The following is a 57,671-nucleotide window of genomic DNA, read 5'->3' as shown; positions in this document are numbered from 1 at the left end:
GAAGGCATCCGCTCAGCCTATGAAGCAGGAGATGTTCTCGTGATCTCTGAAACATCTGACCGTATGGTTACCAAATCATCCGGCGCATACTCTACACTGGTAGCAGGTGTTTATGCCACCAAACCAGGTCTGATGCTCACAGAAAAAGATGCTCTGAAAAGCCATCTGGACAAAATGGTGCCCATGGGTGTGATCGGTGTGATACCCACCAAGGTTTGCCTGGAAGGCGGCGCTATCAAACGTGGCGATCTGCTGGTGACCTCTTCAATCCCCGGAGTTGCCATGAAAGCTGATCCCGACAAAGTGAGAGTTGGACAAGTGCTCGGTAAAGCCCTGCAGGACTACAACACAAACACTGTTGGAAAGATCAACGTACTGGTTAGTGTTAAGTAAGCATTTAAAAAGATAGCAATGAAATCTTCATACCTTCCCGGAATACTGCTGATACTGGTAACCGCCTTCACCAATATGGCAATGGCGCAACAGTTGCCGTCATCATATCAGAAGTACGAGAAAAACATGCCGGAGTCCGTTAAGAAGGCGATCATTAAGATGCAGGCTAATCCCCGCAGATCGCAAGTAATGGCCAACTCAGCCATGCGGCCGGTACAACTGAACATACAACAACCGGGCACAATCACTGAGCGCGAACGTGTGCTGGCCATGTTGCTGGAAAGAAGGTCGAACCCCAAAGCCAGACCCATTGAGAGTATCGCCAATGTAAACAGGAACGCTCATCAGGCGCGTGGCCCTATGATGCAGATGCAACAAACACAAAGGCATACTGTAACATACCAAACCGAAGCGCAGAAAAAAGCAGAACGCAAAGCCACTGCAGACAAGGTGTTGGCGCAGATGAAAAGAAAACGCTGAGAATTCGGGAAACAGTAATAAATTTGGTCATTAATTATTGCATCGGGGTGCTACACAGTAGCTGAGATGATACCCGGGAACCTGAACTGGTTAATACCAGCGGAGGGAATGCAAGGTGACACTGATAGTACTTCATTGTATTCAGCATAAACCACATTTTCTTCGAGCAGGAAATGTGGTTTTTTCTTTTACCATATTCCTGTTCGATCCCATTAGTTCCCCCGTGCAGTGTAAAACTGTAAAAATGGAACTTCAACAACTAACCAAAGGGATCAGAACCTGGCAGCAAAGGCCTGAATGGTTCTTCAACAGGGAGCACACAGATTCTTACGAACAATGGTACGAAGGCCGCTATAAGCGCGCTGAAGTATGGCAGAAAAAAACGATCGGCAGCCTTATCAAAAAAGATGAACGCATTAAAACACTGCTCGAATTCGGATGCGGCACCACCAGATTCACCAGGTGGTGGCATAATATCGGGATCCGGGCAACAGGAGCAGATCTTTCGCCATTCATGCTCGGCCAGGGAAAACATCTTTTCGATGGTAACCTGGCTCTGGCCGATGCACATTACATGCCGTTCAAAGACAAAACTTTCGATGCCCTGGCCTTCATCACCACCTTCGAATATTACAGGGATCCTGTTCAGGTGATTCGCGAAGCACGCAGGGTGGCCAAGCACGGGATCGTATTTGGGATGATGAACCGCAACTCGCCCAAATTCATCAGGCGCCGCGTACAACAGGCTTTCGGAAAGAATCCTTTTTATGTAACTGCCCATTTCTACACACCGGATTCGCTTATCAGCAAGATCAATGAAGCACTGAAAGGCGAGAACTATTCCATCGAATGGACATGCACCGGCCTGCCGAAATGGTTTCCCGTACAGCAATGGGGAATGCCATATGGCGACTTCTTTGCGCTCTTCGTTCAATTCAAATAGTGAGCTATGTCAGCATTTGTAGAAAGTGGAAAATTGCACATGGACCTCTTCAATCAGCTCATCTATCCCTTACGGGGAGCCGAAAATAAGATGGTGGCCACAGGTCCTGAATATGGGGTGGATGTGTGCCTCATCGATCTGCCGGGAGGCCACTCGATGGCGCTCACCAGCGATCCGCTTTCCTGGATACCTACGCTGGGGCTTCGTGAATCGGCATGGCTTTCTGTTCATTTAATGGCTAATGATATCGCCACCACTTCCCAACCTCCCCAGTTTGTCCAGTTGGTATTGAACCTGCCGGAATCGGCCACCAGCGCGGAGTTTGAAGAGTATTGGACATTCGTGCACCGGTATTGTAAAGATATCGGCGTTGCCATTACCGGCGGACATACCGGAAAAGCTGCCGGTCAGCATTCCACCATCGCCGGTGGCGGCACCATGATCAGTATTGCGCCGGCAGGAAAAATGCTGCTGAGCAAATATGCCAGACCCGGGGATCTTATTATGGTCACAAAAGAAGCTGCTCAAATAGCCAGTTCAATACTTGCGCTCAGCTTTCCTGAAACAGTAAAGAAGAAATGTGGAAAAGAGATATGGGAAAAAGCTGCAGCACTTTTCCAGGAAACCAGTTCCTTACAGGCAGGCTTATGCGCTGCCGGGCTGCCCATAACAGCCATGCACGATGTTACAGAAGGTGGCCTGCTCGGCGCCATCTATGAAATGGCAACTGCCGCGGGTTGTGGTGCAATCATAGACCCAGAGGAGTTGCCCGTTGGAGCTGCACAGCAGGCAGTTTGCGATTTGTTTGACATCGATCCATTACGCTGTATCGGCGCAGGCTCCATGATCATAGCGGTAAAGCCGGAACATGAAGCTTCTGTACTGCATCAATTTGCACTTCTGAACATAAAAGTATCCGTGGCAGGAGAATTCACAGAAAAGGAACATGGCGTCAGGTTACAAAAAGATGATGGCATCGAAACACTTTCACGTCCGGGACCCGATCCTTACTGGAATGCATTCTTTCAAGCTTTAAAAAACGAATGGAAATGATAACAACTCCAAATCCCATCCGCGGCGGCATCTACCTGGTAGTGGACCCTGCTGCATTGACTGACACGTCTTATCAAAAGATCCGGCTTGCATTGAAAAGCGGGTTAGCTGCCATTCAGGTCTGGGACAATCTGCAATACATCAGTTCGAAAGCTGCAATAGTGCAAACCCTGCTGGAGCTCGCACGCCCCTTTGATGTGCCTGTTCTGATCAACGGGAATTGGGAGTTGCTCACGCAAACGGATGCCCATGGTATTCACTTCGATCAACCCTCTGGTAACCTGGCCCTGATCAGGAAAGCCATCGGTAGAAAGATCATCACAGGGATCACCTGCGGGAATAACCTGGAAACAGTTCAGTATGCCATCGATCAGAAAATGGATTATATCTCTTTCTGTTCAGTATTCCCATCCGGTTCCGCCAATAGTTGCGAGTGGGTGAAACCCGCTACCATCAAGGCTGCCAGGGCAATGACCAATATGCCCATTTTCGCGGCAGGCGGTATTACCACCAGCAATCTTCCTGACATATTGCATACAGGGCTCGATGGCGTGGCTGTGATCAACAGCATCATGAAAGCGGAAGATCCCGCTGCAGTGACCACAGCATTCAACAAGATCCTTCAACAACAAAAATCTCATTAACATGCATCCTGATTTCATACATCAACTCTGTTGTCCCTTCGATAAAAATGACCTTCAGCTTAAAGTGTTTGCAACTGACACCAATAATCATATCATCGAAGGATTGCTAAGCTGCAGCCATTGTAACAGGTATTATCCCATCATACATGGAGTGCCCATCATGAGCCCTGATGAATACAGGGAGTGGGAACTGGAAGCCCCCGTAGTGAAGCGATGGGAACACCAACTGGAAGGAAAGAAATTTGAAACTTTCCGCCTGGAAAATGCAAAAGACTAATAATGGAAACTAAATAGCCGATGGTTTTGCAGGAATCAGAAAGCTGACCATTTCAGGCAGCAGCTCTATCACGGCTGCCAATGGAGGCTTTTCTTTTTTCTCGAGGGCATCATCTATATGCACCTGCGCTCCTGCCCATTCAAGGTGAACACGTTTGCAGGCGAGTGAATGAAAGGGCGGTGTTGCTTCTTCTTTGTTCAAACGATGCCGGAGGTATTCGATCAGCTTGCTGCGTTCATCTTCCCTGATCCAGACCGCATCAAAGCGGTCATCACCAGGATCGGCCTGGGGAGCCAGTTTCAGGTTGGGGCCGATACTGTGCACATTCATGATCTCCAGCAACAGGTAATCGCCTGAATGATCATTGCCATCCAGTTCCAGTTTGCAGTAACGGCTCTTAGCTGTATGCACAATATCGAGCAAGGTAGTTAACGCCAGTTCCAGCGACTCTTCCGCTGTTTCCGGAACATCATCCATTTTTTTCATTTCCCTGATCAGTTTGGGGAAAAGGCCAAAGCCCACCCCTTCCAGGAAGATCTGCTCATCGTCTTCCTGTTTAAAAAGACCAAGATCGAATTTCTTAATGAGCCCGGGCTTCCAGGCTTGAACGATCTCTTCCAGGTTACCGCTGATGCCGAGTGTGTCTGCAATATTATTTGCAGTGCCTGCGGGTAGTAGCGCCAAAGGAATATGCGTTCGTTCCTGCTTCACAACATTGCGCACCACTTTGCCTACAGTGCCATCTCCTCCTGCAATAACAATAAGGTCTGCATCGGGATCGATGGTTTCCCAGCCTTCCTTCTTTGTTGAAAAATATCTACACTCATAATCCTGGGATTTGAGCAGTTCGAGCAGTTTTTGCTTCGTGTGTTCCTGGTCCCCTGCTCCGGGGTTGTGGATTAACATGGCCAATTTCATACAGTGAATTCTTCTAATAAAAGCATACCAACAATATTTCCGGCAGGCATGATTATGATAGGCATTTATTCATGAGAATACTGGTAACCAACGACGATGGAATTTACAGCCCGGGCATCGCATCCCTGGCAAAGATCGCTTCCAGGTTCGGCGAAGTGCTGGTAGTGGCGCCCGATGTGGAGCAATCCTCCATGGGCCATGCGATCACTCACTCCCGGCCACTTTTTTATAAGAAGTCGCCCATAACATTTGAAGGAATGGAAGCCTACAGGGTGAATGGAACGCCTGCAGATTGCGTAGCGCTCGGCACACATATGTGGGCTGATATCGAGATTGTGCTCTCGGGCATCAATATGGGACTGAACCTGGGTAATGGAATGTGGCACTCAGGTACGCTCGCTGCCGCCAAACAGGCTGCACTGCTGGGTTTGAGAGGTATTGCTTTCAGTACTGTTGCCGGCAAAACGGAGCCGGACTTCGATACACTCGGCCCTTATGTGGAAAGGACCCTCAGCAGGTTGCTCGAAATGAAAGAAGCAAAATTGCTGAACGTGAATTTCCCGCCAGTGCCAAGAGGCATCAAGTGGACACGCCAGTCGGTTCGCTTTTACGATGGTAAAATAGTTCCGGGAATGGACCCGATGGGAAGAAAACATTACTGGTTCACGGTGATCCCGCTGGAGCCTGCTGAAGAAGACACAGACAGGTGGGCTATAGAAAATGAATATGTTTCGGTTACCCCTCTGCGTTTAGACCTGACCGATGAAGCCCGGTTGAAAGAGATGACCGATCATTCCTGACCTAATGCTTAACAGTGGCCCTTTCAGGTTTCACCCTGCGCTTGCTTTCCAGGTATTTCGCGTGGACCACATCGCCCATGGGCTTCTCATACACTTTGCTTTCCACCCAAGACACAACGTCCAGGTAAGCAAAGGCGCGCGTTTCAAAGCGGTTGCCTTCCAGGTGTTTGATCTTTTGCAGGAATTTCTCCAGCTCCGGCCTGAGCTTGCGGGGGGATACATCAAATGAATTGCGAAGGAATCTGAACATCTCTTCTTCCACCATCGTCAGGTTCTGCATCTTGGCCATGAAACGGTACACGCTTTTGATGAGCGATTCCATGATATCATAATTGCCCATTTCATAATGCGCCATCAGGTGCAGCAGGCGTGCGTAACATTGCAGGTCAACCCGGAGGTCGGGAACGGACACGTTCATGATCTTCTGCAGGTAGTCGATACTGGTAGAATAATCGCCTGCTCCAAAATGAAGGGTGGCGAATTTGTAGTTGAACACCAGGATCCGGTGGGTGTCTACATAGAGCTCGTAATCGTTGAGGTCTTTTTCAATTTCAGGAACAATGGAGAGCCCTTGTTTGAACGTGCCCTGCATCAGGTGCTGGTTCAGGCGGGCGCCACTGATATAGATAAAGGTATGAACACGGAAGTTATCGTGCGCCTTGGCGAGATCAGTATCCGCATACTCCTGGAATTTGCGGAGTGTAAGGTCGAACTGGTCAAAGTTGCGCAGATCGAAATGGGCATTGAGCAGGTTGTGCATTCCCTTTACGTAGTGACCAGGTTCTACAGAGATCATCACAGGCTGTTCTTCGAACAATTCGATCCATTTCTTACTGTTGCGGTAATACATCAGCCAGTCCTGGCGGATGAAAGCATACCAGCAATAGCTTTGATAAAGGTATAAGCGTTCATACCAGTCAGTTACCTTGTGCGCATTTTCAGGCAGGTTCTTTTTGAAGAAGTCCTTGATGTCTTTTTCCTCATCCTGGTTACGGGCATGGCCATTGCGGATGAACCAGCGGTACATGAGCAATGCGAGGTTAGACAATTTCACTACACTGTCTATATGCTGGCTGATCTCGAGCGCTTCCGTGGCCAGCAGTTCTGTTTTCTCCTGCGAGCTGCGTGTGATATGAAGGGTCTCGATCTTCTTCTCCAGCGAAATCACTTGTGCCAGGTAGTTATATTTATGATTGGCTTTCGCGAATTCCTTGGCTTTCTCCAGGATCTTGAGCGCCTGGATCTTCAGTCCTTTATTATACAGTACACGGGCGTAATCCAGTTGTTCGCTGAGCTGCAGGTCTATATTCTCTGCAGTCTTCAAAAGACGTAATCCTGCTAACAACTGTTTGTAAAGATGGGTTTTGAGATTGGCCAACTGTGGTTTGGTGATGGGCGACAGTTTTTTCAGCAATACCTTTTCATCATACTCCGGTAATTTGTCCAGAGCATCAAATAATTGGATGATCTTAAGGTCTTCCTTGGCGGAACTTCTGGTGATATATAGCTTAAAATGTCGTTTTTCCGACTTCTCCAGAGATCGAACTAACTGAAATAATGAGTCTGTAAATGGGTTGGCCCTCATATTGAAATTCTCCTAAAACGCACGCCCGGTAAGGGTTTTAAGATTTATTTACCAGTTTTGGGATGATAAAATACGTAATAAGTTGTTTTGCCAGCAGTGATTTCTCGTGTTATTTTTACATCGGATTTGAAACAAACATATGGCCAAGCAATCGTAAGCAGGCAGCAATAGAAAGAGGCAAAAGACAAAGTGACAAGCAAAGCAGAGTTAGAGGCCGAAAATCAAATCCACACGAAAAAGATTTTTAAGAATTTTCATATGGCAAGCAATCGTTAGAGGTCATCTGTTTCTACAGAAGACCCTTTTTTTTTTACGGCTGCAATATAATACAAAAACGAATCGCACACTATAGTTGCCGGAAAATTGCAAGGAAATGTTAAAGCCGCCTTAATATCCGCTTCTTTTATCCTGCCGGTATTTCATTCCCCGCTCAAAAGCTCGAAATTTAAAGGAACACATCTCCTTTACTTCATCTAATGCCTTAATGCTATGCAGTTCAACAAATTGAACAATCTGTTCGGGTGGCTGGTCTGTGCTGTGGCCTGTACCGTTTACCTGTTCACTTTGGAGCCAACTACCAGCTTCTGGGATTGCGGTGAATTCATATCCAGCGCCAACAAACTTCAGATCCCGCATCCTCCGGGCTCTCCCCTGTTCATTTTGATGGGAAGATTCTTTGTAATCCTTTTCGGTGATAACCCGCAAACCACCGCCATTGCAGTGAACGGCATGAGCGTCATCGCCAGCGGATTCACCATTCTCTTCCTGTTCTGGACTATTACATATTTAGCCAAAAAGCTGTTGCTGCCTGCATCACAGGCAAGTCCAACTGGTCAACAGAGCTTCACTATTCTGAGCGCAGGCTTGATCGGTTCACTAGCCTATGCATTCTCCGATTCTTTCTGGTTCAGTGCTGTGGAAGGAGAAGTGTATGCGCTCAGCTCATTCTTTACAGCACTGGTATTCTGGGCCATTTTCAAATGGGAAGCCAGGGCAGATCAGCCGGGAGCAGCGCCTTGTTCGTGATGCTTGGCTATTCTACTTATACCACAACCCTGATCAGGTCCAATGCAGATCCTGCTGTGAATATGTTCAGCGTGGATAATCCAATCAGCCTCGCCTCTTATCTTGGTCGTGAAAGTTATAACGACTGGCCCCTGTTCTACGGTCCCGACTTCACGGAACGCACACCTTTCAAAAAAGCAGGAGAAGAATATGTAAAAGGAGAAAAGAAATATGAAACTGCTGGTCCAAAATATGTACAGTACTGGGCCAATGCGCCGGGTGCACATTTCTTCCCGCGCATATGGGATAATAATGACGACCGCAATCAAAAAGTCTGTTACTATAATTTCACCGGTCTCGAAGAGGGTGAAACGCCATCTATGAAAGATAATATCGCTTACTTCTCGCGCTACCAGGCAGGATGGATGTACATGCGCTACTTCATGTGGAATTTCGCCGGAAGGCAAAATGATCTGCAGGGATTCGGCAATCCCCGCGACAGTAATTTCATCAGCGGGATCAATTTTGTTGACAACTCTCTTTACGGTAACCAGTCGAAAATGCCCGACACTGCCCGCGACAGCAACAAAGCTTATAACCGTTTATTCATGTTGCCACTGGCGCTCGGCCTGGTTGGCCTATTCTTTCAGCTAAGGCGGAATAACAAAGACTGGTTCGTGAATACATTGCTCTTCCTCATCACAGCCGAAGACAATGACACTTATCCCATCTGGTACCTCCAGGAAGTGGAAAGTGTGCGAAGGGATGTGCGCGTTGTGATTGCCACTATGATCGGTAACGACTGGTGCATCGATCAGCTTCGCTACAAAGTGAACAACAGCGCGCCGGTGGATGTGCTGTTCACCAAAGAACAGGTAGCCGGCAACAAAAGAGGCGTAGTATACTTCAATAAAATGCAGGGCTTCGATCCCGGAAAGTATTATGATCTCTATGAATCTTTAAAAAACACCGTCGCCTCCGATGACAGCAAATACACTACTGTAACCGAAGATGGAGAAACTTTTCATCTTCTCCCCATGAATAAATTCAGTATTCCCGTGGACCCGGCCAATAAGTGGGAAAGACCCATCTGTTTTGCTTCTTCTCAAACAGCATCTGATTATGGATTGGGTAATTATGTGAGATCGAAAGGGCTTGTATACCAGTTGAGCCCGGTAGAGAGCAGTGAAGTGGATAACGAAGCCGCCTATGCGAATGTGATGAACCATTTTCAATACGGTAATACCCATAAAGCCGGCATGTACCTGGATGAAACAAATCGTTTAAGGCTCAACGTGATCAAGATGGCCCATGTGCAGCTGGCCATGAGCCTGGCAAAAGCCGGGGATAAAGAAAAGGCGAAAAAAGTGCTGCGTCGCTTTGATGAGAACGTGAGCCCGGCCAATATGCCTTATGGTTTTACCAGCAACCGGGGCAATCAGCATAATATTATGTCGCTTCAATTCCTCCATGCCTGTTACCTGGCCGGTGATATGGAATTAGCGAAAAAAGTAACAGCATCATTACGCAAAGATCTGTTGCAACAAATGGAGTACTATCGTTCACTGGGAGAAGAGCCGCAAAGCGATGATGAGCTTGCCCGTAACGCTTACCATCTGGTTCAGGGCGGCGGCGCTTCACTGAGTAATCACCAGGCTTCATTCGCTAATGATATCCTCAGCAGTTTCCAGTTGCTGAACCAGTTGAGCGAATGGGAAAAGCAACCCGCCACTTTATAGAAAATTGAAATAATAGAATGATGGAAGCAGCAGTACACTTGTATTGCTGCTTTTCTTTTTAGCTTTGTACATATGAAGCCTGGAAAATCAAATCAGGGTGCTGTAGTCGCTCGCGTCCCCGTGAGTGACGGTTATTCCGTCGCCTCCGGCGACACGGCGCCCGCCGGAGGCGGGCAAATAGAAGTCACTCGCCGGGAGGCGGGCGACTGGGCACACCCGAAGTATTGGTGGCAACTGATAGTGGCTGTGTTCCTGTTCGTAGGCTGTTCCTCCGGAGACTCCAAACATCCGCGCGTGGAGATCAGCACCCGCCAGGGTGATATCATCATTGAACTTTATCCCGATAAAGCGCCCAAAAGCGTTGCCGCATTTTTAAGTTACATAGAAAAAGATCTTTACAATAACGCCAGTTTCTACCGTGTATTGAACGATGAGAACCAACCTTCCAATGCGGCCAAAGCCAACCTGGTCCAGGGAGGCTTGTACAGATCGAAGAAAAGACCGGAGTTACCGGGCATTCCACACGAGTCCACCAAAGAAACAGGCATTCTCCACAAAGACGGTGTTGTTTCTCTCGCACGCACAGACCCCGGCACAGCCACCAGCGAATTCTTCATCTGCATCGGCGATCAGCCAGGATTCGATGCCGGCGGCGCCAACAATGCAGACGGACTCGGCTACGCCGCCTTCGGAAGGGTTGTGAAAGGACTGGACATTGTAAGAAAGATCTACAACCAACCTGAATACGATCAGTATTTCGACCCTCCTGTTCCTATTTACAACATCAAAAAGTTGTAACGGCTGCTTATCTTCGCGGCCTCAAAAAACGAAGTAACATGACAGGCATCGATAGTGTACAGCTGGAGAAAGTGATCGTTCACAAGATCGGCAACCCCTCCCGTGGCGAAGATCTGCACCTGAGTGAAAACATGCTTACACTCAACGACGAGATCGTGAGAGGCCTGCTCACCAAATACTTCCTCGGCGCCTTCAACGAAAACGAGCTCTTCCACTTCACGCATATCAGCGATCTTCAAATGAATGAAGTGTACCGCTATGTGGCCGCTATCTTTGAAGACAGGGAGTCCTTCCAGGAACAGGCCGCCTATATTGCCCGTTTCCTCTACACAAAATCCACGCACGTTAAAGTAAAAGAAGGTGAACTCTATGTAGTGCAATTCGACAATGTTCCTTTTGAAGGTGAATATATTCAGGCAATCGGCATTTTCAAATCTGAAACCAAGGAATCCTTCCTGAGGGTATTCCCCCATGGAAAAAGCTATGAGGTTTTACATGAAGAAGGCGTCAACATCAATAAAATGGACAAAGGCTGTCTCGTGTTCAGAACAAATACCGTGGAAGGCTTCAAGGTTTGCGTGGTAGACAGTACCAATAAGAACAATGATGCGCAATACTGGGTGGAAGAGTTCCTGCAGATAACTCCCTATGCTGACAGCTACCATAATACAGACAAGGTCCTTAATCTCTGTAAGCAATTCATCACCCAGGAATACCCGGAAAAATTCGACGTATCCAAAAGTGATCAGATAGACCTGCTCAACAGGAGTATGGATTATTTCAAGAGCAAGGAAAATTTCAGCATTCAGGAATTTGCAGAAGAAGTGATGCACCACCAGGAAGTGGTTGACACTTTCATGGATTACAAAAAGAATTTCGAATCAGCGAAGAACTTTGAACTGAATGATGAATTCGCTATCCATATCAACGCGGTAAAAAAACAGCAGCGTGTTTTCAAGACCGTATTAAAGCTGGATAAGAACTTCCATATCTATATTCACGGCCGGAGAGACCTGATTGAAAAAGGAGTGGATGAAATGACGGGAAAGAAATACTACAAGATCTTTTTCGACGAAGAAAGCTGATCTATGCCGCAGGAAAAAACAGGATCTCCATCCGTAAAACTGAAGACCCTGCCTGCAATGGCTGACTAGGCCATCTTTTCCTGAGCATTAGAAACAATGAGTCGTTTATTCAACAAAGGCGTTGAGCCTTTGCCTGAATTTCCTTTATCAGAATTGCGATATTTGGCGAGGTTGATCAGCAGCACGCTTCCCAGGATAATGCCCAGTCCAAGCAACTGCCAGAAGCTCATCACCTCATTGGCGAAGAAGACTCCCAATAACACAGCCACAACAGGGTTCACGTAAGCATAAGTACTCACCTGCGTTGGGCTTCTCACCTGTAACAGCCATACATAAGCGCTGAAAGCAAGTATAGATCCGAACAAGATCAGGTAGCCAAGGGAAAGCCATGCGCTGGTGCTCACTGCCGCAAAGCTGAATTCCTTCCATTCTCCGGCAATAAAACTGCCTGGGAGGAAGATAAAACCCGCAGTCAGCATTTGAATAGTGGTGTTCACGAGGGCTGATCCTGTTGAATTGTATTTGGAATAGATGGAACCTCCAGCCCAGCTGATACAACCCACCAACACGATGAGGAGGCCAACCAGTGTTTCCCCGCCGCCTGGCGTATTCATGATCGTATCCAGTTGATCACTCAGCAGCAACACTACACCAATGAAACCGATGATCAGTCCAACGATGGTGCTGGTGCTGCGGAAATTCTCTTTCCATTTTGATTTATCGAGCAGGAGGAACCAGATGGGCGCCGAAGAGATCCAAACGGCCACCAGGGAGCTGGGTAAAGTTTTCTCAGCCCAGATCACACAACCGTTTCCGATGAACAACAACAGCGCGCCGGTAATAAAGGCCGCTTTGAATTGTTTGGGGCTCCAGAGCTTCTCTCCCCTGATCAGACACCAGGCCAGCATGATGCCGCCGGCCACCAGGAAACGCAATGCCCCCATGATCAAAGGCGGGAAATCATGTACAGCCTTTTGAATGAAAAAATATGTGGAACCCCATACCAGGTACACAGTGGCGAACGCGAGGATCACCATGATCGTTGAAGCGGGCTTTTTGGCTACAGTTGACATACATTTTATTTTTTTGGAATGACCAGTTGCTGTTGCTCTTTTACGGTTTCCAAAACGATGGTTGTTTTGGTGGATGAAATATTAGGGATCTTTTGGAGTGAGTTGCGCATCAAATGCATGAGTGAGGCAGAATCGGCAGTGCGGACTTTAATAAGGTAGCAATCTTCTCCTGCGATATGATGTACTTCCTGCACTTCGGGAATTTGTGCAAGGGCTTTGGAAGTGTCACCACTACAGGAAAATCCTTCGGAGGATCTTATGAAAATAAAAGCGAGGAGTTTTTGTTGAATGGCTGCAGGATTCACCTGCGCAGAATAACGGACGATCACATTTTTGTTCTCGAGTTTCTTTACTCGCTCCAGTACTGCTGAGGGCGCCATATTCAGTTCGCGTGCCAGGTCTGCATTGGAGATCCGGGCATTTGACTGCATCAGGTCGAGTATCTGGAGGTCTGTATTGTCGAGGGTGATTTCCATTGCTGCTATCTTTCTGTAAATTTAAAATATTCCAGAATAATATTCGGTGAAACGGCAAAATTTAGAATTTATTCAGATTTTATGGGTCGATGGCCGAACAATAATCGGAATTGCAAAGTGAAAGGGGTTTAAAACCGAATTTTATTCGGGTTTTGAACGAAGAAAGCGCCAGGGTGCCGCCAGTCGCTCGCCTCCGGCGAGTGACTTCTATTTAGTCGCCTCCGGCGACGCGGTGTTCGCCGGAGGCGAACAAATATGGGTCACTCGCCGGAGGCGAGCGACTGGTGGCACCCTGGATCTTTACCATCTCCTGCTTCCTGCACATCACCTGCATAAATTCTTATTGCCGTTTTTCAAACCCGCCATATATTTACGCAAATCAGTAAATCAGTCAATAATGGACATAAGTGGAAAGATCCTCCAGTTCCTTCCCGTGCAAACAGGACAGGGAAAGAACGGCACCTGGAAAAAACAGGAATTCATTCTCGAAACAGGCGATACTTACCCCAAAAAAGTTTGCATTGCAGCCTGGGGCGATAAAATAGATCTCGCCAGCATCAAACCCGGCGAACAGGTTACAGTTTCCTTCGACGTGGAAAGCCGCGAATTCAATGGCCGCTGGTACACAGACGTGAAAGCATGGAAAGTTGTGCGCGCAGCAGCTGGCGGCGGCAACAGCGCGGTGCCCGATGGTCCTCCCGGATTTCAGCCAGGAGCGTCTGACGACGATCTTCCGTTTTAAAATCGTCGGTTCAGACGACTTTTTATCCGGTTCAGGTTCCCTGCAACAGTATATTGCCACTGACATAATACAGCTAATGATACAGGATCAACTCGAGTAATTTCGATTGATCCTTTTTTATTATGCGAGCACTGTATGTAGTTGTCTTGATACTGATAGCGCAGGTTTCGTGGGCACAACCTGCTGAAGATGGTGATATCACCATTACTGTAAATAACAATCAGCAACAACCGCTTCCACTGGCTTCTGTTGCTATTCTGAGAGTGAAAGATTCTGTAGCTGTCAAAATACGGATGACGGACTCCTCCGGCAAAGTGCTATTCGAAAATATTCCTGCCGGTATATATCTCTTCCGCATCACCATGGTTGATCATATCACACAATATGCAGGCCCGGTAGAGATCAGCTCCGGTAACGCGAACCTCCCGCTTTCGATTACCTTACTTCGTTCCAACGCTTCCCTCCGGGAAGTGACCATCTCGGCAAGAAGGCCTTTGATCAAATTCGCTCCGGATAAGACCATCGTTTCTGTTGACAACAGTATCACCAGTACAGGCGCCACCGTCTTGGAAGTGCTGGAGAAATCTCCCGGCGTTTCGGTTGACCGTGACGGTAATGTGAGCCTGAAAGGAAGATCGAATGTGCTGGTGCTGATCGATGGCAAACCTACATATCTGTCAGGATCTGATCTCAGTAATCTCCTTTCGGGCATGTCGGCTTCCCAACTGGAGCAGATAGAATTGATGGACAATCCACCTAGTAAATACGATGCTACCGGCAATGCAGGCGTGATCAATATAAAAACGAAAAAGAACAAGCAGCAGGGTTTCAACGGAACGGCCAGCACGGCTTACCAGCAGGGAAGAAAACAAAGGTCCGTTCATAGCCTGGCATTGAATTACAGGCAGGGGCCGCTCAACGCATTCATGAACTACAACCTGAATGAAGGTGGTTTCCTCATGTACCTCTATGCCCTTCGAAAATATTTCGACCCCGGCACTACCAATGCCAATGCAGTGTTACAGCAGCCCACCCGCATCGAAGGCAATGGACAGAACCATTCGTTGAAGCTGGGTCTGGATTATGTCATCAACAAGAAAACATCCGTTGGGATACTGGCCAATGGCTTCTATCAGTATCGCCGCACCCACAGCAAGGCCGAAGCCGAATGGCTGGGAGATAACGCAGAAAAGGATTCCGTGATCAACAGCATCGGATACAGCACGCTCAACTGGCGCAACGGAACAGTGAACATCAATGCACGACACAACTTCAGTGCTGAACAGGAACTGACAATGGACCTCGACTGGCTCGGATACAATATCCGCAACTACCAGCTCTTCCGGAATGTTCGCGAAGGGAATAATGGCTATACCGAGGCCGAACGAGGCGAGATCCCCACAAAGATCCGGATCATCACCGGCAAGGCGGATTACACGCAAAAGTTTGGCGAAACCATGAAAATGGAAGCTGGCTGGAAAAGCAGCCGCATTCGTACTGACAATTTCGCCGGCTACGGGATCAATACCAGCGGCAGCTGGGAGAACAATCCGGATAAGACCAATCAATTCGTTTACATCGAGAATATTCATGCCGCCTACGGCAACTTCGGGAAGTCGTGGGAAAAGTTCACAGCCCAGGTGGGGCTCCGATTTGAGCACACAGGTTATGATGCAGAACAATCAGGCAATGCATTGCGGAAAGATTCTGCTTTCTCCCGGAACTACAATAGCCTCTTCCCCACTACTTATCTTCAGTATAAACCCGATTCTTCCAATAGCTTCACCATCAGCGCCGGCAGAAGGATCGACAGGCCCGTGTTCCAGAACCTCAACCCCTTCGAGTTCATCATCAACAAATACACCAGCCAGCGTGGCAATCCGTTCCTGCTGCCACAATACACCTGGAACTTCCAGTTATCGCATGTATATAAAGAATGGCTGATGACAACGGTGAGCTATAGTCGAACCTCCGACTATTTTGCCCAGCTGTTCCTGATCAAACCCGATGGCTCTTTCCTGTATTCCTATGGCAATGTGGGCAACAAACAGAATTTCGGACTTTCGGTGAGTGTGCAATGGCAGCCTGCCTCCTGGTGGAATATGAGTTTGCAGGGCGATCTGATCCATAAACGTTTCAAAGGGATGCTGTGGAAGGAACTTACGCCAACCATCACCCAGTTCAATGGGAATATCAACAACCAGTTCAAATTCAAAAAAGGATGGGCTGCTGAATTGACTGCGTATTACATCACGCGCAGCCAGGAAGACATTCAGGAAGTGGTGGAACCTACGGGTCAGGCAGGCGCTGGGATCTCAAAACTTTTGTTCAACAACAAAGCCACTCTCAAACTGGCTTTCCGCGATATTTTCTATACACAGGCCATGAACGGTCTCACTCAGTTCAAAGACTCAGAAGAATATTTCGAGATCCAACGTGACTCACGTGTGGGTGTTCTAAGTTTCACCTGGCGCTTCGGCAAAACATTCAAGGGAGGTGTAAAAAGAAGTGGCAGCGCCGATGATGAGATGCGGCGTGTGGGTTCGGGTGGATAGAGCGATTGTGGCTCACCGTAATTCCTTAGATTTGTATCCACTCCCAACCCGTCCGTACACATCGCCGGCATGCAGATCCTTTGGAAATATTTACAGCCACAACGGTGGTTGATCCTTTTCTCCTTGCTACTTGCAGGGATTGCCCAGATCTTGGCTTTGATCGATCCCGTGATCTTTGGAAGGATCATCGATGATTACGCCAGCCAGGTAAATATCAAACCCCGGGATGAGCTGGTGCGCGGTGTACTCTGGTGGCTCTTCATCGCCATTGCCATCGCTACACTTGCCCGCGTGGCGCGGGCCTTCCAGGAATATTTCACCCGCCTGGCAGTACAGAAATTCGGATTACAGATCTTCAATGATGGTCTTCGTCAAACACTCCGGCTTACTTTCAGTGAATTTGAAGAACAAAGAAGCGGGGAAACGATGGCCATTTTGCAAAAGGTAAGAACAGACACCGAACGCTTCATCAATTCGTTCATCAATATTCTTTTCTCTTCACTGGTGGGCATGGGCTTTCTTATCTGGTACGCTATTACCAGGCACTGGGCGCTGATCCCCGTATTCGTGATCGGCGTGTTGGTGTTGGGTTCATTAACCGGATTGCTTAGCAAAAAGATCAAGACCCTCCAGAGATCTATCAACAAAGAAACCAACCGTATGGCGGGGATCATTACTGAATCCCTGCGGAACATAGAGCTGGTACGGAGTCTGGGATTAACCTTTCCTGAGATCCGGCGGCTTAGAGAATTCACCTATCGTATCTTCCAGCTGGAAATGCAGAAAACAAAACAGGTAAGAACGCTGAGTTTCCTGCAGGGCACCGTGCTGAATATACTTCGTCAATCCATTCTTTTCATATTGTTATGGCTGATCTTCGGCAATGTGCTGAGTACCGGGGAGCTGATCAGTATGCAATTCATCTCCAGTTCCATCTTCGGTCCATTGCAGGATATCGGCAGTATCATTCTTTCCTATCGGGAAGCGGAAGCATCTTTGCAAACCTTCGATACCCTGATGAACAAGCCTGTGGAACAAAGGCCACCAGAGCCCATCGAGCTCAATGAACTGGAAAGCATCCGCTTCAATAATGTAGTGTTCCGGCATAAAACGGCCCGGCAGAATGCGATGGATGGGATTTCATTTACTCTCAGGAAAGGCGATACCGTTGCTTTCGTTGGTCCGTCCGGTTCCGGCAAATCCACCCTGGTGAAGCTGTTGGTAGGATTGTACAAACCCGTTGAAGGTGAGATCTTTTTCAATGAGATACCGGCTACCCTTATGCGCTACAATGAGCTCAGGCGACAGATCGGTTTTGTAACGCAGGATACACAACTGTTTGCCGGCACTATCCGTCAGAACCTGCTGTTCGTGCAGCCCAATGCAACGGATGAGCAGATGATGCAGGCCATTGAAAAGGCATCGGCGCTCAATTTGGTGAAGCGTCATGAATCAGGACTTGATACGATGCTGGGCGAAGGCGGCCTCAAGCTCTCCGGCGGGGAAAAGCAAAGGCTGAGCATCGCACGGGCGCTGCTCCGCGAGCCGCGGCTCCTGATCTTCGATGAAGCCACTTCAGCGCTGGACTCGCTCACGGAAGAAGCTATCACAGAAACCATCCGCGAAATTGCTTCGCAAAGACAACAGATCACTATCATGATCGCGCACAGGCTCAGCACCATCATGTACGCAGATAATATCATCGTACTCGAGAAAGGAAAGATCACAGAGCAGGGCTCCCATTATGAATTACTTGAGCAGAAAGGACTGTATTATGCCATGTGGCGGCAGCAGATCGGGGAACGCAGGCCCGAAGCGGAGTTTTGAGGATTGTCAAGATTAAGGGCGATAAATAATTTTCTGGCGGGAAAGGCCGTTATTGATGCAATTATCCTATAAATGCCACCATATGAAAAATAGTTTCATGCTGTTGCTGGCGGTCTTCTCCCTTATCACGGCGCTGGCTTTCGTTCCCGTTTTCAATAAATTCAGCTCTACAGTTCCTTCCAAAGAATATGCAACCTGTTATGGCCGCAATCCCTGTAATGCCTGTTCCGATTGTTCCCGATGTAAACATTGCAATGCCGGCGGCAGCTGTGGGAAATGTGTGAAGCCTAAGTCTTCTGCAGGTTCGTCGTATGGTTCATCTCAAAAGAAAAGCAGTTCCGCTACTTACGGTCAGTGCCGGGCAAAAACAAAAAAAGGAACAAGATGTTCCCGTAATCAAAGGTCTGGCGGTTATTGCTGGCAGCATGGCGGTTAAGCCATAGCGTTATACTACAACAATTCCACTTCTTTGGTTCTGTAAGGCTGCAGGGCGATATTGTCCGGAGGCAGTTCTGTGATCAGGTAATCGATATCCTGTATATCCGCAATTTTCATCTTCATGGTGGAGTTGAGTTTTTCGGAGATCGCGAGTATGGCGATCTTATCTGCAGCTTTGATCATGGCTTTTTTCACCTGGATAGTTTCCCAGTCGGAATCAGTGAGTCCGTTTGCTGCATCCAGCGCATTGGTGCCGATGATGCAGAGATCAGCTTTGATATTGGAAAGATATTCAAATACTTCACCGCTCACCGTCATCTGGCTGTAGGTGGAGATCTGTCCGCCGATCATGATGGTTTTGATCATCGGCTTGTCAAGCAACTCCACTGCCGACAGTACATTCACTGTAATGAAAGTAGCGCGAAGGGTATGTGGGATCTTCTTGATGAACTCTCGGATAGTAGTGCCACCGCCAACCAGTACGATCATATCGTCTTTCAGCAATTGCAATGCTTTTTCAGCAATCACCACTTTGTTGCTTTGTGAATAGGTTTCGGATTCATGTCCGTAATGATACGCGATAGACATGGCGCCGCCCTTGATCTTTACTACTTCTCCATCGTCTGCAAGTTCGTTCACATCGCGGCGGATCGTGTCTTCACTCACATTGATCAGACCTACCAGGTCCGCATAAGTCAAACGGGTGTGAATATTCACCTGTTTGATGATGAGTTTTTTTCTCGCTTGTTTGGTCAGCGAGGCAGGGGGGATCTGATCTTGTGTGTTGAAGTCCATAGAAAAAAATGAATTGCGCTTACTGAATACTGTTGGAGGGTTTGCCGCATGCGGCCCTCTTTTCCAAATATCCGGTAAAAATAGAATATAAGTTCAATTTTTTGCAGTATTTGGGCGGTAAATAATTTTTTTGCGAAATGTCATGGAGAATAGAGTAAAAAGTAAACTGCTATAAATTGTTGTTCAACAAATTGTTATATATAAAAAATGCATTCATGGCGGCTTTCCGCAATCTGATTTTTCTGCATATTGTGCAAATAATAAATGCAAATATTTTGCAGTTTGGAGGGAATTTGGCTAGTTTTAGGGAAGGAATTTGCATTATTTGAAAGAAAAGCTCATAACTAACTCTTGCAATGAAAAAATTACAACTAACTGCCTGGGCCAGCCAACTGCTTTTGGCTTGCAGCCTCCTATGCTGCATTCCAGCCCTGGCCCAGTCTAACGGTTCCAACCCTTCAGAGATCAACGGCACCGTGAGCAGCGCTGTGTCCGGACAAAAGATCGCAGGGGCCACCGTAACGCTGGTGAATAACAACAGCGTAGCCACCACTACCAACAACAACGGAGAATTCACATTGAAACTTCCCGCCATTTCCGGTTCCATTGAATTACTGATCACCCATGTTGGATTTGAAAGAAAACAGGTGCAACTGCAACCCGGTCAAACAACCATCGCCATCCTGCTCAATGATGCGAAGGCATTGGACGAAGTAGTAGTTACCGCACTTGGTATCAAAAAAGAAAAGAAAGCCCTCGCCTATGCTGTCACTGAAGTGAAGGGCGAAGAATTCACGCAGGCGCGCGAGATCAATATCGCGAACGCACTTACGGGTAAGATCGCCGGTGTAAATGCGAGCAGCCTCGCCAGTGGTCCCGGCGGATCCAGCCGCGTGATCATTCGCGGCAATGGCTCTCTTAACGGCGACAACCAACCGCTTTATGTGGTGAATGGTATGCCCATCGACAATACCACCAATTCCATGCCCGCAAGCGGCAACGGCTCTGTTGGCCTGAACAACGACCGCGGCGATGGTATCGCAGGCATCAACCCGGATGATATCGAAACCATCACTGTCCTCAAAGGCGGTACTGCAGCTGCGCTTTACGGAAGCCGCGCCTCCAATGGCGTGATCATCATCACTACTAAAAAAGGCGTTAGACAAAAAGGTATTGGTGTTGAATACAATTCCACACTCACGGTAGAAAGACCAGCCATTGCGCCGGACTGGCAATATGAATACGGCGCCGGCCAGTATGCAGCCAAACCTGTCGATCAGGCCCAGGCCATTGCTTACGGACGACTTTCCTACGGCGCCAAAATGGACGGCTCGGAAGTAGTTCAATTCGATGGAGTGAAAAGACCTTACTCTCCCCAAAAAGATAATATCAAGAACTTCTACAGGACCGGCACTACATTCACCAACACAGTTTCCTTTCTCGGTGGGTCCGATAATTTTACCTGGCGCGCTTCGCTCTCAGATCTGAACAACCATGGCATTGTGCCCAACAATAAACTGAACAAGAAGATCGCTTCGCTCTCTGTTGGCGCCAATCTCAGCAAACGCATTTCAATCGAAGGATACGCGCAATACAATATCGAGAAATCAGAGAATCGTACGGGTGTAGCCGATGCGGCTGGTAACCCCAACTGGGGAACCTATATGATCGCTAATACCGTTGACATCCGGAACCTCGATCCCGGCTACGACGCCAGCGGCAAAGAAGTGCCATGGAACGCAGTAGGATTCGCTTCCAACCCCTACTTCGTGGTGAACAAATTCAAGAATAACGATGACCGCAACCGTTTCATCGGTAATCTCAGCGTCCGTTACAATATCCTGAACAACCTCTTCGTGAAAGGAAGGGTAAGTCACGATTACTCCAATTTCAAATACACGGGCATCGTGCCTACAGGCAACCTATACTTTGCCGATGGTTATTACCAGAACTATCTTTCCGGGATCACAGAAACCAATGCCGAACTCACTGTAAACTATAATACGAAGATCATCGATGACCTTACTGTAAACGTAATGGCCGGCGGTAACCAACGCAGATCAGTAACCGATAATACCAATCTCGATGGTACCGGGTACTCAGTTCCCGGTTTCTATGATGTGAGCAATGTGGTGAGCCTGACCACCAGCAAAGCGCTGGGAAGGCTGCGAACCAATTCCGTTTTCGGATCGGTGGATTTCTCGTACAAGAACCTGCTCTTCCTGACTGCATCAGGACGGAACGATTGGTTCTCTACACTCGCTCCGCAGAACAACAATATTTTCTACCCCGCAGTGGGTGCAAGTTTCATCCTTTCTGAAGCATTCCAGCTGCCGGTTTGGGTGAACTTCGCCAAGATTAGAAGCTCCCTGGCGCAGGTGGGTGGCGCTACGCCGATCCCATACGCGCTCAATCTAACATACAGCCTGGTGCCTGGAGGCGGGCACGACAAGCGCCCGCTCCAGATGATCACCAATTTCAACGGCGCCAATTCCGGTCAGCTGATGGTGCCCAACCAGAACCTGAAACCCCTCACCTCCACTACGTTTGAAGTAGGTCTGGAAGCCAGGTTCCTCAATGGCCGCCTCTCTACGGACATTGCCGTGTATGATCGCAGGACCACCAACGATATCGTTCGTGCTTCCATTTCACCGGCTACCGGTTTCAATCATGCGCTTTTCAATGTGGGAGAAATGAGCAACAAAGGCCTGGAAGTGCTGGTTTCAGGCTTTCCTGTGAAGAATAAGAATTTCAGCTGGGAAGTCAGTTACAATATCGCCTACAACAAGAACAAAGTGATCAAAATCACCGATGAGCTCAGCACCATTGAAGCGGATATCAGCGTGAACAGGTACGCCTTCATTCATCACCCCGAAGGAAAACCTTACAGCACCATCATGGCTACCACAGGATTAAAAGATGCCAAAGGCAACCAGGTGTATGCAGCTGATGGCCGTGAAATAGCAAGCCCAACCCTTGTTGATATGGGCACAGGCGTTGCGCCACTCACAACAGGTATCACCAATACTTTCAACTACAGGCGTCTTTCGCTGAGCTTCCTCGTAGACGGACGTTTCGGGGGTAAAGTATATTCCGCTACCAATCTCTATGGCACACGTATGGGATTGCACAAAATGACGCTCCCCGGTAGAGATGGTAAGCTCACCGTGAACGGCGTTGACAATAATGGCAACCCTTTCTCCAAAACGTTTACGCCCGACCAGATGTGGAGCTATTATAACAACTGGCAGGTGCTTTCTGAAAAATTCGTGTACAGTTCCGATTTCGTGAAACTGCGCCAGGTGATCATCAGCTACAGCATTCCTGTAGATAAGATCAGCTTCCTGAAAATGCAATCTCTCACCGTTTCCCTGGTGGGAAGAAACCTGGCGATCCTGCACAAAGAAGCTGATAATATCGACCCCGAATCCACTTTCAGCAACTCCAATGCACAGGGCTTCGAAATGTTCGGTGTGCCCCGCACCAGGAGTTTTGGTGTAAACCTGATGGTCAAATTCTAATTCACGATTCAAAAACTAACAACATGCCAAGTTTCAAATTATATCATAGCATACTCGCTCTGGGCCTTTTGGGTGGACTGGGCGCCTGCGACAAAGACTTCGAAGAGGTGAATACTAACCCTAATGCCTCCACGAATGCCAATCCCGACCTGCTGTTCTCACAAGCCATTCTCAAAGGCAACTATGTACTGGACAGAACTTATTTCTATACCTCCTACCTGGGCGCAGGAATGTATGTGCAACATTTCGCGAATTATAAAGATGCTTCCCTTGCCGGAATGGGCGATAAGTATGGTATAAATGATCTCTATCAGGGATTCTATTTCACCTATCTCTATCCCAATGTGCTGGAAAACCTGCGTCAGTGCATGGAAGGAGCAGAGAAGGCCGGACATGTGAATAAAGTGGCCACAGCCCGCATCTGGCGTGTGCTTCACTTCCAGCGGCTCACAGATCTTTACGGAGATGTGCCTTATAAGAATGCACTGAAAGGATATCCCGAGAATGAATTCCTGCCCAACTATGACCCGCAATCAGAGATCTATGACGGGCTGCTTACTGAACTGGATCAGGCTATTGGCGCCCTGCAGGCGGGTGCGCCCACTTTTGGTGCAGCAGACTTCATCTACCAGGGTGATGTTGGCAAATGGAAGAAATTCGGTTACTCCCTGATGTTACGTCTTGCTATGCGCATGACTAAAATTGATGAAAATAAAGCCCGCACCTGGGCGCAAAAAGCCATTGCCGGTGGCGTGATAGAACAGGCAGTGGATAATGCCGCAGTGAAATATTTCAATAGCGGACAGGTGTACAATTTCAATCCTGTTGCCTATGAGATCGGCGCACAGGACTATAAGGCCGATGCCTACGGCGATGCCAATGTGGAAGGAGGAAAATTCAGCAAGGCTTTCATCGATTTCCTGAGGGATAATAATGATCCCCGTCTCCCTGTGATGGCCGTTACTTACAACGGAACAATACCGGACACCACATCGTCCATTGCCAAAGGTCTGCCCAGCGGCACATTGAACAAACCCAATAATTTCAAAACTTTATCCGAGCCCAATCCCGCTACTATCCTGCGATATGATGCGCCACTGCTGGTGCTCACCAATGCTGAGATGAGCTTCCTGCTGAGCGAAGCCGCCTTACGCGGATGGACCAACGCCAATACTGCTTCGGCATACTTCAAAAATGGGATCGAGAATAATATGCGCAACTGGGCCAGGTTCGGTGCCGCAGGCGTAATTGCTGAACAGCGCATCACGGATTATACGGCAGCACATCCGCTGAATACAGCCGGCAGCTTCAACGATCAGATGAACCAGATACATTCACAATTCTGGGTAGCTTTGTTACTGGATGAACTGGAATGTTTCGCCAACTGGCGCCGGACAGGTTATCCCGTGCTCACTCCTACCAATGCACCGGGCAACCAGACCGGCGGTGTGATCCCCCGCAGGTTCCCTTACCTTCAAACAGAACGAAGCAATAACAAAGCAGCCTATGAAGCAGCGCTGGCGCGCCAGGGAGCAGACAATTTATTAACAAGAGTTTGGTGGGATAAACAATAATGAAAAAGCTAATCGTACTTCCGTTCCTGATGGTCTCGGTTTTTCAGGTTTTCGCAAGGCAGCAGCCGCCTCAGCCGGCGCTGATTCCTGTACCTGTGAAGGCAACTTATGGTCAAGGCTTCTCGGTGATATCAAAACAAACAGCAATCGATGCAGGTAGTGAACTGAAGTACGAAGCTGCTTTATTGAATGAGCTCATTAAACAATACCTGGGTTATTCGCTGCCCGTGATAGAACACACCAACAGGGTGTCTGTCAGGCTCCGGATCGATACCCTTCTGGTGAAAGAGCCCGAAGGGTATTTGCTGGAATCGAATGGCAACATAAATATCACGGCTCGTGATGGAGCCGGGCTGATCCACGGCATTCAAACACTGCGGCAATTGTGGATCCTGCAACAGGGAACACTGAGAATACCAGTTGCTAACATTCACGACTATCCGAGATTCTCCTATCGCGGCATGCACCTGGACGTTAGCCGGCATTTTTTTTCACTGGACTTCATCAGGCAGTACATCGATCTACTCTCCCTCTACAAATTCAACACCTTCCACTGGCATCTCACGGATGACCAGGGTTGGAGGATCGAAATAAAGAAATATCCAAAACTGCAATCCGTTGCGGCCTGGAGGGAAGAAACGATGATCGGTCACAAGAAAGAACTGCCTCATCAATTCGATGGGAAACGGTACGGCGGTTATTACACGCAGGAGCAAATAAAGGAGATCATTCAATACGCAGCCGAAAGGCATATCACTGTGATCCCCGAGATCGAGATGCCGGGCCATGCGCAGGCTGCACTGGCGGCCTATCCTGAGCTGGGCTGTACCGGAGGGCCTTACAAGACCGCCACTTTCTGGGGAGTATTCGATGATGTGTTCTGCGCTGGCAGGGATTCCACTTTTACATTTTTACAGGACTTGCTGGACGAGGTGCTTACGTTGTTCCCATCGCAATACATCCATATCGGTGGTGATGAATGTCCCAAAACAAGATGGAAGGCCTGTCCGCATTGTCAGAAAAGGATAAAAGAAGAAAAGCTTTCGAATGAAGAGGAGCTGCAGAGTTACTTTGTAAGCCGCATTGCAAAATATGTACAATCGAAAGGCAGACAAGTAATCGGATGGGATGAGATCCTGGAAGGGGGCCTCGCCAAAGGCGCTACTGTTATGAGCTGGAGAGGAACAGGCGGGGCTGTGGAAGCCGCCAGGATGAACCAGGATGCCATCATGAGTACAGAAGATGAATACTATTTCGACCACTACCAAAGTCTCTATCCATCCGAGCCTGTTGCTGCCGGCGGTTATACACCACTGAAAGATGTGTACAATTACCAGCCACTGCCGGATTCCATTGATGCAAGTCTCTTGCCGCATATCAAAGGCATACAGGGACAATTATGGAGCGAATATTTGCCCACTGCTGAACAGGCATCTTACATGTTATTGCCAAGAGCCATTGCCCTGGCTGAAGTGGCCTGGAGTCCGGCGCCATCGCTCAATTACGATGATTTCCTTCAACGGGTGAGAAAGCAGGAAGCAACACTGGAACGCATCGGTCTCACTATGGCCAATAATTTCGACGAGATCACTTTCACAACTGATAAAGTACAACGGGGTAGTCTTTCTTTTCATCTTCATTCCAGTTTCCGGGAAGCTGAAATACGCTACACTTCTGATGGCAGTTTACCTGACAAGAGTAGCCGGGTTTATTCAGGCCGGGTGCAAACAGGTGGCAGAAATGGTGTAATACGCGCTCAGCTTTTCCGGAACGGAATGGGCTGGGGACGAATATTTGAACTACCCTACAGCATAAACAAAGCAACTGGTGCGGACATCAGCGTTTCCGGTCTTCCTGCCGCAACGCCCGCTCCCGGATTGGTGAATGGCTTGTCCGGATCACACCGGTACAACGATAACCAGTGGGTAAGGTTCTCCGGCAATTTTGAAGCAGTACTCGACCTGGGTAACAGCCAAAGCATTTCAAAGCTGGGCGCCAATGTGCTCAACTATGCCTGGCAAAGAATGTGGCCGCCGGTATCGCTGGATTTTTATGTGTCGGATAACGGGACAGATTATACGAAAATCACTTCCCTTACCAGTTTTCCCGTCAATGGTATCAACAAAGCAAGGGCGACAGTGAAACCCGTAAATGCCAGGTATGTAAAGATAACCGGTCTTCATCCCGGTATCATTCCCGAAGGAAAATATGGCGCCGGATCAAAGGCGCTGATGCTGATAGATGAATTCATAGTGGAATAAACAACAATAAGAGAATAAGAATTAAAATTTACAAGCGTATGAGCACAGCAGAAGAAAGATTCAGGCAACTCGGACTATCATTGCCTCCTGCTCCCGAGCCGCTGGGTGTTTACAAACCCTATGTACTGGATGGGAAATACCTTTACCTCAGCGGGCATGGGCCTGTGCAGGATGATGGTTCCCTCATAATCGGCCGTATCGGAAAGGAACTGGATGCAGACCAGGGGAAGTTATCGGCCAGACAGGTGGGCCTGACCATGTTGAGTACTATTCACACAAGGATCGGTGGCCTGAACAAAGTGAAAAGGGTGATCAAGATGCTGGGAATGGTGAATGCCACACCCGATTTTGAAAGGCATCCGCATGTGATCAATGGCTGCAGCGAATTGTTTGCAGCAGTCTGGGGCGAAGAACACGGCGTTGGCGTACGCAGTGCAGTGGGCTTTGGCTCATTGCCAGACAATATCCCGGTTGAAATCGAAGCGCTCTTTGAATTGTATTGATGGATTGCCATTTTTTAGATGTTTTGTGTTGACTGGCTTTTGTGATAGCTCAGGATTAATTAGTTTGCCGGAAAATCAAACACAATGGATCAGCCTGCCGGGAAAAAAGTACAGTTGGCAGCCTTTGGTGAATTCCTGTTACGCTTGCACAGTCACCAGGCCAAACGTTTTCAGCAAACCGATGCTTACACTGCTTATTACGCAGGTGCAGAAGCCAATGTTTGCGTACTGCTGGCCAGGCTGGGCATGAACGTGAACTATATCAGCCGTGTACCTGACAATGATATCGCGCTGGCAGGTATCCGGCAATTGAAAAGTCATGGTGTGGGAACAGAGCATATGATCTTCGGTGGCGACAGGCTCGGATTGTATTTCACGGAATCGGGCAATCATATCCGCAGTAGCCGTGTTATTTACGACAGGTCCGGAGCCAGCTTTTCTCAACTGCAACCAGGCATGATCAACTGGAAACAGGTGTTACAGAACACAGATTGTTTTCATTGGTCCGGCGTTGCTGCAGCCCTGAGCGTGAGCGCGGCGGAGGTTTGCAGGGAAGCGCTGGAAGCCGCATCGGAATTGGGTTTGACTATTTCGGGCGATTTCAATTATCGCAGCAAGCTCTGGCAATACGGCAAACATCCGAAAGAGATCATGCCTGCATTGTTGCAATACAGCACTGTGGCTGTGGCCGACCTGGATGCCGTGAATATTTATTATGGCATCGATACAGATAAGGAACTGCCATTAGAAGATAGATTCAGGCAAACAGTTCAGCAACTGCAACAGAAGATGCCGAAGCTGCAAACACTGGGCATGAGCTTTCGCAAAACCGTCCAGCAGCAGACAGTTTACATGGCAGCACTGGCGCATCATGGCGAATATTATTTCTCTGAAGGCTATGCTATTCCCCATGTAACCGATCAGATCGGCACCGGCGATGCCTTCACTGCCGGTATTCTTTACGGATTGATGCAGGAAATGGCGCCACAGAACATCATCAACTTCGCCACTGCTTGCGGCGTACTCAAACAAAGCATTGCAGGAGACTGGGCCATCATCAGCAAACAGGAAATAGAAGAATTCATTCAGACGGGCGTAACCGGAAGGATAGTCCGATAATATAACAGGGTGCGGCAGTCGCTCGCCTCCCGGCGAGTGACTTCTATTTGTTCGCCTCCGGCGAACACCGCGTCGCCGGAGGCGACTAAACAAAAGTCACTCGCCGGAGGCGAGCGACTGGGCACACGCTAAGAAAACAGTACAATCATGTTCATTATAGATGCGCATCTTGATCTCAGTATGAATGCCCTCGAGTGGAACCGCGATCTCAGGTTGCCGGTACAGGCTATTCGTGAAAGAGAGCAGGGGCTTACTGATAAACCCGACCGGGCCAAAGGCACGGTTGCATTACCTGAATTACGCGCCGGCAATATCGGATTGGTAGTGGCTACACAGATCGCACGATACGTTGCGCCTGAAAACCCGTTACCAGGCTGGCATTCGCCGCAGCAGGCATGGGCACAGAGCCAGGGACAACTCGCCTGGTACAAAGCCATGGAAGCAGCAGGCGAAATGGCAATGATCAAAAATAAAAAAGACCTGAATGATCATATCGCACTGTGGCAGGATGGTCAACCCAACGACAAAAAACCTGTTGGGTACATTCTCAGCCTCGAAGGCGCAGATAGTATCGTTACCATCGATCACCTGGAAACAGCATGGAACTATGGACTTCGTGCGATAGGCCCCGCTCATTATGGGCCCGGCCGTTATGCCAATGGGACCGACGCTACCGGTCACCTGCATGCGCAGGGACGTGAGTTGATCAAAGAAATAGAAAGACTGGGGCTCATCCTGGATGCCACGCATCTCTGCGATGATGCTTTCCGGGATGCGATGGAATTATTCAATGGCAATGTATGGGCCAGTCATAACAATGTGCGCGCACTGGTAGACCACAACCGCCAGTTCAGTGATGAGATGATACGCACCCTCATCAGCAAAGGCGCTGTGATCGGCGCAGCGTTGGATGCCTGGATGATGGTGCCCAACTGGATGCGACAGCAATCCACACCAGAGGGTATGCACTGCAGCCTGGAAGTCATCATCGATCATATCGATCATATTTGCCAGCTGGCTGGCAATAGCCGTCATGTGGGGATCGGAACAGATTTGGATGGTGCATTCGGGAAAGAGCAATGCCCTTATGATTTAGATACTATAGCAGACCTTCAAAAACTACCGGAAATGTTCATGCGCAGAGGGTATTCAGCAGAAGATATTCAAAACATCATGCACGGAAATTTTCTTCGGTTCATGCAGAAGGCATTACCTGAATAGTCTCAGCGTGTTGCCAGTCGCTCGCCTCTGGCGAGTGACCTGTATTTGTTCGCCTCCGGCGAACACCGCGTCGCCGGAGGCGACTGAATAGAACTCACTCGCCAGAGGCGAGCGAGTGGGCTCCCCGAAATTCTAAGATGGTAGCTTTTTAGTCAGTCCCAGTACCTTAATGATGCACGTGCCCGGTCTCTCGTAATAATTTTTCCTGCTCCAGGTCCAGCTGGCCTCCAACTTTCCGGATCAGCTCATCTTCGAACTGGTCGCGGTCCCGGAGCTGGAAGAGGCGTTGGCGCTGGGTTCCCAGCAGTTCGAGGTAAATACTGTTGTATACCAGTGAAGACTGTCTTTCCTTTTCGCTGGCTCCATGACCTTCCAGGAAATTGGTGGTGAGCTGGAGATCGTTCTTCATCTGGTTATAAAGATTTTGCAGTACAGGTTGTTTTTTCATCAGGTCTGTATACTGTTCTTCCAGGTGTGAAACGGCAGCTGTGAGGAGTTGATGATGGAGTTTTGCTTCTTCCTCATCTTCAGAAGAGGCAGGTTGTTCTTTATCGAGGCCTACCAGTTTGATCACCCAGGGAAGTGTAAGCCCCTGCAATACCAGGGTGATGAGGATAACAATGAAAGTGATGAAAAGGATCAGGCTGCGGTAGGGGAAAGGCTGGCCATTATTCAGCAGCAGTGGGATCGATAGCGCAGAAGCCAGCGATACCACACCGCGCATACCGGCCCAGCCGATCACGATGGGGCCGCGCCAGCCGGGGTTTGGGTCAGCCACGGTTACCCACCGGCCTATCAATTTTGTCCAGCCTGCGGTGAACAAAGCAGTGATGATACGTGTAACAATGATCACCAAAGAGATTACCACGCCATAAAAAATGGCCTGTCCTTTGGAGTAATCACCCAGGTTGCGCATGATCTCCGGCATTTCCAGACCGATGAGCATGAACACCAATCCGTTCAATATGAATGTTATCGTGTTCCACATCGCATATCCCTGGAGGCGGCTCTGGTGGCTGAGTGTAACATGACTGTGATAAGACAGGAAAAGACCGCCGCTCACCACGGCCATAACGCCTGAGTAATGAAACGACTCAGCAGTCAGGTACATCAGGTATGGCGCTATGAAGGAAAGTGCGATATCGATACTGGTGGTGGTGGGCAACCAGCGGTACATAGCATAAATGATCAGTGCAATGGCCAGTCCGATCACAACGCCCATCACGGCTACCAGCACAAAACTCACGGCAGCTTTTTGAAATACGAATGTACCGGTCATGATAGCGGCCACTGCAAACCTGAATACAATAAGGGAAGAAGCATCGTTCACGAGGCTCTCCCCTTCCAGGATCTGTGTCAACGGTTTTGGGATATTGACGCTTTTCAATACTGTAGTGGCAGCAACTGCATCGGGTGGCGAAATGATGGCGCCCAACAGGAAGCCCATGGCCAGTGTGAACCCCGGGATCAATGCAGTGGAAACGAAGGCTACTACCGTACTGGTGATCAGCACAAAACCGAAGGCCAGCATAGAGATCACACGCCGCCATTTCCAGAAGGCTTTCCAACTGGTCATCCAGGCTGCTTCAAACAAAAGTGGTGGAAGGAATATCAGGAAGATCAGTTCCGGGTCGATAGAAATGCGTGGCAGGCCGGGAATAAAACTGATGACCAGGCCACCCAATACCAAAAAGATCGGGTACGAAATGCGCAGCCGCTGACCAAGCATCACCAGTATGGAAACAACAAGGATCAGTGTGATACAAAGCAATAAAGAATAATGCATGCGGAAATCAAGATTTTTCAGGCAGAAAATTAGGATTTGTTTTCATTCCTGAAAAAACTATGAAATACAAAAGCCGCATCCATAGGGGGAATGCGGCTTGAAGTTGTTTTATAACCGGGGATCAGATAGCGAGTGCTGGAACCTGGCTGCTGCGGCGCTCATATCTTTTCCAGATATAGTAAGTGAAAAACATCACGGCCAGCATGATCAATGGGAACACGGAGTAAGCGATAGGCGCTCCTACAATGGCCCAGCTTGCGGCGGCTGAGATAAAGTTGATAGTGAAACCGGCGTATGCCCATTCCTTAATGGTTTTGTACCTGGTCTGCAGGATAGCGATAGCCCCAAGTATCTTGCCGGCGCCCACGAGGTACATAATGTAATTGGGGTAACCCAGTTGTTGCATGGCAGCTTTGCCGTCTTCAGTCATGGCAAATCCGGCAAATCCATCCATCAGCATCAGGGCAGCGAAAATTATGGTAACGATCCAGTACAAAGTTTTTGAAGGTTTCATGTTGGTTCAATATTGTGGGTGAAGAAATATTTGTTGACAACAAAATTGAAAAGTATTAATCAATTTTCACGGGTGTGTTCACGTCAATTTCCGGGGTTGATTGCGACGATGCACCATCCTACTTTTATTGCATGAAAAACATTACGTTAGTTATCCCGAAAGGCGAAATCAGCCTGGGAAACATCGAAGCTGTAACGCAGATCTTCACCGCAGTGAATGATCTTTTACATGAAGGCGGTAATGCTCCCGCATTTGAAGTACAACTGGCCTCCTGCGAAAGGGTGAACCAGATCGATAAACATATTTCCGTGACCGTTAACAGGCAACTTGCCGATGTTGGCGCAACAGACCTGGTCATTGTTCCGTCTGTACAGGGCCACCTGGAATTACTGCTGGAACGGAACCTTGAGTTGATCGAATGGTTGAAGGCGCAGCGCGCCAAAGGTGTAGAGATTGCAGTGTTATCGCTCTCTGCGGCTATACTTGCAGAGACCGGACTACTCAATGGCAAAGGCTGCACTTCGCACTGGATGATCGGAGAAGAATTGAAGAAGCGTTTCCCTGAGATCAAATTGCAGTTGTTCAAAGTATTCACCGATGAAGATGGGCTCTACACCAGCGCCGGCGGATTCAGCTTCCTCAATCTCTTACTGCACCTGGTGGAAAAAGAAACCGACAGGGAAATGGCATTGCTGATCTCCAAAATATTTGAGATCGATATCGATCGCAATAGCCAAAGCCCGTTCATCATTTTCAGGGGACTGAAACATCATGGCGATGATCCCGTAATGCGCGCACAGGAATACATCGAAGCCAACTACAAGGAAAAGTTGACGGTAGATGAACTGGCCCGCAAATTCCTGCTCGGCAGGAGAAGCCTGGAACGCCGGTTCAAAAAGGCCACAGAGAACACCGTGATCGAATACATCCAACGTGTAAAAATGGAGGAAGCGCGCAAAAGCCTGGAGAGCTCACAGGGTAGTGTACACGAAATTATGGCCGAAGTGGGATACTCCGATCCGAAAGCCTTCCGGGAAGTTTTCAGAAAAATGGTAGGCCTCAGCCCTGTTGAATACAGGAGTATGATCGGCAGGAATGCTCCCAGCGAATCTTAGAGTAACCCAATTGCGGTTACTACGATGAATGCCGGGAAAATCATGGAATAATGTAAATTTGGAAAAGGCGCTATTTCCAATGCATTAACCCCCTTGCAATGCCTGAGAATATTACAGACAGAACGGTATTTTCCTTGCTGGAAGTTCAGCGGAGTATCCAGAAAACGCTTACCGACAGGTATGGCAGTTCATTCTGGGTAAAAGCTGAAATGAACAAGCTCAACTATTACAAGCAATCGGGCCATTGCTATCCGGAGCTGGTAGAGAAACAACAGGGCAAAGTGATTGCCCAACTGAAAAGCGTACTCTGGCGCGAAGATTTCGTGCTCATCAATAAACATTTCCTTTCTTTTCTCAACGAACCATTGAAAGATGGTATCAAGATCCTTTTTCAGGCGAAGCTGATCTACGACCCCGTACACGGACTTAGCCTCCGTATCCTCGATATCGACCCCAGCTATACTTTGGGCGACCTGGAAAAAGAAAAAATGGAATCCATCAGCAGGCTGGTCAACGAAGGTGTTTTCGATCAGAATAAATTATTGCCCATCCCTCTGCTGCCGCAACGCATCGCTGTGATCTCCGTTGAAAGCAGCAAAGGTTATGTGGATTTCATTGAAGTGCTGGAAGGGAATCCCTGGCGTTATAAATTCTTTCATTATCTCTTTCCTTCCCTGTTGCAGGGAGAGAAAGCCATCGATACCATCCGCCTGCAATTAAGCCGCATCCGGAAAGTGATCCATCATTTTGATGTGGTGGCCATTGTACGGGGAGGAGGCGGAGATGTAGGACTTAGTGTGTACAACAACTATGAACTGGCAAAGGCCATCGCGCTTTTCCCCATACCGGTGATCACCGGAATCGGCCATGCTACCAATGATACGGTGGCAGAAATGGTGGCCCATGCCAATGCCATCACCCCCACTAAGATTGCGGAATACCTGATCCAGCGGTTCCACAATTTCTCAGTACCGGTAATGCAGGCTACGGAAAAGATCACAGACCGCGCAATACGACTGATACAGGAAGAAAGAAATAAATTGCGCTCTGAAGTGAAACTGTTCCGGTCTGTAACGGCAACGGTTACCCTGGAACATCGCAGTCAGCTGATGAGCTCGGTTGCCCTGCTGAAACAGCAGGCGAAATATTTGCTGCGGGAACACCAGGACGAACTGGCAAAACTGCTGTTGGCAGAAAAAGCAGCAGCATTCATGAAAGAACAGAACTCGGGACTTGCCCAGCTTGAGCGGAATATCAATAACATGAGCCCTGAAAAGGTGCTCCGGCGCGGCTTTAGCATCACCCTGAAAGATGGAAAACTGATCAGGGATGCAGCCGAAGTAAAAGAAGGGGATACCTTAGAAACAGTACTGGCCAACGGAACCATCAGCAGTACTGCCTTATCCGGAAAAAAACAATAAGTCATATGGAATCTACGTCATTGGATTATACACAGGCGTTTGAGGAGTTGCAGCAGATTGTGAACGATATCGAACAGGGAGAGATCTCCGTTGATGAGCTTTCCACAAAAGTGAAGCGGGCTGCCGAGTTGATCCGCTTTTGCCGTAACAGGCTTACCACTACCGAAGAAGACGTGAACAAGATCATCAAAGAACTGGATGCTGCTGGCAGGGACCCATTCCGGGAAGATTGATCAAAGTTTTACTATGCCTGTTCTGATAGCAAACAGCACCGTCCCAATGCAGGTACTCACTTTCAGTTTCTTAAATACAGATTCCCGGTATGGTAGTTGCATTACTACCGTTAATGCTCATGTTTTTTACCGAACTTAGATAAAGGAAACTCAGAAAGGAATAACTAACGTACCTCTAACTCACAAGTATGGGACTATTTGAATTTTTCTTGCGAAAGAAGAAAGCCGACCGTATCGATCCTCCAACAATTAAATCAACGCGGCAGACGAATATTGAGAACAAAACGCAACAAGAAGATGCAGAAATTTTACTTGAAAAAATCGAAGTAGTCCCTGGTCTCGTCCTTCCCCGCGCTTTTGCCAATTACTGGCCCGAGCTCTCTCAATCAGGAACGCCTTTCATCCAAATAAAAGCAACGCCAGCCGCTGAACTTGCGCCCGGGCAAAGCAAATTTGGTTCTTTTCCAATACTGCCTTTGAATTTCTCCTATCCAAAAAATCAACAGGGAGAGTACCTGTACCCACTGGCCCAGATCAATTTCAGGGAATTGCCGCCAATGCCAGGCTACCCGAGAACCGGCTATCTCCAGTTTTATATTTCCGCAGATGATACTTTTGGTTACCGGTTCGACAATCATCCCAATGATTTCAAAATCCTCTTCTTTGAAGAATCTGAAGTTGAAAACTTCCAAACCGATTTCAGTTTTCTTCAAGCTACTATGGAGTCGGAGTCTGTGCCGGTATCAGAGCCCCATGCATTGCAATTCGAATTAAAGGAAGAATATTTTGGCCTGGGGAATGTTTCCAATCAGATGAATCCAGGTATTTCCCTGGAACAGATCGCAGCGCAATATGAGGGCGAACTGGAAGAAGAACTAATGACCTATGCCTATGATCATTTTACACCTTCAGGTCATAAGCTGGGAGGTTATGCCTATTTCACACAGACCGATCCGCGCGAATACCGCGGGGAAAAAGACAAAGAATTTGTTTTGCTGCTTCAGATAGACTCCGATGAGAAGATCATGTGGGGCGATGCGGGAGTGGCCAATTTTTTTATTCATCCCAACGATCTCGCCAATAAAGATTTCAGTAAAACTTTCTACACCTGGGATTGCGGTTAAATCACCTTGATCAGTTGCCTGAAAGATTGTAATTCGGCCTGTGCCTGCGCCACCTGCAGGCTGATATTACTGATCTGGGATTGCAGTTGCTTCCTTTTCGCCAGGATATGTTGCTTCAGCTGTTGCAGACCGTTATACTGGCTCCTGATCTCCTGTTCCAGTTGCTTTTTGGATTGAGCAGCATCATCGATGATCTTCAGAAAGGCTTTGTTGAGTTGCTGATTGTCCGGGTAATAAATAAATCCACCAGCCATCTGCCTTTGCCAGGAAAGCAGCATCTGCTCATACTTCTGCCCGATGCCCTGCACCTTGATATTCCCCAGCTTTGAAATATCCGATGCCGTTACAATGCCAGCATTGTACAAAGCTTGTTTTCGGCTGGCGCCAAAGCCGGGAATGGAATGGTCCTCTAGCCTGAACTGTTGCAGAAATTGATATAGCTGATGATTGTAGATCCGTTCCTCTTCCAGTCTTTTCTTTACCTGGATAGTCTTCGGCACTTCTCCATACTGCGCTATCAAAAGTATGATCCGCTTTCCATGCTGATTGTATTGGTCCAGGTCTTTTGTACTCTGATAACTGATCACAGCCATGTTGAGCTGTTTCGACAAGTCCTGGTGCTTCTCCTTATGTCTTTTCAGTTCAGCCTGGAGACGCCATTTCCAGGGAATGCCCATATAAAAGAACACAGAAAGGCCAAGTACCAAAAAACCGCTGGTAGTACTGAAAATAAAAACAAAGGCAGCAGTCAATAGCAGCAGGGCGCTGATGACTGTTTGCTGCAGTTCATATTTCTTCATTCGCCCACTATGCTGTGCTGCGGCCAATGGTTGTGCGGGAATGCTCAGGTCCGGTTCGGGAAAATAGACCGGGTCCACGGCAAATCCCTGAATGAACCTGTCGAAGTCGCTATGGATGGCGCTTTGCGCAGAATGCAGATCGTCTATGAAGTAAAGGATATTCCTTTTCGACTGGAATTCGCACCAGGGGCAATGGCTGAGCTTGTTGGGAAAGATATGCAGCTTACTCCTGCTGCAATGGCTCATCTGTTGCAGCAATTGATTGGTGGCTATTATCCATTGCGCAGGCATCGGCCTGGTGGTGGATTCAAAGGCATCGTGAAAGAGATCGGTGATGCTGTTGGGAAGGCTGTTGATATCGAAACTGTCTTTCGGAGGAGTGATCAGTTTATGGTGTTGACGAAGTGAGTAGGCAAACAGTTGCCGCTGGATGGCGGTCTCTTCACCGATATCTTCAGCAGTATGATTGATCCCCGCAAAAGGATGTCTTCCCAGGAACAATAACTGGAAGATGAGGATGGCCATGGAGAACGAATCGGTATTGGCGGTTCGCACAACGTTCCCGAAAGAAGGAAGCTGAAGCAATTCCGGGGGTGTATATCGCGGCACGCCCACTTCACAATAAAAATAATTGTTGTTATCGGATAACTGGAAAGAATCGCAATCGATGAAGGCCACCATACCCTGTTTATTCACCAGCAGGTTGCCTTCGTTCACATCACCAACAACCATCCCTGAAGAATGCAGGGTATGGAAAGCAGAAGCGATATTACGCGCAACATGTACCAAGAAGTTATAGCCTTTGTCCGGAAAGATCCTTTTCCTGTCCATCGGGCTGAAGAGCATATGCAGCGGCACATACTTGTCCAGCTTCTTCATCACGAAGCCGCAGGGTTTTCCTTTTTTATCGCGCACCAGGTCTGTAGGCCAGGCGGCATATGCCTGCATTTGTTCTGAGTAGCGGTTCACCATCAGTTGCAGTTTATTGGCTTTGCTGCTGCTGAGTGGTTCCGAGTAGACTTTTAATACCTGGTCCGGATGGTCTGCCAGTTCATATACTTCGCCTTCCCCTCCTTTTCCGAGAAGGTTTGACGTAGTATATACGCCCTTGTTGCCGCTGTACTGTTGGTTGATCATGGATCAGAAACGAGTTGCGAGAAAAAGGGTTTTATCGTCGTCGGTCCTGTTGTTGATGGCTTCGCTGTTCAGGTATTCTCCGAGTTTCCGGTTGAGTACGGCAAGGTGATCTTCCTGTGTGGCCATTCGCAGCCACTTGAAGAGGTCTGCGAAGAATGGCTGGTGCACGCTGAGCGATTCATTGTTCAGGGTCAGCAGTTGCAGCCCGTCTGTGAACAGTGCCACTTCTTTGATGGTTTCATGAAGTGTGACTATCCGGAGATGGCTCATGTTGCTGTCGTCTACCAGGAAGGCGGTGGTATTGGAATACTCGCCGTTATGCGGCCACCAGATTGTAGTGTATTGGTCTGCGTTGGTATCCCTGATGATGGCGCCATCGCCTACCTGGAAGAAAACTGCTGTGAATTCTGTGATCACAGCCCCAAGAAGGGTGCAGGAGTATTCGTTAATGTTCTCGCTTTTTTCATTGGCAAGCTGCAACAGGTTATCATATATCTTTTCAAGGACAGTGATCACAGAAGTTTCTTCTACAACTTCACCAGCTGCTACTGCTTCCGAAAGCGCCTGTACGGCAGTTGCAACAACATAGTTGGCCGATTCTGCTGCATGCTTCGCACTGCCTGCGCCATCGCTTGCACAGCAGATCAGGGCTTCGTCTCCGTCAGGAAGAGCGCAGGTCTTGAAGGCAAGTGCATCTTCACAGGCCCGCTGCGATTGCAGATGGGAAGTTCCAGTAACGGATTGTCCAATTGTTTTCCAGATCATACTTCGGCCCAACCGGTAGGAGGTAAAAGGTTCACTTTATTGCCGGGATTCTTGCTGCTCACGGTTTTGAGAGAGCCGGAGAGCCAGATGAAGAATTCGCGGAACATGAGCCCCTTCAGTTTCAGTGGTTGACGCACGGAGATCTCGCGCAGTACATCGAAGTTGGCATCCTCCACACCGATGGCAAAGAAAGCGAAGGAGTTCATCGATTCACCTTCCCTCACCTGCATCGCTGCTTTGGTATGACTATCCGTTGGCGCACCATCCGTGATGAGGATGATCCAGGGTTTGTAATACCCGATACCGTGCGACTTATATTCATTCTTTCTTCGTGTAACCATATCGATCCCGAGTGAGATGGCGGTACCCATCGGCGTATCACCTTCCGCTTCCAGCGGGCGCGGGAAGAAATTGGTGACAGTGGAAAAATCCGCATCCACTGTAACCGGACCGAATGTGATCATGGCAATTTCCACTCTCTTGGAAGCGAGCGGGTCGGCAAGCAATTCTTTTTTCAGCGTTTGGATCCCTTCATTGAGTTGTGCGATGGGTTTACCCGACATGGAGCCTGAAGTATCCAGCAACAACACACAAGGGCATCTCGGTTCAGGATTGTCTGCAAAACTTTCGCTTCCAAAGGGAATCTGCTCAAAAGAAATATACTCATCCATGTAGAGAAATTATAAGTGTTGATCTATATAAATGTAATAAATCCCATTTAATTCCTTTTCGATAATATTGTGTTCTTAATCGTATTCACTTAGTAGCAATCACTCCAATTTTTTAACGGCATGTCAGGTGAAACTGTGGTACCCCAGGAAGGCGAGCTCCTTTTGCGGATGGCAAAAGGGGATGAAGCAGCGTTCACCGCGCTGTATCGCCACTACAGCGGACCATTGTACCTGAATTTTGTACGAATGGTGAAAGATGAAGTGATTGCTGAAGAGATTATACAGGACCTTTTCTCACGCATCTGGCAAAAACGGGAATCCATTTCGATAGAAAAAAACTTCAGCGCCTATCTCTATCGTACCGGTTACAACCTGCTGATGGATTTCTACCGCAAGGTAAAACGCGATAGATTATTGTACGAAAAATTCAGGCAGGCAGCCATTGAAAATTACAGTCATATCGAAGAGGTCCTGCATCTGAAAGACAGTCAGGCCCTGGTGAGCAAGGCGCTGGATACCCTTCCGCCGCAGCAAAGAAGGGTTTTCGAACTCTGCCGCATTGAAGGACATAGCTACAAGGAAGTAGCCGAAATACTCGGCATTTCTCCCAATACCGTCAAAGAACATTTCGTGAAGGCCAACCAGGCCATCCGGAAATTTATTACCGGGAATGCAGACACCGCTATTGGACTGCTTTTCATCGCCGCCTTATACTATTCGAAATGAAAAAAGGGGAATTCCGGAATTTTATTGGAATACACCCACCCGAATCATTATTCCTGAACGTCTCTAAAAAAAGCCATCGTGACGCAACCCAACAATTTTGCCAGCTTGTACCGGAAATTGATGGATAACGAGTGCTCACCCGAAGATGTAGATCAACTCCTGCAATGGTTGAGTGCTGATAAACCTGATCCGCTGACAGAAGACCTTATCCATGAACAAATGAAAGCCGCAGTTCCGGAAGAAGCTATCACCGCGGATCTCCGGAACCGTTTGGAGATCAGGTTGAAAACAATCCTGGAAACGAACCGGCAGCCGGCCGTTGTTCGTCGCCTGTATCCTTTGAAGCGCTGGGGCTGGGCCGCCGCTGCTGTTGTGGCAGCGCTGGTTATCGGTACTTATTTCTGGTTACAGAATGGTTCAACCACGCAAGCACCACCGCAGGTGGCCACTACCACCACTGATGTGGCTCCCGGCAGGAATGGCGCTGTGCTTACACTCGCTGACGGAAGCAATGTATTGCTTGACAGCTTGGGCAATGGAACCATCGCTATAGAGAATGGAGCCCGCATCAGCCTGGAAGACGGAAAGATCACTTACGGCAAGGGAACCAATGCTGCAGACATTCGATATAATACCATGAGTACGCCGAATGGCAGACAGTTCACAGTTGTGCTGCCCGACGGAACAAAGGTCTGGCTCAATGCAGCCAGTTCACTCAGGTATCCCACTATGTTCACCGGTACCGAAAGAAAAGTGGAAATTACTGGTGAAGCCTATTTCGAAGTAGCCAAAAATGCCTCCATGCCATTCAGGGCGCTGGTGAACAACAGTACAGTGGTGGAAGTGTTGGGAACCGCTTTCAATATCAGTTCCTACAACAACGAGAAAGTGATCAAAGCCACGCTGGTGGAAGGAGCAGTACGCGTGATCACAGACAATAATGTAGAAAGCAGGATCAACAGTGTGGTGTTGAAGCCCGGGCAGCAGGCGAAGATCACAGCTGCTGAAACATCGCGGGGAGCGCTCAATGTTCTGAATAATGTTGACATAGGGAAAGTATTAGCCTGGAAAAACGGACTCTTCAATTTCAATGGTGTGAAGCTGGAAGATGCAATGATGCAACTGGCAAGATGGTATGATATAGAGATCGTGTATGAAAAAGACGTACCCAATATCACCTTCTTCGGAGAAGTGAGCAGGGATGTTAGTCTTGCCGGTCTGCTCAAAGGTCTCGAAGGCGCAGGTGTCAACTTCAGAATTGAAGAGGGGAAAAAATTGGTAGTATATCCATAAGTAACCAGAACCAATCCTATACAGTACGAACTTAAAACAAAACCGGAAGTGGTTCGACGCACTTCCGGAAAGCGTTTGAGCTGAGTTCTAAATCACTGACGAAGCAATTTTTTCTTTCAACCAAACAATGCAATTTATGCAAAAAACTGCTGATTGGTTCAGTACCCCTATGGCCATACCCCACCCCAGGCCATCCGGTTACCGGACAACCAAAACCCCGTTAGCGAAGCATGCGCCTGCAGTAGCCAATCTTCGCTATCACCGAAAACAAATAGTGACTGTGATGAGACTGACCATCCTTTTACTCACCGTTGCACTGCTGAATGTTCAGGCTTCCGGTTTGTCGCAGACCGTAACACTTACAGGGAAAGATATTCCGCTCCGGAAAGTTTTTTCAGTGATCAAAGAACAAACCGGCTACGTGGTATTCGGCAATAACAGCCTCTTTGCCAATACCAGACCGGTAACTGTGAATGCAGACAAGATGCCGCTCACTTCTTTTCTCAACCTCGTTCTCACTAACCAGCCGCTCACTTACAGCATCGATGGTAAAACCATTTTCATAGCAGCTCAGGCGTTGCCGCTACCGGAATCAAAACCTGAACCCGGAAAGATTGGCTTCGATCTTTTCCCGGACCAGGGGCGTGAAGTTTGGGGACTGTTGCGAAACCTCAGCGGTGAGCCGCTCGGCGGCGCCAGCATCACCAATAAAAGAACTAAGAAAGGAACTTCCACCAACGCAAGCGGCTATTTCCGTTTGAAGGATGTGGAAACAGGCGATACCCTTATTGCCAGTTTCATCGGGTACAAAACTGCGTATGTGCGTGTAGGTGAATCTGCCGAAGTGCTGATACATCTTCAGCTGGCCGAAAACCAGCTGGACCAGGTAGTGATACAAGGCTATGGAACCACTACCCGCCGTACCGGAACAGGCGCCATCACAAAAGTTTCGGGGGATGAGATCAGCAAGGCCAATGTGGTGAACCCGATGCTCGCTTTGCAGGGACGAGTACCCGGATTGGTAGTGACTCCTGAAGCAGGCTATGTAAGCGGAAGGATCAAGATGGAGATCCGTGGCCGAAAATCATTGAGCCGCGATTTCACCGGCGATCCACTTGTGATCATTGACGGTGTGCCAATGACCGTTCTGGAACTGGGGCCGATCAGTTTCGAAAATGGTGGACAGGGACTAACGCAGGGCCTGACCCTGAATCCTGCGGGCGGACAAAATCCTTTCTTCGGTCTCAATCCTGCAGACATAGAAAGTATAGAAGTACTGAGAGATGCTGATGCAACCGCTATTTATGGTTCACGCGGATCTAACGGTGTGATACTCGTTACCAGCAAGAAAGGCAGCAACAAAGGCGGCGCCATTTTCAATATGAACGTAAATACAGGAGTGAATTTGGTTACATCACGCTGGGACATGCTCAATACGCAGGAGTATTTGCAGATCAGAAAAGCTGCCTTTGCCAATGACGGCATCGAGCCCACCTTTCAATCTGCTCCCGATCTGAAACTCTGGGATACCACCAGGTATACAGACTGGCAGAAAGAACTCTGGGGCAACCGGGGTAAATCCACTTTCGTGGATGCCTCACTGGGAGGTGGCAATGAATTCACCACTTACCGCCTCAGCGGCGGCTACAGCAGCATTTCCGATATTACCACCAAAGCAGGTTCCAACGATGTGTATAATCTCCAGTTCAGTCTTGGTCACACTTCGCTCACCCGGAAATTCCGGATGAACTTTGTTGGTAAATACACGAGAACAGAAGTGAAACTGAGGATGTTGCCCTCCACCACCACACTTGCTCCCAATGCTCCTCCCATTTACGCACCGGATGGCAGGTACAATTTCAAAGAATACAATGATGCAGGCCGCCCGGATGATTTTCCTTTCGGCGTGATGGAGAATGCCTACAAAGCCGGAACCAACCTGATGAACCTCTCCCTGAACCTGAGCTATGATATCCTCAATGATCTGAAAGCGAGTGTGAATATCGGTTACAGCACTTCCGACAATAACACTTCCATGATCATTCCCATTGCCGGGCAGAATGTGGATTTCTACGGGCAGTTTGCCATGGGTACTTCCAATATGAGTAGCACCAATGTGAGGAACTGGATCATCGAACCTCAATTGAATTATCGCTTGAGGTTTGGCCTGGGCAGGATCGATGCCATTGCTGGCGCAAGTTATCAAACCAATACTACCAATTCTGTTTCCAATTTAGGAATGTTGTATACCAATGACGCATTCCTGGGATCCCTTTCACTGGCTCCTTACCTGATGGGGCAAAGTCTCAGGGGGCAGTACAAATATGGCGGTGTGTTCGGAAGATTATCTTTCAACTGGGATGAGAAATACATCGTGAACCTGAATGGAAGAAGGGATGGATCATCACGTTTCGGAAAGAACAATCAGTTCGGGAATTTTGGATCGATAGGCGCATCCTGGATCGCATCGGAAGAAAAATGGATCAGGAACTGGCTGCCGGAAGAAGTAACGCTGCTGAAATTCAGAACAACTTATGGTCTTGTTGGATCGGACCAGGTGGGAGATTACAGGTATATCACCCAATGGTCTAACACTGTGCCGGGCTTTGATGGCCTTTTTTATCAACCCTATGACGGTCTGAATCCATTGGTTAGTCAGTTGCATGTGAATGAAGACTATCACTGGCAACTGAATAAGAAGCTGGATCTCGGTCTCAGCGCCGGTTTTATTAATGATCGCATTTTGCTTGAATATACATATTACAAGGAACGGATCGAGGACCAGCTCACAGACTTTCCTGTTCCTTATTCCACCGGCTTCCCGACAGTCACAGCCAATTTCCCCGCCGTCCTGCAGAATTCCGGACATGAGATACAATTATTGGGAAGGGTGATCGAGAACAAACAGTTCAAACTCGGACTGAATTTCAATATCGCCTTTAACAGGAACAAGCTGGCCTCTTATCCTGACTTCGAACACTCTCCTTTCCTGAATTTTTATACAATCGGAAGATCAGTAAACACTGTTTACCTGTTGCATTACCTGGGCGTGAACCCGCAGACAGGGCAATATAGTTTTGAAGATGCCAATAAGAACGGCGTTATCAATATCAGGCAGGATGTTCCGATGCTGGAAGGGCACGACGACAGGTCCGTTGCCATCGATCTCGCTCCTAAATATACCGGGGGATTTGGCGCCAATCTAAGCTACAGGAACTGGAGCATGAACCTGCAGTTCAGTTTCATGCGGAAATTTATCAGGAACGTTGCCTTCCCGAGTGAGTATCTCGGCCGTATGTCGAACGTATCAAAAGATATACTGGGCAACTATTGGGAAAAACCTGGTGATGTGAAGCGATTTGCTGCGCCAACTACATTGGGTAATTCCGGAAATTCATTTTTCGGGAGCTCCGATGGTTATTATATGGATATGAAAATGCTTCGCCTTGGAGCAGTGAACATTGCTTACAGCTTCCCTGATTCCTGGATGCAAAAGATAAGGATGAGAAGCGGAAGTGTTTTCCTTCGTTCCGGTAATCTCTTCTTTATTTCCAATACTGAAGGCCTGGACCCGGAATCCACGGGAGTTGGAGCTATGCCGATGGCCCGGTCCATTACAGCAGGTTTTTCACTTTCACTTTAAGACTTAACAGTATGCAATCGATAAAATATTCAACCCGCATTTTCACGATGGCAGCGCTGCTGACCATTACTGCTGCTACTGGTTGTAAAAAACTACTGGAGCTGGAACCGAAAGTGGGAACACTGGTCACTCCACTGGTATTTGCTTCCAACGAGCAGGCTGAATCCGCCATGATAGGTGTTTACACCAAACTGATCAATGGCTCTAATCCGAATTTGTCATCTGGCGATAAGGGTTTTGCGATGGGCGCTACCAGCCTGGTGTTTGCACTGAACGCTGATGAATATCAATATGGACGAACAGACCTGCTAAGCTTTTATAAGATCTATACCAATAAACTTAACAAAGAAGAGAATGGCAATGTTTCAGCAATTCTCTGGAATTCTGCCTACGACTGCATTTACGGTTGCAATGCCATCCTGGAAGGCATCGATGCATCCACGGCTCAGCCCTTTACGCAGGCAATGAGAATGCAACTCAAAGGCGAATCCAAATTCCTGCGCGCCTTCTCTTATTTCAACCTGGTAAATATGTTCGGCGACCTGCCCCTTGCGCTTACCATCGATTTCAATGTAACCAGGTCTTTAAGCCGTTCATCAGTGGATAAAGTTTATGAGCAGATCATTGCAGACCTTAAAGATGCCATTGCAATGCTGCCGGAGGAATATCCATCTAAATCCGGCGGAAGGGTTCGTGTGAATAAGGCTGTGGCAAAAGCCCTGCTGGCCCGCGTTTCATTATACAGGAAGGATTATGTACCGGCCTTACAGATGGCAAATGAAGTAATTGGTGAAACAGGTAAATACTGGCTGGAGGCCGACCTCAACAATGCTTTCACTACCCAAAGCCACGAAGCTATCTGGCAGCTGCAGCATAGTACGGTTATATCTCCCCGTTATTCCGCAACCCCTGAAGGGGCCACCTTGCTGGGCGTTTCAGCGGAAACGGCCAATCTGGCTTTCTTTGTTTCTCCCCAACTGCTGAATGTGTTTGAAGCCGGTGATCAGCGAAGAGTGAACTGGATAATCGATAATACTTATGATCAGATCACCAGGCAAATCCCATACAAGTATAAGAAAGGGGAAGCCAGCCAGGGCGCCGGCAGTCCCGATGAATACAGTACGCCGATAAGATTGAGTGAACTGCTGCTGATCCGCGCAGAAGCATTGCTGTTAGGCCCTTCAGCAGATAAGAATGCTGCCCTGGATGATGTGAATGAGATCCGTAACAGGGCCGGGCTCACAACTCCCCTGCCTTACTCACTCAGCAACGACGAAGTGCTGCAAGCGATCATGCATGAAAGACAGGTGGAACTGTTCGGTGAATGGGGCCATAGGTTCTTCGATCTCAAAAGAACCGGCAAGGCAGCAGCAGTACTGTCTGCCATTCCCGCAAAACAGCCCTGGCTGGGCGATTACCAGTTGTTGTTCCCACTCCCTCCGGATGAGATCACCCGTAACCCCAATCTTAATCAGAATCCCAAGTACTAATTGTTCACAGCATCAACTCCTGTAAAATGAAAAAAGCAAATCCTGTTCTTTTACTGACAATGTTGCTGATGGCAATAGTAGTCTCCTGTAAAAAGAATACTGGTTATACCGCATCGGGATCTCTCAACTATGTGAATGCCGTAGTGAATGCAGAGCTACTAACGGCAGATTTCGGAATTGATAAGCGGTTGATCTTTTATGATGTTACTCAGGCGTTCAGGTATGCATCGCCTACCTCTTATAATTTTCAAAGTCTTCCTCCCGGCCCGAACAAGCTCGATATCTATGGCTACGGGGATACAACGGAACATGATTCGCCACTTGCTTCGGTAGTATTGGATATAGTGCCCGCAGACATGTACACGTTATTCCTGTCGGGGAACAGGGCGCAAATAGATACTGTGTTGATCAAAGAGCAATTCCCTGCCTATGCAGTTAACGACAGCAGTTTTTCTGTCCGTTTTCTCAATCTTTCACGGGGCACAAATCCGGTATCGGCAGAGATCGATGAAGTGCCGCAAACAGGCGCAACAAGTATCGTCTATAAAGCAAAGAGCAACTGGATCCCTTTATCCGCACAATCAAAAGTTAGCAACTATCAGATTCGATTCAAAGACCAGGTTACCGGAAATATTCTGGCAACTGCTACACTGGAAAATATCAACCTGCCAGGTGATGCAACATTGCCTAATCCCTGGAGAAGGAATAATTATTCCATTGCACTGATTGGCGATCCGGCAGCCACTACTGGTGAATATGTGTTGAAGGTCCTTTTGGTAAGACATTTCTTCCCCGGATAATATTTTTAGTATAATCCTTCAACCGGCGGTGACCCCGCCGGTTTTTTTGTTTTCAGGGTACCTGCTACGGAAATTCAGTAACTTTATTGACGCATGCAGGCAGACATCCATACACTTTATCAGTCGGACTTCTACCGCATCCTGGACTTCCGGTGCAGGTGCACGGAATGTACTACTTCGAAGCCTGAATACAGCGATACCTTTGGGATCAGCTTTGTACGGAAGGGGAATTTTTTGTTCAATGTGTACAGGCATTCACTGGATTCCTATATTGGCTGTGTGCTGATCACCAAGCCTGGATATGAAAGAACAGTCACACACGCCCACTCCGTGCCGGACCAATGTACGATCCTTGAGTTCCGCAAGGATTTTTTTACAATCATAAAAGAGCATTATAAGCATTGCCGTTTTTTTCATGATGAGGACTGGCATTCTACCCTGATCCGCACCATTGCATCTACAGAGCTATTGCATTATATGGTCTGGCAATTGGTCAATACGCGAAAAGGCAGTAAGCTGCAAATCGATAACCTGGTGCTGGAGATAATGGACAAAGTGCTGGGAGAGGTTACTGATTATCACCCCGATCCTGCCATCAACAGTAAGATGAAAAAGAACCACCTGCTGACCATCGAACGGGCAAAAGAATACATCACCAATAATTTCACTTCCGATATTTCACTGATGGAGCTGGCTTCTTATTGCTACGTGAGTCCTTTCCATTTTAGCCGCATCTTCCGGACTTTTACCAAAGTACCGCCTCATCAATACCTGGCAGACACCAGGCTGCAACATGCCGCGCTGCTGCTGCGGACCACAAGCTCTCCTGTTGCGGATATTGCTTTTAGATCAGGATTCAACAGTATCGAGTACTTCAATGGAGCTTTCAAGAAAAAATATGAATGCGCTCCGGGTGTTTTCCGGAATCAACAATTCAGGTTTCCGGTAATTAGCAAGATTTCTTAAGTGGTCGCCAAACGGCGGTTTTAGCTTTGCTCTAAATAAATTATTATGAAAGAGCATCTCTTGAATCTGGTAAACACCTCAAAGAAATATACGTTGGATGTGGCCAATGCCATGCCTCCCGGGAAATACGAAACCAAGCCTGTGGACAGTGGTTGGAATTTTAAAGAACTGCTTCATCATATTGCCTATGGTATTGAGTGGTGGGGATCGAATTATGTTCGTGGTGAGCAGATGGATTGGGCGCCCGGAGTTGTGAGTAAAGACAAGAAAGAGGTGTTGAATTATTTGGAGAAAGCATATGCCGGACTGGAAAAAGCCATCAAAGACCGGGCGTTGAATGAAGAAGAAGTGAAGGGTGTGCATGCCACGCTGGATCATGTGACGCATCACAGGGGGCAGGCCGTACTGCATTTGCGTGTGCAGGGGCAGGAAGTGCCGGAGTATGTGTACTAGTTGTTTAGATAGCCATGAGGCGGAACTCCCCGGGTGACCGGCGGAGTTTTTTGGGTTAGGTATCAAAATTGTGTTCATTTTGTAGTGAAGCAGAGTGCAGGGACATTGATGTATAGAATTAAGAAAAAAGAATTAGAAGTGCTGTTGGCACATCCAGGAGGGCCGTTCTGGAAAAACAAAGACTTAGGTGCATGGAGCATTCTCAAGGGAGAATACATTGAAGAAGAACCGCTTTAGGCTGCTATTCGGGAATTCAGAGAAGAAACCGGGTTGTCAATTGAAGGGCCATTAATTCAATTAACTCCTGTAAAGCAGAAATCGGGGAAGATTGTGCATGCCTGGGCGGTGATGGGAAACGCAGATACTTCGAATTTTGTATTTAATAAGTTTACAGTGGAGTGGCCACTCAAATCAGGAAAAATGATCAAGTTTCCAGAAGTGGATAGGTGGGAGTGGCTTAGAGTGAAGGAGGCCTTGGAGAAGATCTCAAATGCGCAAGCAGGGCTTTTGGAGCAGCTAGCCAAATCGATAAAAAGCTATAAAAAGAATAGAAAAGCATAAATTGTAGCCCTGCTGGCAGCATTCCCTCAAAAGCAGGTAACTATTAATAGAACATGGCAGACGTACATGACAAAGCTACCCGTAGCTTTAACATGAGTAGAATCAAGAGCAAGAATACGAAGCCAGAATTACTGGTTAGAAAATTTTTGCACTCAAAAGGTTTTCGGTATAAGCTAAATGATAAAACACTTCCTGGAAAACCTGACCTTGTTTTACCAAAATATAATGCTATAATATTTATTCATGGCTGCTTTTGGCATGGCCATGAGGGTTGTAGATATTTTGTTGTGCCTAAAACAAGAACTGAGTGGTGGTTGAATAAGATTGAAATCAATACAGCAAATGATCAAAAGGCTATCGGGGCTCTCATAAAACAAGGATGGAAGGTGATTACCATTTGGGAATGCGAACTCAAGACTAATACCATAGAGTCAACTTTAAGTAATCTTTGGGCCGAACTTAAGCAGAACATTCAAGAATAGACAGCAATTCACATTTCCATACTGAAGGTGGATATTAAAGTCATTATTGCTTGATGTATCTTTGTAAGATGTATTGGACCACGTTATTTTTTGCGAAGATATAAGTTCTGTCCAAAACTGCGTTTTCAGGAAAGAATTTTTGATTGATTTAAGAGAAACGATTAATAAATGCAAAGCATAGAACAAGAAAGCAAAACTCTCGAAACCTCTCTTCAACCATTAATTGAAAAGTTATGGAAGGGGCATCTTTTTGGCCCGGAAAACCATCGTTCTGCAATTATTAGTCATTATCTGCACTCAAATAAGAATGTGTATAAAAGAAACGCTATTCAATACGGGAAGGAAATGATTAATGGGCACTTTGCTGAAAAGATGAATGATAAGGTTGCAGAGAAAGCTCTGCAATACATTATTAAATATGATGATCAAAATGTTCCATTTCAAAAGCCTTCAAAACCCGAATTCACATTTATAGATCTGTTTGCGGGTGTTGGAGGATTCAGGCTTGCTCTCCAAAGCCTCAAAGGAGAGTGTGTTTTTTCCTCGGAGTGGGATAAAATGGCGCAAAGAACTTATTACGCGAACTTTGGTGAGATCCCTTTTGGAGATATTACCAAAGCAGAAACAAGAAAATGGGTGCCTGAAAAGTTTGATTTGTTGTGCGGTGGATTCCCCTGTCAGCCGTTTTCGATTGCCGGAGTTTCTAAGAAAAATAGCTTAGGGAGGAAACATGGTTTCGAGGATGAGAAACAAGGAAACCTCTTCTTTCATGTCGCAGAAATTATTAAAGAGAAACGACCAAAGGCATTTTTTTTGGAAAATGTAAAAAATCTGGTGTCCCACGATAGGGGCAATACTTTTAAAGTAATAAAAGAAACACTGGAAGAACTTGGCTATACCTTTTATTCAAAAGTACTCAACGGAAAACACTTTGTCCCTCAGCATCGTGAAAGGACCTTTATGGTGGGCTTTGACAAGAAGGTTTTCAAAGGGGAAGAAGCCTTTTCATTTCCCGAACTTCCGCTACCTGAGAGAAGGATAAAAGAAATTTTGGAACATAAAGCAGATCCCAAATACACGCTTTCCGATAACCTCTGGGAGTATTTACAAGGCTATGCTCGTAAGCATAAGGAGAAAGGAAATGGATTTGGATTTGGCTTAGTTGACTTAAATGGCATTTCCAGAACAATGAGTGCCAGATATTATAAAGACGGTGCTGAAATATTAATTCCCCAAAAAGATATGAATCCCCGAAGGCTTACAGTTCGTGAAGCTGCCCGGCTTCAGGGGTATCCAGATAACTTTGTTATTGATAGAGTTTCAATGAATCAGGCATATAAGCAGTTTGGAAATTCTGTGGTAGTACCTCTAATCAGGGCAATTGGTGAACAAATTGTTGAAGTACTCAAGAAGGCGCCTGTAAAGAAGTCACGAAAATAGTTCTCCGGAAAAATCCTTAAGATTAACCTGTCTGGATCTTAAATGTGAAATAAATTCTTTAAGATTCATAAGCCAACTTCTTTGAGCAGTACTAAAGGTTGTATGGATTGAAGCGGGTAATATCAATTGGAGTCCGTGTGCCATCATTTCATTGGTTTGATTCTCGCTGATTCCTGGTTCAAGAGTTAGAAGGTGTTTGTTCTTAATGCGGTTAGCTTCACTAAGGACTTGCCTCCATCTATCTTTACAAGTTGTTTTTACTCCAAGCATTGTTAGATTTTCATTTTTAAAAGACGCCAAATGATATTCCCTTGCTCCAGGAAATAGAAAATCTGGTTTTGCTTTGTTCTCCGTCACTTTTGCTCTGTCAAATTTGATTTGATGAAGCCTGAATATTTCTTCTGTATGATTTTCAAGAGCAAGACCGGCCCTTGACTTTCGGGTATTTTGAATACTTAATGAAAATTTTAGGAATCCTTCAACGTCGGCATTACCTTTTTTATCAAAAAAACCTTGTCGTAATCTTTTTTCCAGTTCAAATCGTTCCATCCTTCTGAACAGCTTCTCTTCGTGACTCATCCAGGACATTATTGCTGCATCAGGATCATCCAATGGATATATATCTTTAAGCGTTTGTCTTGTTAGGATAGAAAATTCTTTTGTAGTAGGCATCTTACCTTTGAACCTTGAAAGTATCGAATCGAGATAATCCGTTTCAGTGTCTTCTATTTCAATACCCAATTCTTCAAGTATGAAGCGGACAGGAAAACTTATTTCTTTATCCCCTGATTGTTGGAAATCCTGGTAAACAAAGCTTTTGCCTGACTGTACAGGAACTTCAAATAGCCAGAGTAATTGACTCTCCACAGTAGTCTGAGCGGGAGTTATTATACAAAGTAATGTATCATCAGGTCGTCGGGCAATTATCAAAAGATCTCCGGCCTGTGCACGTTGAGAAACATCTGTAGTAGGGAAATATAACCTCCACTCTGCTGCCCTTTCTTTACCGAATCTAGCATTGTACCAGGAGAGTTGCGCGTCTGCGGTAGTAGTTGCATTGTCGTCTTCTATCCAAACAAATCTGCTCTTAAATGTTACAGTGTCTCCATATTCATTAGTCCCAAGAACTTTTTTTAAGGCTTCGGAACCATTAAATTCATGCTGGTTAGATTTCTTAATGTTTACTTCTACAGTTGAAAGTCTTTTAGCAGCAACTGCTACAAAATATTGCGATAAATATCCCTTTTTATTCATGCTTAGTTATAAGTGTCCATTGTATTAGAACACATAATTTACAATTTAATGAAAATTTTGTAACAGTTACTTCCTTCACAAGAAACCGAGGATTTGATAATGATCCATTCTCCAACTAGCTACATTTTAGAAGCAAACATTATTAGTATTAAAACCAATCCGTTATTTGAATTCCTCCAGCGCTTTTAACAGTACTTCCCTTGCTTTCCCAGGCGAACTAGCAAACTTCTGCTTTGGGCCAGTCCCCTGAATACTACTACCCGGTAACCCCTCCTGCCCTTTCATTCCCGGAATTCAGAATTCCCCGCAATTATCGACCTTTGTACTCTTCCCACCTCCTGCTGAATAGTCCGCACCAATCGCTCAACCTAAAAATCGTTTTGTATGAAATTGACAATGAATTTCTCACAAAGCCTGGTGTTGCTATTCTGCCTGTTCCAGCTGGCTTGCAAAGAGAGCAGGAAAGCGCCTTCCAGGGCATCCATCGATGCACTGAACCTGAAAAAAGGGCAACTGATCAACTGCGGCCCCACACAGCAACTTGGCACCCTTCACTTTGCCATAGATGCACCCGCAACCATCCAATCTTCCTTTATGCTAGGACTCAAGCTGCTTCATTCATTTGAATACGATGAAGCGGAAAAAGTCTTCGCAGGTATCATCGATCAAAACCCCACCTGCGCAATGGCGTACTGGGGTGTGGCAATGAGCAATTTCCATCCGCTCTGGACGCCTCCTTCCAAATCGGAATTGCAAAAAGGAAGCGCTGCCATTACCATCGCAAGAGGACTGAAACCTGTTTCAAAACGGGAAGCAGCTTACATTGAAGCCATCGCAGCATACTACGACAACTGGCAACAAACAGATCATAAAACCCGCTGCCTCCGATTCGAAAAGGCAATGGAAGACTTGCACCATAAAGATTCTTCCGATATGGAAGCCACCGTTCTATACGCCCTGGCATTGGATGCCGCGGCCAGTCCATCAGATAAGAGTTTTCAGAAACAAAAAAGGGCAGGCGAACTTTTACAGTCCTTAGCACCCGGTGCCCCGGACCACCCGGGCATTGCACATTACCTCATACACACTTATGATGTACCCGAACTGGCTGTGATGGCATTGCCTGCAGCAAGGAAATACGCGTCCATAGCGCCATCGTCGGCGCATGCCTTGCATATGCCTTCTCATATTTTCACCAGGCTTGGACTTTGGGACGAAGCTATACAATCCAATATCGCCTCCGCTTCTTCTGCCCAATGCTATGCGCAACAAAATGGGATGAAACATTGGGACGAAGAGCTACATGCCCTGGATTACCTGATGTATGCTTATCTGCAAAAAGGAGACATTCAAAATGCAAAAAAACAACTGGACTACCTGTTATCCATCCACGAAATAACACCCGCCAATTTTAAAGTAGCCTATTCTTTCGCTGCCATCCCTGCCAGGTACTATCTCGAGAACAGGTACTGGAATGAAGCCGCCAGCCTGCCATTCCCACTTGCCAATTTTTCCTGGGACGAATTCATCTGGCAAAAAGCCATCATACACTTTGCAAGGGTCATGGGAGCAGTGCATACGGGCCAGACAAAAATTTCTTCAGAGGAAATAGGAGAGTTGAAACGAATCAGGGATACACTTGCCGCACAGGGGGATACTTATAAAGCACAACAGGTAGCCGTGCAGTTGGCAGCAGGTGAAGCCTGGGCAAAACTCAGATCAGGAAAGAAACAGGAAGCGCTGGAACTCATGCGGCTCGCCGTAAAAATAGAAGACAGTACAGAAAAACATCCTGTAACACCTGCCGAAGTACTGCCAGCAAAGGAATTGCTTGGTGATATGCTGATGGAGCTGAAAGATTATCATACTGCCCTTGAAGTATATGAACAAAACCTGAAAAGACATCCGAACCGTTTCAATGCACTGCTCGGAGCAGCAATGGCCGCATCCAAAGCCGGAGAAAAATCAAAAGCAATCCACTTCTATCAGCAATTGATATCGATTGCTGATTCCAATAGCCAAAAACCTGCATTACAACTGGCTAAACAATCATTGGCAGAAATGGAAAAATGAACTTGCATTATCCCGAAGTTTTTGCCCCGTACTCACTCGGGTTTACGCCGTATTGTTTCTTAAACTCACGGCTGAAATATTTACTGTCCTCATACCCCACCATATAAGCAATTTCATACACGGTATATCGTTGCTCAGAAAGCAGCGTGGCTGCTTGTTTCAGCCTGAGCGACTTCACAAAATCATTCGCACTCAGCCCGGTAATAGCCTTGATCTTTTTATACAATACCGGTTGGCTCATCAGCGCTTTCTGGGAAAGCATGCCTACTCCAAAACCAGGATCGCCCATATTCTCAAATACTATGCTTTCGATGTTTTTGAGGAAAGCTTCATCCAATGGATGCAAAACCGGAACAACTACGGGAATATCTGGTGCATCTGAAATATCAACCTTCATTACATCACCAGGCAATGATTCCCGGCCCAAGGTCTTATTGAAATGTTGCCAGTACTTTTCCCTTGCCTGTAATAAATTCTGTACTGTCAGTTCCAGCACCTTTGTACTGAACGGCTTGGTCAGGTAAATATTTGCGCCGGTCTGAAGACCACTGATCTGGTGCTCCACTGCGGTCTTGGCCGTTAGCAACACAACAGGTATATGACTGGTACGGATATCCGATTTTATCCTGCTGCAGAATTCAAGCCCATCCATTTCAGGCATCATTACATCACTGATGATCAGGTCGGGAATATGCTCTACTGCATATGCCAGTCCTGATACCCCATCTGCCGATTCTGCAATAAAATAGTTTTCCTGCAGGGTTTCTTTAATGAAGGTCCTGATGGCCTTATTGTCTTCAACCAGTAAAATGGTTGGCTTACCATTATTGCTAATCAAAGGACCCTGTACAGGGTTTGTTTCTCCGGGAAGTACTACCCTTGTGGTGAGAGGGTCAGCAGTAGCAACCAGCTGTTCCGGCGTGTAATGTTGTGTTCCTTTCAGGAGGGTTACACGGAAAATAGTTTCGTGCAGTTCCTGTTCATTGAGTTTGGTGGAACTGACACTGATAGCTCCTTTATGAGCCTGCACAATGCTTTTAGACAATGCCAGTCCGATCCCGTAGCCGGTATTCTGTTGACCGTGATCATTTTCCTGGAAGTAATTATCGAACAAGCGGTCTACGTTCTCGCGTGCAATTCCCTTTCCGCTGTTGGAAACGGTAATGATCACCTGTTTTGAATCTTCCAGAATGTTCAGCTTCACAAAGCCTCCGTCCGGAGTGAATTTGAAGGCATTTGAAAAAAGATTGTAGAAAACCTTTTCCATTTGTTCACGATCGAATGTAAGATTGATATGATCGGGGGTTGCCGAAAATTGCTGATCGATCTTCCGCGAAGAGGCAATATCTCCAAAGCTATTGTAGACCGATTGGGCAAAGCCAGCGATATCTGTAGTGGAAGTATGCAGCGTAAGATGTCCTGTTTCCGCTTTCCTGAAATCCATCAATTCATTCACCAGTTGCAGCAGGCTGTCAGAGTTGGACCTGATGGTTTGCAACAATTGTTTGTCGGATGTATTACTACTGGTCTTGCTCATCAGTTTTTCCGTAGGACCGGTGATCAGGGAAAGATGTGTTCTTATTTCATGGGAGATATTGGTAAAGAAATTCAATTTCAGTTGTGTGAGCGTATTGTTCCTTTTCATCAATGCCTGCATCAGGAAATAACGGGATACAAAGAAAACGAGGGCCAGTCCGGCCAGAATGTACAATGTATAGGCCCACCATGTTTTCCAGAAAGGAGGCAGCACTTTTATCTTCAGAGCAATGGGTTCTCCCCAAACGCCATCGTTATTACTGCCCTTCACGATCAAAGTATAATTTCCGGGCGGCACATTGGTATAACTGGCAAGCGGATCGCTGGTATAAGTGAAGTTGCCGTCGAACCCTTCCAGTTTGTAAGCATACCTGTTCTTATCCGGTTTGATGAAATTCAAAACAGCGAATTCAACGGAAAAAGCATTCTGGTTATGCTTTAACTTAACACCGGAAGAATAGCTGATATGTTTTTGCAATACATCGCCCGATGCGCCCGCTTTCGCTTCTTTATTATGTAGATTGAAAGAAGAGAACTCTACGGGTGGCGCCTGGAGGTTCTGACTGATATCTCCGGGCTTAAAAGCAGTGAGACCAAAGTATCCGCCGAAATACAGGTTTCCGTCGGGGGCTTTATACCAGGCATTATTATTGAAAACATTACCGGCCAGTCCATCTTCCGTATTGTACACATTGCAGGATCCTGTAACAGGATTGTATCTCGCCAAACCATTGATGGTACTGATCCAGAGCTCGCCGTTATTGCCTTCGATAATTCCGAGCACATTATTGTCTGGTAATCCTTCGTTCTTTGTGATGGTGGATTTCCGGTTTCCATTTTTATCGAAAAGCACCAACCCGCTCTCACCGCTGCCTGCCCAGATGCGCTGCTGTTTATCTTCATACAAACAGTTTACGGGGAAGAGGGAGCTGTCTGTTTTCAACAGTTTGCTTCCATCGGAAGTAAGAATGTATAACCCAATCCTGGTGCCGACCCATGTTGTATTGTTTGAAGTAATAAGCGTGGAAAGAATGGATTGCCTTTGCAGTTTCATGAACCCCTCAGGAGCAGGCAGAGGCTCCAGCTGTGATCCTTTCTTTTGATAAAGTTGCAGCCCCTGTGTTTCCGTGCCTATCCACAATCTACCTGCTGCGTCCTGCATCAGGTTCGTGATCTCAGCCCCCTGAAGATATGGATCGGCCGCATCATAAAGATACCGGATGAAACGGTTCCTGCTGCGATCGAACAGGTTGAGGCCGCCCCCATGCGTGCCGGCCCAGATATTTCCCTCTTTGTCTTTATACAAAACTTTTACGAGGTTGGAACCAGGGCTGTAAGGATCATTGGAGTCGTGTTTGTAATAAGTTACGGAACCATCGTTACCAAACCGGTTGATACCGCCCCCTTCAGTGCCGATCCAGAGATCGCCTTCATTATCCTTCACTATAGAACTGACAACATTATTGTTCAGTTTCTTTGAAGACCTGGTGGAATACACAGTGAAAGGAGTGTTCAGCGCATACAGACAATTAACCCCACCGAAAAAAGTTCCCACCCAAATGG

49 protein-coding genes and 1 riboswitch (2 of these 50 cut by a window edge) are annotated in these 57,671 nt (G+C 47.3%); of the genes, 37 read left to right on the top strand and 12 right to left on the bottom strand.

What is annotated here, in order from left to right; all coding sequences use genetic code 11:
- The 6 genes from D9Y29_RS26590 to D9Y29_RS24910 all read left to right on the top strand — a co-directional run.
- Nucleotides 1–393: part of an autotransporter outer membrane beta-barrel domain-containing protein coding region (locus D9Y29_RS26590; protein ID WP_164735544.1), annotated on the top strand (this coding region is incomplete at its 5' end). 1,407 nt of the annotated region lie to the left of the window's left edge; the window shows 393 of its 1,800 annotated nt.
- An 18-nt stretch (nt 394–411) separates the two neighbouring features.
- Nucleotides 412–873: a hypothetical protein gene (locus D9Y29_RS24930; protein WP_127132971.1), complete on the top strand. Its 462-nt coding sequence runs from the start codon at nt 412–414 to the stop codon at nt 871–873.
- Between the two features lie 33 nt (nt 874–906).
- A riboswitch (TPP riboswitch) is annotated at nt 907–998 on the top strand.
- A 119-nt stretch (nt 999–1,117) separates the two neighbouring features.
- Nucleotides 1,118–1,816, top strand: a complete 699-nt coding sequence (locus tag D9Y29_RS24925) for a class I SAM-dependent methyltransferase (protein WP_127132970.1) — start codon at nt 1,118–1,120, stop codon at nt 1,814–1,816.
- A 6-nt stretch (nt 1,817–1,822) separates the two neighbouring features.
- Nucleotides 1,823–2,869 (top strand): AIR synthase family protein, encoded by a 1,047-nt coding sequence (locus D9Y29_RS24920; RefSeq protein ID WP_127132969.1) that lies wholly within the window; start codon nt 1,823–1,825, stop codon nt 2,867–2,869.
- Nucleotides 2,866–3,513, top strand: a complete 648-nt coding sequence (locus tag D9Y29_RS24915) for a thiamine phosphate synthase (RefSeq protein ID WP_164735543.1) — start codon at nt 2,866–2,868, stop codon at nt 3,511–3,513. Before D9Y29_RS24920 ends, D9Y29_RS24915 begins: the two co-directional genes overlap by 4 nt.
- Nucleotide 3,514: 1 nt before the next feature.
- The gene (locus D9Y29_RS24910) at nt 3,515–3,790 is read left to right on the top strand and encodes a Trm112 family protein (RefSeq protein ID WP_127132967.1); all 276 of its coding nucleotides are present in this window, start codon (nt 3,515–3,517) and stop codon (nt 3,788–3,790) included.
- Nucleotides 3,791–3,799: 9 nt separating this feature from the next.
- Here the strand turns inward: D9Y29_RS24910 and D9Y29_RS24905 are convergent, their stop codons facing one another.
- Nucleotides 3,800–4,708 carry a diacylglycerol/lipid kinase family protein gene (locus D9Y29_RS24905; protein ID WP_127132966.1) on the bottom strand — a complete coding sequence of 303 codons (909 nt, stop codon included), beginning with the start codon at nt 4,706–4,708 and terminating at the stop codon, nt 3,800–3,802.
- Nucleotides 4,709–4,779: 71 nt separating this feature from the next.
- Between D9Y29_RS24905 and surE the strand changes: the two genes are divergently transcribed.
- Entirely contained in the window at nt 4,780–5,508 is a 729-nt protein-coding gene (surE, locus tag D9Y29_RS24900; protein WP_127132965.1) for a 5'/3'-nucleotidase SurE, read from the top strand.
- A gap of 1 nt (nt 5,509) precedes the next feature.
- On the opposite strand, the gene D9Y29_RS24895 is transcribed toward surE, so the two are convergent.
- Complete coding sequence (locus D9Y29_RS24895; protein ID WP_127132964.1) at nt 5,510–7,093, bottom strand: hypothetical protein; 1,584 nt, start codon at nt 7,091–7,093, stop codon at nt 5,510–5,512.
- Between the two features lie 489 nt (nt 7,094–7,582).
- Here D9Y29_RS24895 and D9Y29_RS24890 point away from each other — a divergent pair, with 489 nt between their 5' ends.
- The 4 genes from D9Y29_RS24890 (at nt 7,583) to D9Y29_RS24875 (ending at nt 11,720) form a co-directional block, all read left to right on the top strand.
- Nucleotides 7,583–8,119, top strand: a complete 537-nt coding sequence (locus D9Y29_RS24890; protein WP_127132963.1) for a glycosyltransferase family 117 protein — start codon at nt 7,583–7,585, stop codon at nt 8,117–8,119.
- Nucleotides 8,074–9,837, top strand: coding sequence for a hypothetical protein (locus D9Y29_RS24885; protein ID WP_127132962.1), 1,764 nt, complete (start codon nt 8,074–8,076; stop codon nt 9,835–9,837). The genes D9Y29_RS24890 and D9Y29_RS24885 overlap by 46 nt, the downstream gene beginning before the upstream one ends.
- A gap of 72 nt (nt 9,838–9,909) precedes the next feature.
- Entirely contained in the window at nt 9,910–10,635 is a 726-nt protein-coding gene (locus D9Y29_RS24880; protein WP_127132961.1) for a peptidylprolyl isomerase, read from the top strand.
- Nucleotides 10,636–10,673: 38 nt separating this feature from the next.
- Nucleotides 10,674–11,720: a nucleoid-associated protein gene (locus D9Y29_RS24875; protein WP_127132960.1), complete on the top strand. Its 1,047-nt coding sequence runs from the start codon at nt 10,674–10,676 to the stop codon at nt 11,718–11,720.
- Nucleotides 11,721–11,785: 65 nt separating this feature from the next.
- Here D9Y29_RS24875 and D9Y29_RS24870 read toward each other — a convergent pair whose 3' ends face one another.
- Entirely contained in the window at nt 11,786–12,793 is a 1,008-nt protein-coding gene (locus D9Y29_RS24870) for an EamA family transporter (RefSeq protein WP_127132959.1), read from the bottom strand.
- A gap of 5 nt (nt 12,794–12,798) precedes the next feature.
- Nucleotides 12,799–13,269 carry an Lrp/AsnC family transcriptional regulator gene (locus D9Y29_RS24865; protein WP_130542218.1) on the bottom strand — a complete coding sequence of 157 codons (471 nt, stop codon included), beginning with the start codon at nt 13,267–13,269 and terminating at the stop codon, nt 12,799–12,801.
- A gap of 397 nt (nt 13,270–13,666) precedes the next feature.
- On the opposite strand from D9Y29_RS24865, the gene D9Y29_RS24860 reads away from it, so the two are divergent.
- The 4 genes from D9Y29_RS24860 (at nt 13,667) to D9Y29_RS24845 (ending at nt 18,829) form a co-directional block, all read left to right on the top strand.
- Entirely contained in the window at nt 13,667–14,011 is a 345-nt protein-coding gene (locus D9Y29_RS24860; RefSeq protein ID WP_127132957.1) for a DUF3127 domain-containing protein, read from the top strand.
- A 122-nt stretch (nt 14,012–14,133) separates the two neighbouring features.
- Nucleotides 14,134–16,566 carry an outer membrane beta-barrel protein gene (locus D9Y29_RS24855; protein ID WP_127132956.1) on the top strand — a complete coding sequence of 811 codons (2,433 nt, stop codon included), beginning with the start codon at nt 14,134–14,136 and terminating at the stop codon, nt 16,564–16,566.
- A gap of 69 nt (nt 16,567–16,635) precedes the next feature.
- On the top strand, nt 16,636–18,393 hold the full coding sequence (locus D9Y29_RS24850; protein ID WP_127132955.1) for an ABC transporter ATP-binding protein: 1,758 nt from the start codon (nt 16,636–16,638) through the stop codon (nt 18,391–18,393).
- Between the two features lie 82 nt (nt 18,394–18,475).
- Nucleotides 18,476–18,829 (top strand): hypothetical protein, encoded by a 354-nt coding sequence (locus D9Y29_RS24845; RefSeq protein WP_127132954.1) that lies wholly within the window; start codon nt 18,476–18,478, stop codon nt 18,827–18,829.
- A 14-nt stretch (nt 18,830–18,843) separates the two neighbouring features.
- On the opposite strand, the gene D9Y29_RS24840 is transcribed toward D9Y29_RS24845, so the two are convergent.
- Nucleotides 18,844–19,626, bottom strand: coding sequence for a DeoR/GlpR family DNA-binding transcription regulator (locus D9Y29_RS24840; protein WP_127132953.1), 783 nt, complete (start codon nt 19,624–19,626; stop codon nt 18,844–18,846).
- 356 nt (nt 19,627–19,982) lie between these two features.
- Between D9Y29_RS24840 and D9Y29_RS24835 the strand changes: the two genes are divergently transcribed.
- From D9Y29_RS24835 to D9Y29_RS24810, 6 genes are all read left to right on the top strand, one after another.
- Nucleotides 19,983–23,147, top strand: coding sequence for a SusC/RagA family TonB-linked outer membrane protein (locus tag D9Y29_RS24835; protein WP_127132952.1), 3,165 nt, complete (start codon nt 19,983–19,985; stop codon nt 23,145–23,147).
- Nucleotides 23,148–23,170: 23 nt separating this feature from the next.
- On the top strand, nt 23,171–24,721 hold the full coding sequence (locus D9Y29_RS24830) for a SusD/RagB family nutrient-binding outer membrane lipoprotein (RefSeq protein WP_127132951.1): 1,551 nt from the start codon (nt 23,171–23,173) through the stop codon (nt 24,719–24,721).
- Nucleotides 24,721–26,982, top strand: coding sequence for a glycoside hydrolase family 20 protein (locus D9Y29_RS24825; RefSeq protein WP_127132950.1), 2,262 nt, complete (start codon nt 24,721–24,723; stop codon nt 26,980–26,982). Before D9Y29_RS24830 ends, D9Y29_RS24825 begins: the two co-directional genes overlap by 1 nt.
- Before the next feature lie 38 nt (nt 26,983–27,020).
- Nucleotides 27,021–27,485 (top strand): RidA family protein, encoded by a 465-nt coding sequence (locus tag D9Y29_RS24820; protein WP_127132949.1) that lies wholly within the window; start codon nt 27,021–27,023, stop codon nt 27,483–27,485.
- An 84-nt stretch (nt 27,486–27,569) separates the two neighbouring features.
- A complete protein-coding gene (locus D9Y29_RS24815) occupies nt 27,570–28,604 on the top strand; it encodes a sugar kinase (protein ID WP_127132948.1) in 1,035 nt (344 codons plus the stop codon).
- A gap of 147 nt (nt 28,605–28,751) precedes the next feature.
- Nucleotides 28,752–29,825, top strand: coding sequence for a dipeptidase (locus tag D9Y29_RS24810; protein ID WP_127132947.1), 1,074 nt, complete (start codon nt 28,752–28,754; stop codon nt 29,823–29,825).
- Nucleotides 29,826–29,991: 166 nt separating this feature from the next.
- Here the strand turns inward: D9Y29_RS24810 and D9Y29_RS24805 are convergent, their stop codons facing one another.
- Both D9Y29_RS24805 and D9Y29_RS24800 read right to left on the bottom strand, forming a co-directional pair.
- Nucleotides 29,992–31,611: a Na+/H+ antiporter gene (locus D9Y29_RS24805; protein WP_127132946.1), complete on the bottom strand. Its 1,620-nt coding sequence runs from the start codon at nt 31,609–31,611 to the stop codon at nt 29,992–29,994.
- A gap of 121 nt (nt 31,612–31,732) precedes the next feature.
- On the bottom strand, nt 31,733–32,125 hold the full coding sequence (locus D9Y29_RS24800; RefSeq protein WP_127132945.1) for a DoxX family protein: 393 nt from the start codon (nt 32,123–32,125) through the stop codon (nt 31,733–31,735).
- Nucleotides 32,126–32,256: 131 nt separating this feature from the next.
- On the opposite strand from D9Y29_RS24800, the gene D9Y29_RS24795 reads away from it, so the two are divergent.
- The 4 genes from D9Y29_RS24795 (at nt 32,257) to D9Y29_RS24780 (ending at nt 36,018) form a co-directional block, all read left to right on the top strand.
- A complete protein-coding gene (locus D9Y29_RS24795; RefSeq protein ID WP_127132944.1) occupies nt 32,257–33,240 on the top strand; it encodes a GlxA family transcriptional regulator in 984 nt (327 codons plus the stop codon).
- Nucleotides 33,241–33,338: 98 nt separating this feature from the next.
- Nucleotides 33,339–34,661 carry an exodeoxyribonuclease VII large subunit gene (xseA, locus tag D9Y29_RS24790; protein WP_127132943.1) on the top strand — a complete coding sequence of 441 codons (1,323 nt, stop codon included), beginning with the start codon at nt 33,339–33,341 and terminating at the stop codon, nt 34,659–34,661.
- Between the two features lie 5 nt (nt 34,662–34,666).
- Nucleotides 34,667–34,894: an exodeoxyribonuclease VII small subunit gene (gene xseB, locus D9Y29_RS24785; protein ID WP_127132942.1), complete on the top strand. Its 228-nt coding sequence runs from the start codon at nt 34,667–34,669 to the stop codon at nt 34,892–34,894.
- Between the two features lie 188 nt (nt 34,895–35,082).
- Complete coding sequence (locus D9Y29_RS24780) at nt 35,083–36,018, top strand: YwqG family protein (RefSeq protein ID WP_127132941.1); 936 nt, start codon at nt 35,083–35,085, stop codon at nt 36,016–36,018.
- Here D9Y29_RS24780 and D9Y29_RS24775 read toward each other — a convergent pair.
- The 3 genes from D9Y29_RS24775 to D9Y29_RS24765 are packed head-to-tail and all read right to left on the bottom strand — an operon-like array spanning nt 36,015 to nt 39,391.
- On the bottom strand, nt 36,015–37,955 hold the full coding sequence (locus D9Y29_RS24775; protein ID WP_127132940.1) for a protein kinase domain-containing protein: 1,941 nt from the start codon (nt 37,953–37,955) through the stop codon (nt 36,015–36,017). The two genes, D9Y29_RS24780 and D9Y29_RS24775, sit on opposite strands and share 4 nt — an antisense overlap.
- Nucleotides 37,956–37,958: 3 nt before the next feature.
- Entirely contained in the window at nt 37,959–38,720 is a 762-nt protein-coding gene (locus D9Y29_RS24770; RefSeq protein WP_127132939.1) for a PP2C family serine/threonine-protein phosphatase, read from the bottom strand.
- Nucleotides 38,717–39,391 carry a vWA domain-containing protein gene (locus tag D9Y29_RS24765; RefSeq protein ID WP_127132938.1) on the bottom strand — a complete coding sequence of 225 codons (675 nt, stop codon included), beginning with the start codon at nt 39,389–39,391 and terminating at the stop codon, nt 38,717–38,719. The genes D9Y29_RS24770 and D9Y29_RS24765 overlap by 4 nt, the downstream gene beginning before the upstream one ends.
- A 120-nt stretch (nt 39,392–39,511) precedes the next feature.
- On the opposite strand from D9Y29_RS24765, the gene D9Y29_RS24760 reads away from it, so the two are divergent.
- From D9Y29_RS24760 to dcm, 11 genes are all read left to right on the top strand, one after another.
- Nucleotides 39,512–40,117 (top strand): RNA polymerase sigma factor, encoded by a 606-nt coding sequence (locus D9Y29_RS24760; protein WP_127132937.1) that lies wholly within the window; start codon nt 39,512–39,514, stop codon nt 40,115–40,117.
- 78 nt (nt 40,118–40,195) lie between these two features.
- Nucleotides 40,196–41,410: a FecR family protein gene (locus tag D9Y29_RS24755; RefSeq protein WP_127132936.1), complete on the top strand. Its 1,215-nt coding sequence runs from the start codon at nt 40,196–40,198 to the stop codon at nt 41,408–41,410.
- Nucleotides 41,411–41,546: 136 nt separating this feature from the next.
- Complete coding sequence (locus D9Y29_RS24750) at nt 41,547–45,053, top strand: SusC/RagA family TonB-linked outer membrane protein (RefSeq protein WP_164735542.1); 3,507 nt, start codon at nt 41,547–41,549, stop codon at nt 45,051–45,053.
- An 11-nt stretch (nt 45,054–45,064) separates the two neighbouring features.
- Nucleotides 45,065–46,543: a RagB/SusD family nutrient uptake outer membrane protein gene (locus tag D9Y29_RS24745; RefSeq protein ID WP_127132934.1), complete on the top strand. Its 1,479-nt coding sequence runs from the start codon at nt 45,065–45,067 to the stop codon at nt 46,541–46,543.
- Between the two features lie 26 nt (nt 46,544–46,569).
- Entirely contained in the window at nt 46,570–47,343 is a 774-nt protein-coding gene (locus D9Y29_RS24740; RefSeq protein ID WP_127132933.1) for a DUF4397 domain-containing protein, read from the top strand.
- Between the two features lie 93 nt (nt 47,344–47,436).
- The gene (locus tag D9Y29_RS24735; protein ID WP_127132932.1) at nt 47,437–48,309 is read left to right on the top strand and encodes an AraC family transcriptional regulator; all 873 of its coding nucleotides are present in this window, start codon (nt 47,437–47,439) and stop codon (nt 48,307–48,309) included.
- A 45-nt stretch (nt 48,310–48,354) separates the two neighbouring features.
- Entirely contained in the window at nt 48,355–48,762 is a 408-nt protein-coding gene (locus tag D9Y29_RS24730) for a DinB family protein (protein WP_127132931.1), read from the top strand.
- 84 nt (nt 48,763–48,846) lie between these two features.
- Nucleotides 48,847–48,999: a hypothetical protein gene (locus tag D9Y29_RS26835; protein WP_241238037.1), complete on the top strand. Its 153-nt coding sequence runs from the start codon at nt 48,847–48,849 to the stop codon at nt 48,997–48,999.
- A 6-nt stretch (nt 49,000–49,005) separates the two neighbouring features.
- Entirely contained in the window at nt 49,006–49,323 is a 318-nt protein-coding gene (locus D9Y29_RS26830) for an NUDIX hydrolase (RefSeq protein WP_277601144.1), read from the top strand.
- 53 nt (nt 49,324–49,376) lie between these two features.
- Nucleotides 49,377–49,805, top strand: a complete 429-nt coding sequence (locus tag D9Y29_RS24720; protein ID WP_127132930.1) for a very short patch repair endonuclease — start codon at nt 49,377–49,379, stop codon at nt 49,803–49,805.
- Nucleotides 49,806–49,973: 168 nt separating this feature from the next.
- A complete protein-coding gene (gene dcm, locus D9Y29_RS24715; RefSeq protein WP_127132929.1) occupies nt 49,974–51,245 on the top strand; it encodes a DNA (cytosine-5-)-methyltransferase in 1,272 nt (423 codons plus the stop codon).
- On the opposite strand, the gene D9Y29_RS24710 is transcribed toward dcm, so the two are convergent.
- Nucleotides 51,234–52,499: a type II restriction endonuclease gene (locus D9Y29_RS24710; RefSeq protein ID WP_127132928.1), complete on the bottom strand. Its 1,266-nt coding sequence runs from the start codon at nt 52,497–52,499 to the stop codon at nt 51,234–51,236. The genes dcm and D9Y29_RS24710 overlap by 12 nt on opposite strands.
- A gap of 384 nt (nt 52,500–52,883) precedes the next feature.
- On the opposite strand from D9Y29_RS24710, the gene D9Y29_RS24705 reads away from it, so the two are divergent.
- Nucleotides 52,884–54,572 carry a tetratricopeptide repeat protein gene (locus D9Y29_RS24705; protein WP_241238035.1) on the top strand — a complete coding sequence of 563 codons (1,689 nt, stop codon included), beginning with the start codon at nt 52,884–52,886 and terminating at the stop codon, nt 54,570–54,572.
- A gap of 7 nt (nt 54,573–54,579) precedes the next feature.
- On the opposite strand, the gene D9Y29_RS24700 is transcribed toward D9Y29_RS24705, so the two are convergent.
- Nucleotides 54,580–57,671, bottom strand: the 3' portion of a protein-coding gene (locus D9Y29_RS24700; RefSeq protein ID WP_127132927.1) for a hybrid sensor histidine kinase/response regulator transcription factor. It continues 988 nt past the right edge of the window; 3,092 of the gene's 4,080 nt are visible here — the last part of the coding sequence; the start codon falls outside the window, past its right edge; its stop codon occupies nt 54,580–54,582.

Origin of the sequence: Pseudoflavitalea rhizosphaerae (assembly GCF_003991355.1) — a bacterium.
GTDB lineage: Bacteria > Bacteroidota > Bacteroidia > Chitinophagales > Chitinophagaceae > Pseudobacter > Pseudobacter rhizosphaerae.
The sequence above is the reverse complement of the archived record's forward strand: the minus strand, read 5'-3'. Positions and strand labels throughout refer to the sequence as shown.

Bases quoted from the DNA above. Each gene is read 5' to 3' on its own strand.
- D9Y29_RS24930 (WP_127132971.1), top strand. From the start codon at position 412: ATGAAATCTTCATACCTTCCCGGAATACTGCTGATACTGGTAACCGCC.
- D9Y29_RS24925 (WP_127132970.1), top strand. From the start codon at position 1,118: ATGGAACTTCAACAACTAACCAAAGGGATCAGAACCTGGCAGCAAAGG.
- D9Y29_RS24920 (WP_127132969.1), top strand. From the start codon at position 1,823: ATGTCAGCATTTGTAGAAAGTGGAAAATTGCACATGGACCTCTTCAAT.
- D9Y29_RS24915 (WP_164735543.1), top strand. From the start codon at position 2,866: ATGATAACAACTCCAAATCCCATCCGCGGCGGCATCTACCTGGTAGTG.
- D9Y29_RS24910 (WP_127132967.1), top strand. From the start codon at position 3,515: ATGCATCCTGATTTCATACATCAACTCTGTTGTCCCTTCGATAAAAAT.
- D9Y29_RS24905 (WP_127132966.1), bottom strand. From the start codon at position 4,708: ATGAAATTGGCCATGTTAATCCACAACCCCGGAGCAGGGGACCAGGAA.
- surE (WP_127132965.1), top strand. From the start codon at position 4,780: ATGAGAATACTGGTAACCAACGACGATGGAATTTACAGCCCGGGCATC.
- D9Y29_RS24895 (WP_127132964.1), bottom strand. From the start codon at position 7,093: ATGAGGGCCAACCCATTTACAGACTCATTATTTCAGTTAGTTCGATCT.
- D9Y29_RS24890 (WP_127132963.1), top strand. From the start codon at position 7,583: ATGCAGTTCAACAAATTGAACAATCTGTTCGGGTGGCTGGTCTGTGCT.
- D9Y29_RS24885 (WP_127132962.1), top strand. From the start codon at position 8,074: ATGGGAAGCCAGGGCAGATCAGCCGGGAGCAGCGCCTTGTTCGTGATG.
- D9Y29_RS24880 (WP_127132961.1), top strand. From the start codon at position 9,910: ATGAAGCCTGGAAAATCAAATCAGGGTGCTGTAGTCGCTCGCGTCCCC.
- D9Y29_RS24875 (WP_127132960.1), top strand. From the start codon at position 10,674: ATGACAGGCATCGATAGTGTACAGCTGGAGAAAGTGATCGTTCACAAG.
- D9Y29_RS24870 (WP_127132959.1), bottom strand. From the start codon at position 12,793: ATGTCAACTGTAGCCAAAAAGCCCGCTTCAACGATCATGGTGATCCTC.
- D9Y29_RS24865 (WP_130542218.1), bottom strand. From the start codon at position 13,269: ATGGAAATCACCCTCGACAATACAGACCTCCAGATACTCGACCTGATG.
- D9Y29_RS24860 (WP_127132957.1), top strand. From the start codon at position 13,667: ATGGACATAAGTGGAAAGATCCTCCAGTTCCTTCCCGTGCAAACAGGA.
- D9Y29_RS24855 (WP_127132956.1), top strand. From the start codon at position 14,134: ATGCGAGCACTGTATGTAGTTGTCTTGATACTGATAGCGCAGGTTTCG.
- D9Y29_RS24850 (WP_127132955.1), top strand. From the start codon at position 16,636: ATGCAGATCCTTTGGAAATATTTACAGCCACAACGGTGGTTGATCCTT.
- D9Y29_RS24845 (WP_127132954.1), top strand. From the start codon at position 18,476: ATGAAAAATAGTTTCATGCTGTTGCTGGCGGTCTTCTCCCTTATCACG.
- D9Y29_RS24840 (WP_127132953.1), bottom strand. From the start codon at position 19,626: ATGGACTTCAACACACAAGATCAGATCCCCCCTGCCTCGCTGACCAAA.
- D9Y29_RS24835 (WP_127132952.1), top strand. From the start codon at position 19,983: ATGAAAAAATTACAACTAACTGCCTGGGCCAGCCAACTGCTTTTGGCT.
- D9Y29_RS24830 (WP_127132951.1), top strand. From the start codon at position 23,171: ATGCCAAGTTTCAAATTATATCATAGCATACTCGCTCTGGGCCTTTTG.
- D9Y29_RS24825 (WP_127132950.1), top strand. From the start codon at position 24,721: ATGAAAAAGCTAATCGTACTTCCGTTCCTGATGGTCTCGGTTTTTCAG.
- D9Y29_RS24820 (WP_127132949.1), top strand. From the start codon at position 27,021: ATGAGCACAGCAGAAGAAAGATTCAGGCAACTCGGACTATCATTGCCT.
- D9Y29_RS24815 (WP_127132948.1), top strand. From the start codon at position 27,570: ATGGATCAGCCTGCCGGGAAAAAAGTACAGTTGGCAGCCTTTGGTGAA.
- D9Y29_RS24810 (WP_127132947.1), top strand. From the start codon at position 28,752: ATGTTCATTATAGATGCGCATCTTGATCTCAGTATGAATGCCCTCGAG.
- D9Y29_RS24805 (WP_127132946.1), bottom strand. From the start codon at position 31,611: ATGCATTATTCTTTATTGCTTTGTATCACACTGATCCTTGTTGTTTCC.
- D9Y29_RS24800 (WP_127132945.1), bottom strand. From the start codon at position 32,125: ATGAAACCTTCAAAAACTTTGTACTGGATCGTTACCATAATTTTCGCT.
- D9Y29_RS24795 (WP_127132944.1), top strand. From the start codon at position 32,257: ATGAAAAACATTACGTTAGTTATCCCGAAAGGCGAAATCAGCCTGGGA.
- xseA (WP_127132943.1), top strand. From the start codon at position 33,339: ATGCCTGAGAATATTACAGACAGAACGGTATTTTCCTTGCTGGAAGTT.
- xseB (WP_127132942.1), top strand. From the start codon at position 34,667: ATGGAATCTACGTCATTGGATTATACACAGGCGTTTGAGGAGTTGCAG.
- D9Y29_RS24780 (WP_127132941.1), top strand. From the start codon at position 35,083: ATGGGACTATTTGAATTTTTCTTGCGAAAGAAGAAAGCCGACCGTATC.
- D9Y29_RS24775 (WP_127132940.1), bottom strand. From the start codon at position 37,955: ATGATCAACCAACAGTACAGCGGCAACAAGGGCGTATATACTACGTCA.
- D9Y29_RS24770 (WP_127132939.1), bottom strand. From the start codon at position 38,720: ATGATCTGGAAAACAATTGGACAATCCGTTACTGGAACTTCCCATCTG.
- D9Y29_RS24765 (WP_127132938.1), bottom strand. From the start codon at position 39,391: ATGGATGAGTATATTTCTTTTGAGCAGATTCCCTTTGGAAGCGAAAGT.
- D9Y29_RS24760 (WP_127132937.1), top strand. From the start codon at position 39,512: ATGTCAGGTGAAACTGTGGTACCCCAGGAAGGCGAGCTCCTTTTGCGG.
- D9Y29_RS24750 (WP_164735542.1), top strand. From the start codon at position 41,547: ATGCAAAAAACTGCTGATTGGTTCAGTACCCCTATGGCCATACCCCAC.
- D9Y29_RS24745 (WP_127132934.1), top strand. From the start codon at position 45,065: ATGCAATCGATAAAATATTCAACCCGCATTTTCACGATGGCAGCGCTG.
- D9Y29_RS24740 (WP_127132933.1), top strand. From the start codon at position 46,570: ATGAAAAAAGCAAATCCTGTTCTTTTACTGACAATGTTGCTGATGGCA.
- D9Y29_RS24735 (WP_127132932.1), top strand. From the start codon at position 47,437: ATGCAGGCAGACATCCATACACTTTATCAGTCGGACTTCTACCGCATC.
- D9Y29_RS24730 (WP_127132931.1), top strand. From the start codon at position 48,355: ATGAAAGAGCATCTCTTGAATCTGGTAAACACCTCAAAGAAATATACG.
- D9Y29_RS24720 (WP_127132930.1), top strand. From the start codon at position 49,377: ATGGCAGACGTACATGACAAAGCTACCCGTAGCTTTAACATGAGTAGA.
- dcm (WP_127132929.1), top strand. From the start codon at position 49,974: ATGCAAAGCATAGAACAAGAAAGCAAAACTCTCGAAACCTCTCTTCAA.
- D9Y29_RS24710 (WP_127132928.1), bottom strand. From the start codon at position 52,499: ATGAATAAAAAGGGATATTTATCGCAATATTTTGTAGCAGTTGCTGCT.
- D9Y29_RS24705 (WP_241238035.1), top strand. From the start codon at position 52,884: ATGAAATTGACAATGAATTTCTCACAAAGCCTGGTGTTGCTATTCTGC.